Origin of the sequence: Nocardia sp. NPDC127526 (genome assembly GCF_042672265.1) — a bacterium.
Taxonomy (GTDB): Bacteria; Actinomycetota; Actinomycetes; order Mycobacteriales; family Mycobacteriaceae; genus Nocardia.
Genome location: NZ_JBHXVO010000041.1, coordinates 1 through 50,877, shown reverse-complemented (window position 1 = coordinate 50,877; position 50,877 = coordinate 1). Strand labels below are relative to the sequence as shown.

Genomic DNA, 50,877 nt, shown 5'->3' with positions numbered 1-50,877 from the left:
TACCGCCTCCCCGCGCCTGGCGCCCCCTCGCGCCCATAAATCTTGTGGGGACAGCGCCAGGCCCCCCCCCCCCCGTAGAGTTACGGGGTTCTCTTGGTGCACATACCTTTGGTCGCGCGGCCCCACCGGGCCGGCGCGCCTCGCGGCATGACAGTGCATATCTGTGTGGCCCCTGAACTACGGGCGTGCCCGTCGGGCGTGCGAAGGCAAGGATGAGCGGTGTCGAACTATCGCGCGAACTCCGCGGCAATGGGTGCCCTGAGTCGGACGCGAATTGCCGAAGGTGGGCAGACTGTTGACCGAAAAGACGACCGAAGGGCAGCCATCCGCGCCGGACGTGGCGGATCGGATGCTCCGCCGACAGCCAATCGTGTGGACTGCTGCCGTTCTGGCGCTGGGCGCCGCAGGAATCGCGGTGGTGCCCATATGGAATCACGCCGACCGCTTCTATCGGTTCGACTGGCTCCCCCTCTGGGCGCTACCGACATGCTGGACAGCTGCCGTGGTGCTCCTCGTCCTCTCGCCGAAGCTCGGCTCGCGCCGCACCCCCGTGCAGGTTGTCCTTGCTGCCCTCCTAGCGCCGGCGACGGTGCTCGCGTGGCCCGTGTCGATATGGGCAGAGAAGTTCAACGACTATGGACCCAAGCTCGTGGCCGTCGAAGTGAGCCCCGGCGGGCGCCACGAAGCCGTCACGGAGTCGTTCTGGGGCAACGGCGACCCCGCCTCCTGCCAGGTCTGGCTTCGCGAGCGCGGTGGACCGTTCAGCAGACAAACCCTCGTGTGGATACGGATAGCAGCCGATTGCCCCCAGCGCGTGTCCTTCACAGACGACACCACGATCAGCATCACCGACGCCGGCTCCACAGAGCCACTCACAACAACCTTCGACCCCAATCGGATGCAGCCGGCCCAGGTCTTGCCGCCGTCGACTCGCGACCGCTGACCGGCTCGACGCGAACACCTTCCGAAACAAGCGCCGTCGGCAATCGATGACGTCGGCCGATATCCGCCAGCATCGCGCACGGCACCCATGCTTGGATCGTCAACATGACGGAAAGTCCCTCGACCGCAGGGGTTTTGAAGTCTGCTGCCGAGTTCGTGGACCGCTTCGAGGCCTTCTGGGCGAGTCCGGACCCGTCCGCGCTCGACGGGATGCTCCATCCGGACGCTCACCTCGTGCAACCGCTTCGCCCGGAGATGCACGGTTCGGCCGCCTATGCCGACGAGCTCATCCGGCTGCTCGAGCTGTGTCCTGACCTTGCGGGTCGCCTGCTCTGGTGGGCGGTCGTGCCCGAGGGCGTCGTCATCGAGCACACGCTGTCCGGAACCGTCGCCGGCAAGCGATTCGAGCTACGGGTGCTGGACCGAATCACCCTGCGCGCTGGGAAGGTGGCCGAGCGAATCGCCTATTTCGATCCCAGTCCGCTGATACTGACGATCGCTACCAGCCCGACCGCCTGGCTGCCCTATCTGAGGTTGATCTTCCGCCGCGCCGCGGCGAACAATTCGATCCGCGCCATCAGCGGCATTCTCGGACGGCTCCTGGTCAGTTGGCCCGCGGGTCCGCGTGCACGATCTGCTCGGCAAGCCATTGAACTCGGGCCATGGTGATCCCCGCACGCTGCTCGACAGCCAGAGGGTGACCGGTGGGCTCCAGCTCCACCAGAGGGCGCTCGCCAAGAGGCTGGGTGTGCAGTCTCGTCTTGAGGTTCACCGTGGTCGGCTCGTACACCGGAAGCTCTGTGGACAACCACCCGAAATACGGTGGCTCCGCTACCCTCTCGGGCTTGTCCCACAACGCCGACATCCGGTCGAAGCCGGCCTCGCTGACCGATACCCAGACACCCCAGTCGAACTCGCCACCGGTATCCGAGATCGGAAGCACCAGACGCGCCCGCACGAAGAAATGTTCGCCGGCGATCACACATTGTTCTTCCCCCAGCACACTGCCCGGCTGATCTGCGAGGTCGGCGTTCCAGTAGACCGGCGCGGGGGTGCCGTAGCTCAGGGGAGGCCCATCGTGCAGTTCGGCACAGGAGGAGCAGTAGAACGTCGAGCCAACCATCACCGGGCTAGCGTACTGCTGCAGATTGTGTGCACGCTCGTCGGCAGCAGCGGATGTCCGTTCGGTTCGGATGTAGGGTGAGGGCCCGTGGAGTCGGACAGCAAGTTGGAGGACTTACGGTCGGTGCTCTCGTGCGTTTTCGAGAAGCTGGGTGCCGAGAGCCTCACCGAGCCCGACCGGGTCGAGTTGGTGGCGCGCGCCGAGGCGGTGCAGGACGAAATCGACGCGATCCAGGATGCCGTCGACGACGAGGAGCGTCTGCCCATGCGGGCGACGGCCCTACCGGAGCCCTCGGGTGATCGGCTGTTCTGACGGCGGCGCTGAGCCCCGCGGGTGGCGGCAGGGTGTGTTCGTGGCCACGCGGCCCTGGACCTCGAGCGGACTTGAGGTTGCACGATTGCTTCGACAGCGTTATTCGAGAGGAAGAAGCGAAAGTGCCGAAACTCGACCGGATTATCGAGTCCGCGTTGTATGTCGACGACCTCGGTCGCGCCCGCAAGTTCTATACCGATGTACTGCAGCTGAATCCGATTCTCGACGCGGATCCTTTGTGCGCGTTCGACATCGGTGGCAGCAATGTGCTGCTGCTGTTCCGCCGCGGCGGATCGCTCGAACCGAAGGTGCTGCCCGGACCGGGTCTGCCGAACGGCGTGATCCCGACCCATGACGGCGGCGGCCGCCTCCATGTGTGCTTCGCCGTATCCGAGGCCGAACTGGCCGAGTGGGAGACCCACCTGGACGCGCACGGCATCCCGATCGAAGGCCGGACCAACTGGGCACGCGGGGGCCGCAGTATCTACTTCCGGGATCCGGACGAGCACCTCCTCGAGCTCATGACACCGGGCAACTGGCCGACCTACTGACGCTTCTGGCTCAGAGCACCCGGCAGGGAGTAACACCGCCGGGCCGTGGCGGCTCGGCAAGCGCCTGGCAATCTGGACGCGGTGTGGAAGATCGTGAGTGCGGCGGGCCTGCTGGTGGTGGTGACCGGGTGGTTACCCGCGGGCAAGGCCTTCGAGGTGGGCGTGACGCGGGCGGTGCCGATTCTGGGATTCCTGATCGCGGTGACGGTGCTGGCCGAGCTCGCCGAGGCGGCGGGGGTCTTCGATGCCGCCGCCACCTGGTGCGCTCGCCTCGGGCGCGGGTCCACGCCGCTGCTGTTCGGTCTGGTGGCGGTGCTGGCCACGGCGACCACCATCGGCATGAGCCTGGACACCACGGCCGTGCTGCTCACCCCGGTCGTGCTGGCGCTGACCGCGCGGCTGGATCTGTCGCCGCTGCCGTTCGCGCTGCTGGTGATCTGGCTGGCCAATACCGCGAGCCTGCTGCTGCCCATCTCCAATCTGACGAATCTGCTTGCGCTGCAGCACAGTCGGATGTCGACGCTGGAATTCGCCGGACGCATGGCGCTGCCGCAGCTGGCGGCGGTCGCCATCACCGTCGGGTTCCTGGCCGTGCTGTTCCGGCGGACGCTGACCGGCTGCTATCAGGTGCCCGAGCACACGCCGCCGGGTGATCGGGTCACCTTCGGCGTCAGTGTCCTCGCTTGCGTGGGCTTCGTCGCCGCGGTGACCGCGGGCACCGCACCGTGGCTCGCCGCCACCGCCGCGGCCGGAATCGTGCTCGCGGTCTTCGCGGTGCGAGGGCGAAAGCATCTGCGCTGGGGCCTGTTTCCGTGGCGGCTGGTGCTCACCACCGAGGGGCTGTTCCTCACCGTGACCGCCCTCGTCGAGCACGGTCTCGGTGAGCTGCTGACCCGCTGGGCGGGCCACTCCGGGCTGGGCGCCACCGTGCTCGCGGCCGGTTCGGCGAATCTGGTGAACAATCTCCCGGCGTATCTGGCCATGGAGACCGCGATCCCGCCCGGGTCCGGCGACGGCCTGTTCGAGATCCTGCTGGGCACCAATATCGGTCCCCTGGTGACCATGTGGGGTTCGCTGGCCACCTTGCTGTGGGCCGACCGCTGCCGGGCCCGCGGAATCACCATCCACCCGGGCCGATTCGCCGCGATCGGCCTGGCCGGCATGCCATGGGTCCTGCTCGGCGCGTGGGCGGCGCTCGGCGTGTGAGGCTCGGCCCGCACCGGCCGGGCGCGACCGTCAGCGGTCGCTGCCGAGCGCGTCGGCGTTGGAGAGCCGCCCGACCACGAGCCGGTTGAGCCAGCCCGGGCTCAGCGTCATCCCCGCATTCAGCAGTTTGGTCTGCCAGCCGACCAGCCGGTGCGGATCGTAGGCGCGGGTGCGGGTCGCGGCCTGCCACACCTGGTCGGCGACATCGGCGGGAGTCAGATGCACTCCCAGCGACTTCGCACTGTCCGCACCGCGATTCACCTCCTCCACCATATGGGTGGCCACGAACAGCGGCAGCACATCGGCGACGCCGATCCCGTAGCGCCGCCATTCCAGATCGAGGGCCTCGGTGAGGCTGCGGACCGCGGCCTTGGAGGCGGCGTAGGCGGCCAGGCCGGGCTGCCCGTACAGTGCGGAGGCCGAGGCCAGGTTCACCACCCGACTCCCGGCAGTCGCGCGCAGATACGGGAGCGCGCAATGACATCCATTGAGCACGCCGTTGACGTTCACATCGATCACGCGATGCTGTGCTTCGAGGGGAATCTCGGCGAAGGCCCCGGACACCAGGATTCCGGCATTGTTCACCAGCACATCCAGGCGGCCGGTGGCTGCCGTGAATCCGGCCAGGGCCGTTCGCCAGCCCTCCGGCTCGGTCACATCGAAGCCGCCGGTGATGGTGGGGCCGCCGATCTCGTCGGCGACCGCGCGCACCGCGGCGGCGTCGATGTCGTAGAGCCCGACCGTCCATCCCTCGGCCGCGAACCGGTGCGCGATGGCCCGGCCGATGCCGGCCCCCGCTCCGGTGACGAATACCGCGCGATCGGACATGTGCCCTCCTGTGTCAGGGCCCGAGTCTCGGGCCGATCAGGTCCAGGGCAAGCATCCCGCAGCACGCAGCCGCGCCGCCAACCCGGACTTGATGGTGGCGCTGGAGCCATTGCCCGCCGCCAGCGCGACCAGCAGATCGCCACCGAGCCCGGCGCCGATGGAGCAGCCCAGCAGATTCACATCCACCGAGATGTTCTCATCCGAGCGCTCCGGTGCGGGCTCGTCGGCCCCGGCCGGAGCGGCCGTGGCCACGGTCGCGGCCAGCGCCAGGGCAATGGTGCCGGTCGTGAGGGATCGCATGCATAGCCTCCTGAGTGGTCGGTTCTGTTGCCGGACAGCCAATCCGATTCCCGGCATCGGCCGCAACCTGTGGGCGGTTCCGCGACAATGAACACAGGGAGGTTTACATGGCGCCAAAGATCTGGCCGCTGGAATTCGGCCACCTCGTCACCTCTCCGTTCGGCCCGCGCGCCGGTGGTTTCCACTGGGGCGTCGACTTCGGCTTCCCCGGCGGCTCGGCCGACCGCCCGGTCTTCGCCTGCCAGGGCGGCTATGTCATGTATTCCGGCGCCGCAACGGGTTTCGGCCTGTGGGTGGTCATCGATCACCCCACCGCCGACGGCTCGGGCACCACCGTCTACGGCCATGTGCGCCCCGAGGTCCGGGTCGGCCGGCGCGTGGAGGCGGCCGAGCGCATCGCCACCATCAATCCCGACCGCCGCACCAATGGCGATGTCGCGCCGCACCTGCACCTGGAATGGCATCGCACCGTGTGGGCCCCACCCGGACCCGATCGCCTCGACCCGATGCCGATGCTCGCCGGCGCGGCCTACCCGGTGGCGCCGCAGGCGGTCTCGCTCGGCCCTTGAGGATTCAATTCTGCTCCAGTGGAACAGGTTTCATAGCCCACGCACATGGCCACCCCCCGCCTGCGAGACGGCCGCGCTCGCCCGTGTGTGCGATAGCGTGAAGCGGTTCTGTGGGCGAAGTAGAGAGTTGGAGAATGCCGTTTGTCGCAAGCGGGGGCGTGCGGATTCATTACACGGATACCGGGGGCGAGGGACGGGCGGTGGTGCTGGGGCACAGCCTGTTCATGGATCAGGAGATGTTCGCCCCGCAAGCGGCGGGATTGGCGCCGGACTACCGGGTGATCGCCATCGACTCCCGCGGTCACGGACCCAGCGAGGATCCCGGAACCCCGTTCAGCTATTGGGATCTGGCGCGCGACGCCTGGGCGGTGGTGGACGCGCTGGGCCTCGAGCGTGTCGTGGTGGGCGGGGTGGCGCACGGCGGATTCACCGCGGTGCGCATGGCGCTGCTGGCCCATCCGCGGGTGGACGGGCTGATAATGATCGGATCCACCGCGACGGCCATGCCCGCGCATCGCAAGGTCGGCTATCGGGAGGTGATCGACGCGTGGACCGGGGATGTCCCGCTGGCTCCGACCATCAAAATGGTGTCCTCGCTGATGATCGGCGCCACCCCCGAGGATCAGAAACCGTGGCGCGACAAATGGCTCGCCGCGGACCGGGCGCGGGTGCGCGCGGCCGCGGAGTGCCTGATCAATCGGGATTCGGTGCTCGAACTGCTCGGCGATATCGACTGTCCCGCACTGGTCATCCGCGGCCTGGCCGACCAGGCCAACGATGCCGGGGAGATGGCGGATATGGCTCGGGCACTGGGCAATCCGACCGAGGTGCACACCATTGCCGGGGCGTCGATGACACCGAACCTCACCCATCCCGGCGAGGTGAATCCACTGCTGCGCGCCTTCCTCGACGGCTTGCCGTAGGAGTTCACCGCGCGGCGTCCACCAGGCCGATGAACAGCTGGTGCGCGGGTCCCGGCGGGGTGCCGCGGTAACGCTGCACCCGCACGTCGAATACGGTGGCGGTCTTGGGATCACGGAGCTTGAACCCCGGATCCCGCCGCCCGATGTGCACCTGCCCGGCGGCCCACAGCCGCCGGAAATCGGGCTGCTCGCCCAGATCGCGCAACAGATCGTCGATCTGGGCGCGATCGGGCGCGCCGGCGGCGTAGGCGCGGAAGCGCCCCACCATCAGGCCCGCCTCGCGTTCCCATTCCTCCACCACCATGCGGGCCCGCGGATCGGTGAACATCCACCGCAGCACGTGCCCGTTGCGGGCGAGCCCGGGCAGTGCGGCGTCGAAGGCCGCATTGCAGTCGACCACATGCCAGCCGTCGTCGAGGGCGGCCGCCAGATGGGGCAGCAGCGCGTCCAGGGTGATCCGCACCGCCGCCGCCTCTTCGTCCTCGCGGCGCAGCACCGGCGGAGGCGGCAGCGCGGGCCGCTGCTGGGCGAGGTGGTAGAGGTGAATGCGTTCGGCCACATCCAGTTTCAGCACCGTCGCCAGCGAATCGAGCACGGCCGGGCCCGGATTGAGCGCCTCACCCTGTTCGATCTTGGCGATATAGCCGAGGCTGGCATGGGTGGCCTCGGCCAGCTGTTTGCGGGTCAGCCCGGCGGGATTGGCGGCGCTGGTGCGGCCGCGGCGTTCGCGCACGAATTCGGCCAGGGTCGGCGCCCGCAGCTCATCGGCGGAATCCGCACCGATTTCGTTGTCAGCCACCGGCATTCCCGTCGCCCGTCCTCGTCCGTCCAAGATCGTTCGCCCCAGGATAGGCCGCCGTCGTGCGGTATTTCACGGCGATCCGCCGTTTCGCACCACCCCTGCCGGTAGCACCGCAGCAAAGGGTGCACCCGCCCAGTGGTACCGGTGCGGGGCCGTGGTCATGACTGGGGTATCCCAGCGGTTGCCAAATCGAGACCTCGCATTCGATATTTGCACTGCGGGTGCGGCATCGAAGCCGGTCGATTCATCCGCGAATGGCACCACAGCAGGAGTGAGCACGGAAATGGCAAGCAATGCACCGTATTCCGGCACAGCGGGACTGCGTTCACGCACGATCAGCATCGGCGAGCAAACTATTCCGTACTTTTTCGGCGAGGATTGCATCGCCGAGATCGCGCGGGCGATAGCGAATTACGGCCCGGACAAACTGGTCATCGTCACCGATGATCGGCTGGCGGGTTTGTACGCCCGGGATATCGAACGGCTGGCGCGTGGCATACCGTCGATCACGCTCACCCATCCCGCCGGCGAATCGATGAAGACGCCGGCGGTCCTGTCCGATCACCTCGAGACAGCCCTGCGGGCGGGCATCACCCGCCGCTCGATCGTGGTCTCCTTCGGCGGCGGCGTGCCCGGCAATCTCGCGGGCCTGATGGCGAATCTGCTGTTCCGCGGCGTGCGCCTGGTGCACGTGCCGACCACGACGATCGCCGCCATGGATTCGGTGCTCTCGCTGAAGCAGGCGATCAACAGCGGCGTGGGCAAGAACCATATCGGCACGTTCTACGCGCCCACCGCCGTGTACACCGATGTGCGGTTGTTCGACACGCTGCCGGAGCGCGAATTGCGTTCCGGGCTGTGTGAAATGGCGAAGAACTGCCTGGCGATCCGGCCCGGTGCGCTGAATCAACTGCGTGCGGTTATCGCCAGCGACAACCTGGCCGCTCCGAACAATCTGCTGTGGCTGCTGGAGGCGAGTATCGCCGCGAAATCCGCGGTCACTCGGAACGATACCTTCGAGCGGCGGGCCGGATTGGTTCTGGAATACGGTCACACGGTCGGCCATGCCATCGAAATCTGCGACTATCGGGCGCGGGGCGCGGCGGGTATTCCGCACGGTGCCGCGATTGCTGTGGGAATGCTGGTGGCCGCGCACATCTCTCATGCGCGCGGGTGGCTCTCCGATGACGAGGTGAGCACGCACTACGAGATCGTCACCGGCCTCGGTGTCGAACCCGCGCTACCCGCCTCGGTGCACATGGACGAGGTGCTCGCGGTGGTCGCCGACGACAACAAGAAGGGCTATCTCGACGCCCGCCCGGACGCGGTGCCGTTCGTGCTGCTACGCGCGCTGGGGCGCCCGGAACTGTCGGGCGGTCTGCCGCTGGTGCACGTGTCCATGACCGAGATCCGCGAGGCGCTCGAGGTGATCGCCCAGCCCTCGGCGCCCGCGTCCGTCGTCGGCGTGTGAGGAGTCCGATCATGCTGGCGATTCACGGTGGGACACCGGTGCGCGCGGGCCGCGCCTGGCCGGCCTGGCCGCAATACGACGAGCGCACCGAGGCCGAACTGCTCGCCGCACTGCGCTCGCAACGCTGGTCGGTGAGCTGGTACAGCCCGCGCGGCGGCAAATCGCGGGAGCGGCTCTTCGGCGAGGCCTTCGCCCGCTATACCGGCGCGGCGCACGGCGTGAGCGTGGATCACGGATCCGGGGCCCTGGTCATCGCGCTGGAGGCGCTCGGCATCGGGCCCGGCGACGAGGTGATCGTGCCCGCCATGACCTGGGTCGCGCCCGCTTCGGCGGTGCTGCGGGTGGGTGCGATACCGATCCTGGTCGATGTCGATCCCGAAACCGGTTGTCTCACCGCAGAACACATCCGCACAGCGCTCTCGGCGCGCACGAAGGCCGTCATCGCGGTGCATCTGGCCTGCACGACCGTGCGACTGGACGAGATCCGCACTGTTACCGGGGCTTCCGGCCTGGCATTGATCGAGGACTGCTCGCAGGCGCACGGCTCCCGCTGGGCGGGCCGCACGGTCGGCACCTTCGGCGAGATCGGCGTCTTCAGCCTGGGCGCCGCCAAGACCCTGGCCGGCGGTGAAGCGGGCGCGGCCGTCACCGACAGCCGCGAACTCTACGAGCGCATGCTCATGCTGCGCGCGGACTCGCGCGGCTACACCCGCCACGAACCCGCCGCGGGAGAGTACGAACTCGTCGAGACCGGCGCGGTCATGGGCGCCAACTACTGCATGTCGGAACTGACCGCCGCCGTGCTGCTGGACCAGCTGCAACGCCTCGACGATCAGCACGCCCGGCGCGAGACCCGCGCCAAGGAGCTCGAGGCGGGCCTGGCCGGCATCCCGGGCCTGGCACCGGTGCCGGTGCCCGCACCGGTGGACCGCCGCGCCGTCTACGAGTACGGAATCCGGTTCCGGCCGGGCACTTTCGGTGCCGCGCCGATCGAACAGGTCGCCGCCGCGCTCACCGCGGAACTGGGGACGCGGGTGTATCCGCCACGAGATCCCCTGCACCGCAGCGCCCTACTGCGCCCGCACACCAAACCCCGCTTCGCCCAGAACTGGAGCCGGGCCGCCGAGCGCGCCACCGGGCGACGGTATCCCGGCGCCGACCACTACCGCGCCCACACCCTGCTCGTCCACCACAGCGTGCTGCTCGGCGAGCGCACCGATATCGAGGACCTGCTCACGGCCCTGGACAAGGTGCGCGCCCACGCCGCAGACCTCCTCGCGGAAGGAACCCTCGCATGACCTCGGAACTGATGGCGGACTGGGAGAGCCGCACCATCGACGGCATCCGCACCCGCCGCGCCGTCGAATCCGATTGGGCTGCCCTGCGCGACCGGTACGCGCGCGCCTTCGGCGGGGTGCGGACCAAGGATTTCCACGCCTGGAAGCAGCAGTTCCGGCTCGCGGACATCGCGGTGGTGGAGGACGTCACCGAACCGCACGCACCGCGGCTGGTCGGCACCGCCGCCATCATCCGCACCACCGTCACCGTGCCCGGCGGCGCGCAACTCGAGGCGGCGGCGTGCGCGCAGGGCATGGTGGCGACCACCCATCAGAAGCGCGGCATCTACGCCAAGGTGCAGGCCGAGCTCATGGCCATCGCCACCGAAACCGGGGCGGACTTCTTCGCGGCCATGCCCGGGCCCGGCGGCAACTACCCCTATCTCGGCGTCACGACCCACACCCGGCACCTGGCCATCGATCGACGGCGTTCGAAACTGCGCGTGGCGGAACCCGATTCGTCGTCGGTGCGTGAGGTGGGGCTGCCGGAGGCGCTGAGCGAGGTGCGGCGGATCTACGCCCGCTGGCAGCGCATCACCCCCGGCGCGCTCGCGCGCAGCGAGTTCTACTGGCCCAGCGCCTACGATGCGGACGACTTCCTCATCGTGCACCCCGACGGCTATGTCATCTACGACCTCGTCGGCGACACCGTCGTGGTGCGTGATTTCTGCGCGCTCACCGTCGGCGCGCAGCGGGAACTGCTGCGCTGCCTGCTCGGGCACGGCGAATACACCGAGATCCGCATGGACACCGCGCCCGACGATCCCACCCCGCTGCTGCTCGAGGATCCGCGCACCGCCGCGGTCACCGGCGTCGACGCGGGCGTATGGGGGTGGATCATCAACCTGCCCAAGGCGATCGGGATCCGGGCGTTCGCGGCCGATTTCGACGGCGTGGTGCAGGTCGCGGACCCGTGGGGGATGAGCGCGGGCGACTTCGGCCTGCGCATCGCCGGCGGCGGCGGGCACTGGGAACCCGCCCCGGCCGGGGCGCACCCGGACGTCCGGATCGGCCCGCTCGAACTGACCACCGCCTATTTCGGCGCGCACACCCTCGGCGAATTGCAGCGCGCCGGACGCGTCGAGGAACTCACCGCGGGCGCGGTCGCGGCGCTGGATCGCGCCTTCGTCACCCCGCTGCGGCCCTTCAACACCACGCCGTTCTGACCATCGAGCCCTGAGAAAGCATCAGCGATGACCACACCCCGCGCGGGCCACCTGCCCGCCGCCGCCAGACGATTCCTGCAATGGGACACCAACCCCGCGGCCTTCGACATCACCATGCCCTTCCCGGTCCCGAACGCCATGGGACCGGACCAGGCGCGCGCCATGATCAACGCGCTCCTGGACAACCACGAGACCTTGCGCAGCCGCTACACCTACGGCCCGGCCGCGGCCTGGGAGATCCTGCCGCCGTCCGGAGGCGAAATCGACGACGCCCGAATCGATTTGCGCACCGTCGACAGCAGCGCGGTCGCCGATGCGGACGTCGGTGCGCTCATCGCGACACAGACCAAGGTGAACGAGGGCCGCCTGGACTTGGCGGCGGGGCGGGTGGTGACCGCGGCCTTGTTCACCCGCCCGGCGCACGGCAACATCCTGCTGCTCACCGTGCATCACGTGGCCTGCGATGCGGTGGCGCTGTGGATCCTGTGGGGTGATATGGCCGCCTATGTGAGCCAATGGGAATCCGGGGCGGACATCGCGCTCGAACCCGAGAGCACCACCGCGTCGGACTGGGCGGCGTTCCTGACGCAGTACGCCACCACCCGCGCCGGCGAGCTCGACTATTGGCTCGCCACCAGCGATCCCGAGCCGTCCCGGACCGCCCGGCCCGCCACCCCGGATCCGGTGTATCTCGACGCGGTGATCGAAGGCCCCCTCGCGCAGCGGCTGTTCGAGGAACTGCCCGCCGCCTTCGACGCCACCTACACCCGCGTCATGCTGGTCGCCCTCGGCTTGGCCATCGAGGATGTGCTCGGCGTTCCGCGCCCGATCCAGGTGCAGAAGCACGGCCGCTACGCCCGATTGCGCCCCGGCACCGATCTCGGCCGCACGGTCGGCTGGCTGTCGGACGACTATCCGTGGCTGCTGTCGGCCGCAGCGGGCAGCCATGCCGCCCGCATGCGGCACGCCATGACCGAATTCCCGGAATCGCCCGAGGATTTCATGCTGCTGCGGTGGTATCACCCGGAGCTGTCCGAGCGGTTCCTGACCTTCGGCAACCCCAAGTTCTACTTCAATTTCGTCGGCGAGCTCGGGGGATACGTGCCGGATTCGCGCTCGCGCGATATGGCCCGGCTGGACAAGTTCGATCTGGCCATTCTGCTCGGCGGCTACCGGCAGGACGGGGTGCGGCGGGTGCACTACTCGGCGCATTCCCCGGCCGGCGGCCTGGGTGCCGACCGCGTGAACGCCATTGTCGGGCAATGGCTCTCGATTCTCGAAACCGTCGACACCGGCATCGCCGCGGCGCAGGCCGCGCCCGGTGAGTAAGAGGAGCTCGTCATGCAGAATCCATACCCGATCGCCACCTGCCCCGTCACCGGCGCCCGGGTGCCGTCGGTCACCAAGGTCACCACGCCCACCGGCGACGACGCCTGGCTGGTCACCGGCTACCACCAGGTGCGCGAGTTGTTCACCGAGCCGCGGCTGGGCCGCTCGCACCGCACCCCCGAGACCGCGCCGCGCCTCGGGCAGGCGGCCTTCTCCGGCGGCCCGATCGGCAATTTCGACACCGAGCTCGCCGATCACGCCCGCATGCGGTCGCTGCTGCAACCGCATTTCTCGCCGAAGCGGATGCGCGAGCTGCGGCCGCGCGTCGAGCAGATCACGACCGAACTGCTGGATGCCATGGCGGAACAGGGATCTCCGGCCGACCTGCAAGCGGCGCTGTCACTGCCCCTGCCGCTGCTGGTCATCTGCGAGCTGCTCGGCGTGCCCTACCAGGAGCGCGACGAATTCCGCGAATGGGTCGAGCAGGTGGGGCATGTGCGCGATCGCGCCACGGTGGAGCAGGGCTACGCGGGCCTGTACGCCTACTGCATGAAGCTGGTGCAGACCAAGCGGCGCGCTCCCGGCGACGATGTGGTGTCGCGGCTGTGCGCGGTCGACGACGTCACCGATGACGAGATCGCCATGCATGCCATGGTGCTGCTGTTCGCCGGGCACGAAACCTCCGCGGTCCAGATCGGCGCGGGTGTGCTGATGCTGCTGGAGAATCCGGATCAGTGGCGGAAACTGCACGAGAACCCGAATCTGGTCACCACCGCCACCGAGGAACTGCTGCGCGCCTGCAATGCCAGCAGCATGCCGCGCTATGCGCGCGACGATCTGGAGATCGGCGGCGCCCAGGTGTCGGCGGGGGAGTTGGTGCTGCTCGGCATCGCCTCGGCCAATCACGACGCGACGGTGTTCACCGATCCGGACGCCATCGACATCTCCCGGCAGGAGGCCGCGCACTTCCTGTTCGGCTACGGCGCCCGCTACTGCATCGGCGCACCCCTGGCCCGCATCGAATTGCAGGTCGCCTTCGGCCAGCTCGTCTCCCGGTTCCCCACCATGACCCTCGCCGTCGACCCGGCCGCGCTGTCCGAACGCGAGGAGATCTTCACCGGCGGGCTGACGAAACTGCCGGTCCGATGGTGATGAAGTTCTACATCAGCCTGGCCCTGGTCGAGATCCCCGAAATCGTCGAGATCGCCAGGGCCGCCGACGAACTCGGCTACGCCGGGCTCGGCATCCCCGATCACGTGGTCAATTTCGAAACCCTGGCCACGCCCTACCCCTACTCCGAGGACGGCCGGCGCCGCTGGACCCCATTCACCGACTGGCCCGACCCGTGGGTGCTGATCGGCGCGCTGGCCGCCTGCACCCGCCGCCTGCGCTTCGTCACCACCGTTTATGTTGCCGCCCTGCGTGATCCGTACACCGTGGCCAAGGCCGTGGCCACCGCCGCGGTCCTGGCCGGCGGCCGCGTGGAACTGGGTCTCGGTGCGGGTTGGTGCGCCGAAGAATTCGAACTCCTCAACGCCGAATTCGACGGCCGCGGCAAGCGCACCGAGGAAATGGTCGACCTCATGCGCGAACTGTGGTCCCCGGGCTGGACCGAATTCACCGGCCGCTACTACAAAACGCCTCGCCTCGAAATGACCCCCACCCCACCGCCCATTCCCGTCATGTTCGGCGGCCTGACCGATCTCGCCCTGCGTCGCGCCGCTCGCTACGACGGCTGGATCGGCGACCGTATGACCATCCGGGAGGCCATCCAGGTCGCCACCACCCTCCGCCGCCACCGCGCCGACCACGGACTGCCCCTCGACACCTTCTCCATCCTGGCGCCCCTGACCGATGCCTGGGGCACCGACCGCTACCTCGAAGCCGAGGCCGCGGGCATCACCCATATGGTCACCAAACCCTGGGTCCACTACTACGGCCCCGACGCCACCCTCGACCAGAAACTCGATGCCCTGCACCGCTTTCGCCGCGACAACTACCCCGCCGCCTTCGACCCTGCCGAATAGGTAGGCGGCGCACGGGTCCGGTCGCGGGGGCCGTCGCGGCCCATCGTGCTGGAGACAAGCTTGTCGGATATGCGAAATTGCCTGTCCTGATTCTGTCTTTCGGACACGGGTGAGACGTCACTAGCGTGGGCGATGCACCTTGGCCGGCGAGGTGCGTCAATCGAAACGCGGGGACGTGGCGGCCCGGGTTGGCCGCGCGCCCCATCAGGATCAGGGGTTTTCATGGTTACGACTGCTGCCGGCGGTGTGCTCGAGGAATCCGGGCGACAAGTCGGCGCTCGGTCCGGTCGCGCCGGGCTGGTGCTGTTCATGGTGTGTACGGCGATCTTCATGTTGATGCTCGACGCCACGGTGGTGTCGGCGGCGCTGGCGGATATTCGCGACGACTTCGACTCGTCGATCGACGGACTGCAGTGGGTGATCGACGCCTATGCGCTGCCGTTGGCGGGGTTGCTGCTGACACTTGCCACGGCGGGGGATCGATATGGGCGAAAGCGCGTATTCCTCGGTGGGATGGCGGTTTTCACCGGGGCCTCGCTGGCCTTGGTGCTGTCGGGGACGATCGTGCAGCTCAATGCGCTGCGAGCCGTTCAAGGCGTCGGGGCGGCAATGCTTTTCGCGACCGCGCTCCCGTTGCTCGCGGCGGCGTACCCGGCGGCCGAGGCCAGGGCGCGGGCGATCGGCGTGTACGGGGCGGTGATGGCCGGGGCGACCGTGGCCGGGCCGGTGCTCGGTGGTGCGTTGGTGACCGCGTTCGGGTGGCGATCGATCTTCACGATCAATGTGCCGATCGGAGTGGTGATCTTCGGCTTGGCGCTGATACGGATGCCGGAGACGGCGCGCAGTACCGATCGGCGCACGGATTGGCTCGGGTCGGTGCTGCTGTCGGGCGGTTTGGTGGCGGGGGTGCTGGCGCTGACGCGTGGCAATTCACTGGGCTGGACCTCGTCGACCACCGTGGCGCTCGCCACCGCCGCGCTGGTGCTGCTGATGCTGTTCCCGCTGTGGCAATTGCGCGCCACGCAGCCGCTGTTCGATGTATCGATGGTGCGGAAGCCGGGATTCGCCGGGGTCGCGGTGGTGGCGGTCGCGCATATGGCGACGCTCATGGCCGCGTCCAATTATCTGGCGGTCTTCTTGATCAACAGCATGGGTTTCAGCCCGCTGCAGATGGGCCTGCGCCTGGTGCCGATCAGCGTGTCCGCTCTGATCGCCGCGCCCTTGGCGGCCATACTGGCCAAACGGATTCCGACCGCGGTGTCCATGCCCGTCACCATGGGTCTGGTCGCACTCGGAATGTGGCTGCTGGGCAATGTCGAAAGTTCCGACTCCTGGACGCATTTCGTGCCGGGCATGATCATCGGCGGCATCGGGCTGGGTGCCATCACCACCGTCAGCCAGGCGGCGGCGCTGACCTTCGCCTCGCAGGAGAACGCGGGGATGGCCAGCGCGACATTCGGCACACTGCGACAGGTCGGTATGGCGATGGGTGTCGCCGGCCTCGGAGCGATGTTCAGCCACAGTGCGCGCACCACGGCGGGGGACGGGCTGGACGCGCTCGAGTCCGCCCGCAACGTCACTGTGCCGCCCGAGCTGCGCACTCGATTCCTGGACGGTGTCGCCGCCGGAGCCGGTGACGACCTGGCCGCCGCGGTACCCGCGGAATTCGCCTCGGCGACTCCACAATTGGCCGATACCGCCCACGCGGCATCGGTCGAGGGCTTGAACGCGCTGTTCACGCTGGGTACGGCCATCGGCCTCACGGCCACCGTCGTCGCCGCGGTCCTCTTCGCCGTCGGCGCACGGATGCCTACTGCCCGATAGCACTGCCGAGCTCGGAACCACTCCCGCCGGAGAACACCGCGGGGGTGGTACCGATTTCGCGCCGGAACGCCGTAATGAACGAACTGGCCGTGGTGTAACCGACGGTCCGCGCCACTCGTGAAATCGGCTGCCCCGCAGCCAGTAACGGCAACGCCGCATTCAATCGCTCGAGCGCGCGCCACCGTTCGAAACTCGTACCCGTCTCCGACCGGAATCGCCGCGAGAGCGTACGACTCGAGACCGAAAGCTCCCTGGCCCACGCATCCAGACTCCGTCCATCCGCCGGATTCTGCTTGAGCGCCAACGCAACCCGCCGCGCACCCGGATCGGTCGGCAACACCACCGGAATCATCGTCACCGGCATCGGCGCCATGAGATCCCACAGGACCGCATTCCCGCGCGTGCGCCGGTCGCTCGACTCGTCGGGTAGACCGGCCAAATACGTCAACAGCGGTCCCATCAACCCGGACGCGTCGACGACGGTCGGCTCCCGCCATTCCAAGGGGCACTGGTCCGGCTCGAAATACAGCGACACCATCTCACACGACGCCGCGGGCACCAGCGAATGCGGCGTCCCACCGGGAACCCACAATGCCCGGGCCCGCTGCACCACCCACCGGCACTCGCCGACCTCGGTGGTGAGCACGCCGTCGGGCGCCCAGGTCAGTTGGTGCTGCGGATGAACATGGGTGATGATTCCCGCAGTCGAATCCAACGGGATGACGACACTCGGAAAGTCCGCATAGTCGAGCGTCGGGTAAAGCTCCTGCCGCATGCTTCCAACCTAACCGCCCGCGCGCCCGTCCAACTCCTTCGACCGCCCCGGCCGCCCCCGCATCACGCCGATGCGAGGAATCGCTCCAACTGTTCGGCGAAACCCGGTGCGGCCGCGACGAAATGGCCCGCACCGGGCGCGACGACACGTTCCGCGTCCAGCACTTTTGCCAGCGCATCGCAGATGCGCTCCACAGCCGGGGTGTGCCCGCCCGAGGCGATCAGCACCGGCACCCCGTACTCGCGGATCACCTCCAATGCGGGCCGGGCCTCCCCGGGCAGCCGCCCGCCGTGTGCGCGTCGCACCGCCGCCACCGTTCCGGCGGGAATGGGCTGTCCCTCCGGCACCGGCGCGCCCGCCACCGCCAGAAACTCGCGCAGCCCCGCCTCGTCCGCGGCGAGCCCGCGGGTGAGCATGGCATCGCCCAGCTCCCGCAGCCGCAGCACCTGCGGATCGTCCGCCGCCACGAAGTACAGCGGCGGTTCGATAATCGTCAGCGAGCGAACGGATTCCGGGCGCCGGCCCGCCGCGATCAGCGTGCCGAGCGTCCCATACGAATGCGCGACCACATGCGGCCGATCCTCGCCCAGCACCGTCGCGAGGTCCGCGGCGTCGACCTCGAAATCCTGCCCCGCGCCCACCGGCGGCGGACTCGGCGCATATCCTCGCCGATACATCGACGCCAGCCGCCACCGCCCCCGCAACGACTCCAGCCCGGCCCACGTGGTCCGCGGGCTCGCCCCGCCGTGCACGAGCACGACATCCGGGCCGCGCCCCTCCCGCACTACCGCGACCGGCTGCTCTGCGCTCACCTCATTCACTGTAGGCGTGCACCGACGCCCAGGGAATGGCACGAATGTATCAGTTCACGAGGATCGGTGCCGCGTGGCCGATACTGTTGTGCCCGTGGAGAATCAGCGCGCCGCCGCCATCCGCGAGATCGACGAGGCACTCGGCCTGTCTATTGACCCGCCCTATTGCGTGACGCCGACCCGCTAGCGGTCAGCGCCGCCGCGCGCAGCCAATGCCGTGCGCGCGGTCTCGAACCACGCCTGCGTCCCCACCAACCCCGCCGCGATATCCTTGCGCGCCCCGTTGAACCCGTACAGCTCGCCGGCGAACCGGGTCAGCACCGACCCCTCGTGCTCCTCGAGCTCCTCCAGCATCGCGGCATCAGCGAGCAGATACGCGACGCCGGCCAGCTCCCCGGTGGACCACTCCGAGCGGTAGGCCTCCCAGCCCTTTTCCCGGACCGCGACGGCCCGCTCGACCAACTCCGCCCGCAGCGCATCCCGGTCGCCATCACTGGGCGTCCGCGTCCGGAGGTGTTTCCAACTCACCGGTTCGGCATCGGACATCTCGAATCCCTCGCTTCCGAATCTGTCGGGCCGGTCCAGCGCACTGTATCTCCTGCCGGCTAGCCGGAGTGCGCTCGGGCCCAGGCTCGGATCGTGGGCGGGGCGTAGAACCATTGCTGCCCGTCGTCCAGCTCGGCCCGGGCGGCGGCGATGACCTCGGGGGAGACCCCGTGCGCTACCAGGCTGTCGTGGGCCTGCGCCCAGGTGAGGTTCCACATGCGCGCCATGGGCGAGCCGCCGCGAAACACGGGGATCTCCGCATTCACTCGGACATCGACGAGGCCGAGCGCCTCCAGCCGCGCGGGTAAGGTGCGCGCCCACGCCTGGTCCGCGCCCGCGGTCTCGGTCGAACGCGCGAAGGCTCGCCAAACCTCGCCGAAGGCGCCCGGCATTGCATCGAGGACGCCGAGGCCGTCGCCTTCCTCGAGCAAGAGAACGCCGCCCGGCGCCAGAGCCCGGGACAGCCGCTCCAGCACCATGTCTCGCCGGGCAATGTGCAGCAGCACGAATCGCGTGTGAACGAAATCGAATGCGCCCTCGGGCAGTTCGTCGGCCACGAGGTCCATCCGGGCGACTTCGCCGCCCCGCTCGGGCAGATCCGCCAGATGGCGTGGATCAGCGTCCACCGCGAGCACCCGCCCACCCGGCAATGCGACCCCGCACAACCACCGCGCGAACGACCCGCCGCCGGCTCCCCGCCTCCAGACACCGCCATCCCGCAGCCACACCCAATCGCCGTGCAAGCGCGATGCTCTCCGGGTCATAGGCCGCGCCCAACAATGCGAGGCGTTCGTCAGCGAAGTCCCATTCGTTGGGCAGCGTGTAGTGCGGATCAAGCGGTGCAGAGGATGTCGGCGACCCGGTCATAACAAGACGCTAAGCCATATGCCCCGCCGCGCACCCTCGGGGCTGGCGAGGGGCGGAGTTCCGTGTGAGTTCTTAGCCAATCTGGCGGAGCGCGAGCGTCTGACCTGCGGTCCGCCATTCGCGATTGGGCGGCCGTCAGTGGGGACCTCTCAACCTAAGTGGCGGTTTCTGCTGATGGTATCCGCCCTTCTTGTCGATCAGGCGAGGGCGATCGGCATTGGCGGGCCTGGGTTCGTGGTTCCGAACGCTGGACCATTTGGGTCGCCTTCCACACGATCTTCGTTCCCGACCAGCAGGCGGGCGAAGTCCTGCAGTGGCTATGTGAGGTGGATTGAGGACCTGCCGATATCAATATCAATTCAGGGTGCGGTTGCACCCTGCGATTTCGTTCGCAGACGGTGCGCGCGACGCCGCTAGGCGCCGCGCCGCTTCCACCACTTCCGGATTCGAAGTCGTATCCAGAACCTTCGCAGTGGAGCCCACCAAGGTTGGTCATCACGCTTCTGGCTGGCGGCGACGTAGGTACTCATGCCCGCGACGAGGAACAACGGGATCGGCCGCAGCGGCCAGGCAAAATCCGTTGCCAGGTTGTATCTGGTCTGATCGACATTGATCAGTGCCAGATACAGCGCCGATGTGGCGATGGAGACTCCAAAGCCAGTGAGGAATAAAGCCCAGATTGCTCGATGGTTGCCTGCCCGGAACTGACCGAGGACGAAGGTGGCCACTAGGATGCCTGTGAACGGTGAGCGGTTCATTCCTCCGGACCCGGCGACGATCAGAGCCTGCGCGAGGAATCCGAGGCCGAGCAGGGAGTACCACACGCCGGTGTGGTCATCGAGGTAACCGGCCAGGCTGTTGATCCAACCGGTCGACGGCGGGGTCGCCTGACGAGCCGCCGAAGCCGACGCTTTGTCATCTTCGCCCTGCATTGCCAGATCGAGAAAATGCCTCAGTTCCCGCACAGTGCCGGTCATGAAGAGCAGCAGCACCATTCGTATTAGTTGGATAGCGATTCCAGTGGTGACAACAAAGACTGGAAAGGTCCAGGGACCCACGTGGAGGAAGATCGGCCACTCGCAGCCGACAACAGTCGCCACCACGAAGAAATCGGCGACCACGATCAGGATTCCGGTTCGCCGCCGGGGCGAGAACTTGTCTCCCGTACCACTGCTCATGGCCGCGTTTCACTCCTCGGATTGTCGAGTGATGCGCCGGTGCTTGTACACCATCTCCGCGGTGCAGATTGCCTGCAGAATCGCACCGCAGCACGCAATTGCCACCGCGGCGACCGGTTGCGCGGCGAACCACACGAGGCCCGAGAGGAACAGCGTTGTAGACCAAACCCGATGCCAGGCAGGAGCCTTCAGGACGACACCCAGATCGTTGTAATTTCTCGCGGCGGCAGGATATGCCACGATGCCGGTTGCCGTGACAACCAGGGCTGGTACAAACATCGCCGTGGTCTGGAGTGCCGCACACATCAGCACCACCGCAATGGTTGTGCGATCAATGATGCTGTCCATGCCGCGCCGTTGGGGGTCCTCTTGTCCCAACAGGCGCGCGGCGATGCCATCGATCACGTCGACGGCGACGAAGACCGTCAGCGTGACAGCACCCGCCAGACCGCGACCGGTAAGAACCATGATCACCAGCACCAACCCGGTCGGCACTCGACTCAGGGTCAATAGCATCGATAGCGATGGCCGCGAAACAGTCTTGACGGCACCAGGATTTTGGATAACGGTCATTTCGGCCACCGGCCTTCCGAATCGGAAAAGCTGAGGCGCTGGCGCCCCCTGTATCGATCGGAGATCGTAGCGGGATCGATGTCTTCTCGACGGCCGTTCACCGCAACTCGCAGGTGTCAGCGCACATGTGTCGGCTCGACAGCGAACTGACCGTCGCTCGCCGAAACGATCGGCGTATCTTGAGGCTTCTCGCCAACTCCGTGTTGAGTGAGAAATCTGCGAGCGTCTGACCTGTGATCAGCCAGCCGAGTCGATTCAGGCGCCGACGGATTCTTCTCAAGCCAAGTGGCAGCTTCCGCGGCCGTGTTGGGAGCTGCCTCAAATTCACCCGCGGGGCGCAGGCGTCGTTGGCGAAGTCTTGGGTCCTGCCTACGTATCGAGCAAGCTCTGCGGTGCCAGCGCGGGCGACGGCCCGGCGCCGATCAGTTCAAAATCCTCCGCGCTCAGGAGAAACGGCAACGCGACCACAACATGTCGCTCGCTGTTTGCGGTTCTCATCCATCCATGACAGTCAGAAGGATTGCGACACGATACCGACAACCGCCGGATCGAAGTCCAATGCGACCAGTTGGTCTCGCTCGACCCACGATTCGAATCCGATGCGCCGCCCGAGCGTCGCGGACCAATACCACCCCGGAAAGCTGCGCTGACCTCGATAGGAAGGAAACGACCGCACCGGCCTGCCTAGCTGGGGAACAACGTCCGGAAGCCGCGCCAAGGGAACCCGCCGCTCGACACCAGCAATCGTCACGTAGGTCGCATTGAACTGCCCGACGTCCTCGGTCAATCCCTCATCGGCCTCCCGCACGCACCCCATCCTCGCCAGACTGGTTGAGAATCCGCCACTTTAGGTACGAGCGTGCCAGCGGGCACAGTTTTTCAGGGGATTCGTTGTGGTTCCGTTGCGTTGGCAGCAACCAAACGAAACGTATTGTTTGGCACGTCAAGTGAGGGAGGCCGGAGAGACTGACCTCCGATAAGGTTCACTTATCGGGGGTCAGAGTGGCGGGGATTGATTTGGGGCGGTTTGGGTTTCGTTTCGTGTTGTTCCGTTGGGAATGACGAAACCAACGCTACGATTTGCGGGTGTCGACGACTATTTGCAATTACCCGGGGTGTACGAAGCCGATTACGCGTGGTGGGGGGCCGGGGCGGCCTTCGGAGTACTGCGATCATCCGGATCACACGCGGTGGAGGGCGTGGCGGGAGCGGCAGCGGCGGCAGCAAGGGGAGGGTGAGGCCCCGGCGGTGAACGTCACTGTGACGCAACAGGGTCCGGTGACGGTGGCGCGGTTGCGGGCCGATGAGTTGCTCGGGCAGTTTCGGGGACTGGCCGAGCAGTTGGGGACGACATTGCATGCGGCTGTGGCGGAATTGGCTACGTTGGCCGATCCGGCGGTGGCCGAGGCGCAGGTGCAGGCCGTGCAGGCGGAGGCTGCGCGGCGGATTGCGGAGGCGGAGGTTGCCACCGTGGCGGCCGAGCAGGCGCGGCGGGATGCCGAGGAGGCGCGGGCGGCGGCGGAATCGGCGGCGGAGGATGCGGCGTCGGCCGCCGAGGCCGCGGAGGCGCGGATTGCGGAGGCGTTGGGGGCGCGGGATGACGCGTTGCGGGAGGTGGAGCGGGTGACCAAGCAGGCCGCCGATGATGTGTTCGCGGCGCGGGCGGAGGCGGAGGCCGAGATTCGGGGTGTTCGGCGGGAAGTCGCCGAGGAGGTGGAGCGGGCTCGGGAGCAGGCGCGGGAGGAGATCGAGCTGGCGCGGTCGAAGGCGGCGACCGAGGTCGAGCAGGTGCGGCGGGAGACCACGCAGCGGATTACCGCGGCGAGTGCCGAACGGGATCTGGCCGTGCAGCGGGCGGCCGATGCGGAGCGGGCCATCGAGCGGGCCGAAGCCGCGGTGGCCGAACGCAATCAGGTGGTCGTCGAGACGCGGGATGAGCTGACTCGGGTGCGCGGGGAGCTCGAGAGTGTGCGGGACGAGCTCGGTGAGGCGCGGCGGCAGGCCGCGGCGGATATCGGACGGGTGCGAACGGAATCGGCTGCGGCGCTGGAGACTACGCGAAAGGAGGCTGCTGATCGCCTCGCGGCGCTCGACGATGCGCGCACGCAAACGCTGGCTCGCGCCGAGCGCGCGGAGCGGCAACTGGACGAACTGCTCGCCCGCCGCGACGCGCAGCCGGCGCCGGAGCCGCCGCGCTGATTGATCAGGAAGGTAGACGGGCCATCCGGCCGGTTGATCAGCAGGTTCGTACTTTCGGGATTTAACGGACAAAGCGGTGATTCATCGCAGAATTCCCGTGCCGCACACTCATTTTGCATGACCCGTAACGAATGACTCGCGCTCAGATATGTCATCGCGGGTGGCTTCGAGTCCTACATATTGCTGGATGTGAGCGGGTATCGTCATCTATCGAAAGGCGCCTCCCGCACGGGTCCGATCTGGAATGATCTTCCGATCGCGGTCCTATTGGCTGGCGGGCCGCCCGTGCGATCACTGACCACCGGTGCACGGAGGGTAAAGGGGTGTGATGATTTGAATATCAACGCCATGCGAGCGCGGCAGTCACGGCCGAGTGTGGCCCGTGTCTACAGCTACGTTCTCGGCGGGCGCGACAACTACGGCGTGGACAAGGATCTCGGTGACTATTTCACCGGTGACCTGCCGGGTTCGGAGCTGCTCGCCATTACGAACCGCGAGGCCGTGCTTCGCGCAGCGCGGGCCATGGCCTCCGAGGGTATCCGTCAAGTCATCGATATGGGCTGCGGGCTGCCGGCCGCGGTCAATGTGCACGAGGTGGTGCGGGCCGAGCAGCCCGACGCCCGCATCGTGTACATCGATGACGATCCGTTCGTGGCCGCGCACGGCCGCGCACTGCTGGCGGTCGACGAGAACATCGTGCTGCTGGAGGCGGATGTGCGCGATCCCGCCAGCATTCACAAGCATCCGGATGTGCAGCGGCTCATCAACTTCGACGAACCGGTCGGCATCCTGTTTGCGGTGACGCTCAGCTTCGTGAACGACGACGAGGACCCGGCGAGTGTCGTGCGCTACTGGTCGGATCTGGCCGCGCCCGGCAGCCTGTTCTACATCGCCCACTTCCAGAAGGGCAGCGACCGCGAGGCACAGGAGACCGAACGCAAGATCCTGGAGGCGTTCGGCCGCGGCACCTGGCGCAATCACGAGGAGATCCGGTCCTACTTCGGTGATCTGGAGCTGCTCGAACCCGGCCTGGTGCCATGCGCGGACTGGCGGCCCGACACCGAACCGCGGCCGAATGTGGAGCAGTGGACCAAGCTGATCGTCGGCGGGCTCGCCCGCAAGCAGTGAGTGCCCGCCGGTAAATCGATTGGCCGCATCGGAGGGTCGTGCCAGACTCGAACGCATCCGCGCGTGAAAGGCTGGGTACGACCCTCTGCTATGTCCGTGATTTCGTGGGCCGAAGACGATTCCACCCGATGCGCTCGCTGGCATTCCGAGAACGACAGCGCACCACCCAAACGCATTGTCGTCGCCGACGATCGGATGACCGCTGACACCGCCTACAAACTGGCCTGCGAAGGCACCGGACTGCTGTGGCGCGGCGACTACCACAATGCGCGGAACCTGTTGAACGCCATGGGCCGCCGCATCGATCGCAAGCCACGGCCGAACGGATCCGATCCCGCCGAGTGCTTCCACCTGCACCGCCGCGCCCGCAGGCATCGCGCCCTGGTCCTGGGCCGGGTGCTGGTGGAACTGGACCGCGATCATGCCCTGGCGCTGCGCCGCGCACCCGCCGTCCGGCAGGCGTGCACGGAAGCCTATGGGCCGCCCCAGGATTCGCGGGTCGTCGCGCTCACCGAACTGCTGGGCCTGATCGGCGCGCACGAATGGCGCACCCGCGGTGTGGAAGTGCCCGCACTGGGTGCGCGCATCCACCCGCACTACGGGGTGTTCTCCCCGGTGCGCGGCGAGTACGTGGACCTGGTCGCGCAGGCGGAACTGCCGGATCCGCTGCCGCGCACCGCATTCGACCTGGGCACCGGCACCGGTGTGCTCGCCGCCGTGCTGGCCGGGCGCGGCGTGGACCGCATTGTCGGCACCGACAACAACCCCCGCGCGCTGATCTGCGCCCGCGACAATATCCGCCGCCTGGGGCTGACCGACCGGATCCGCGTCACCGGCCCGGCGCTCTACCCGCCCGGCCGCGCCGATCTCGTCGTCTGCAACCCGCCCTGGCTGCCGACCCGCCCGACCTCCGCGGTGGAAACCGGTGTGTACGACCAGAACAGCGTCATGCTGCGCGGCTTCCTCGCCGGGCTGGCCGAGCATCTCGAACCCCGGGGAGAAGGCTGGCTGCTGCTGTCGGATCTGGCCGAGCGCCTGGGCCTGCGCGGCGCCGACGACGTCCCCGCCCTCATCGCCGAGGCGGGTCTGGAGGTCCTGGACAAGACCGGCACCAACCCCCGCCACCCCCGCGCCCGCGACACGACCGATCCCCTGCACACCGCGCGCGCCGCCGAGGTGACCTCGCTGTGGCGCTTGACGCCGCGCACCTGACCCGCCGCCGCGCCCGAACACCGGACCTGCCGCAGGTTATTCGGCCGTGCGCGGCGCCCGCCACATCGGCCAGATCAGCGGCCCGCCCTTGGTGGCGTCGAGCTCACCGGTCTTCACGAACCCGAACCGCTCGTAGTACGGCACATTGTCGGGCTTGCTGGATTCCAGATAGGCGGGCGCGCCCTCGGCATCGCAGCGATCCAGCCGCGAATTGATCAGCGCCTGACCGTATCCGCGACCCCGCGCCGCCGGCAGCGTGCCGATGAACGCCAGATACCAGTGCGGTTCCCGTGGATGCGCCTCCGCCATCCGATCGGACATGGCCGCACCCAACGGCAGCCGCGACCGGAAGGCGCGCGCCAACCCCGGCAGGCAGCGCAGCGTGGTCAGCTTGGAGGTGTGCCAGTGCCCCGGCGGCGCCCACACCGCCGCGCCGACCATGACCCCGTTGTCGTCGAGTGCCACCTCCACCCCGCCGTGGTCGAGGAACTGATGGCGGGTGAGGGTGTCGAAGAAGAGGGCCGCGCGCTGCGGGCGCACCGTCGCATCGGGAATGAACCAGCTCATGATCGGATCGTCGGTGAAGGCGATGCCCAGCACGCGCCCCAGATCGGGGATATCGGATCTCGCGGCCGGGCGAACGGTGATCTCCATATGTTCACGGTACGGCGTCGAAGCGCTCCGGCCGAGTGCTCGCGAGGCGACTGGTCGCTTCGTGGTCATGGGTGGGGACAACCGTGGCGAGATGCCGCGCCAGATGCAGCCGGTGCAAGGTCTTGAACGCCAGGTCCCGGTCGGTATCGACGAAAGTGCCCGGGAAGCTGGACTTCTGGCGCACAGTGTCGATTTGCAGTGTGTGCCAGGCGGAATCACCGGCCAGCAGCACCCAGCCGTGCTCGGTGTGGGCGAGCACGCCGATGCTGCCGGGCGTGTGGCCGGACAGGTCGACCAGCACCACGCTGCCGTCCCCGAACAGGTCGTGGCTGCGGGTGAAGGTGAGCACCGGCGGTCCGTCGAGGTCGTATTCCACGACCGGGCGATCGCGCAGCGAGGACCGCACCCCGCCCACGGGCGCGACCGGACCGGACATGACCCAGTCGCGTTCGACGCGATGCAGGTGTACCGGCAACCCGGGCATATCGAGCAGCCCGCACACGTGATCCCAATGCGCGTGGGTGGGCAGCGCGAACTGCGGCGCTGGCAGCCCGGGCACCTGCGCGAGCGCGGTGATGGTGGGGATGGTGCTCGCCGGCGGGCGCACCACCGCCCGCAGCACCGACGGCAGTTCGGCGAGGGCGCGGTGCTCGGCGTCCTCGCACACGCTCGGATCGACGATGAACGCCGCCTCGGGATGCTCGACCAGGAACGAGGTCAGCGAATTGGTGATCCGCCGCGGCGTGAACCGGCCCTCCACGACCACCGCGGTCGGCACCTCGCGCGGCGCCTGCGGCAGCGCGGTCACGCGCACGGTGCGCTGCGGCGCGGGCAGGCCCGCATCGGTGATCGAGCGCAGGAACCGCTGGTCGACGGGCCGCGGGCGCACAGCGCCGGTGATCAGACCGGTTGCCGCGACGCAGCATTGGACAAGGCTGGGGGTACGAACTGGATCGGACATGGACGAACGCTAATACTTAACGTCGACGTGAAGTAAAGAGGTGAATCCATGACCACTGTCGACGCGGTCCGCATCGGCGACGCCGCGGCGGTTCTCGGCATCGAGGCCCATGTGCTGCGGCACTGGGAATCCGTCGGCCTGCTGCACCCGCCGCGCACACCGTCCGGGCATCGGCATTACGACGAGCAGACCCTGCATCGAGCGCGGCTCATCCGCATCCTGCAGCGCACCGGATTGTCGCTGGAGCAGATCCGCCGGCTCGGCGCCGGCGCGCGTGCGGACCGGCTGGCGCTCATCGCGGACAAGCGCGCGGAAGTGCAGGAGCGCCTCGCGCTGCTGCGCGCGACCGATCGGTTTCTCGAACACCTCACCGAGTGCCGGCACCCGATCATCGCCGAATGCCCGGAGTGTGCGGGGTTCGCGACCCTCGAGCAGCGTCGCCGCCCGCCCGGTCGGTAGCGCCGCCGTCAGCTCGCGGTGGGGTCGGACTTGATGTCCTTGGCCTGCGAGGCGGCCGGTGGCGTGAACAGCCCGCGCTGCGGCGACTTCAGCGGCAGCGGCTGCAAGGTGTCCTGATGCCCGCGCGTCGGGGAGCAGTACTTGAAAGCCCCATCGGGACTGAACAATTCGCGCATGTGCGGGTCGGCGTGATCGAGAAACCACACGCTCAACCCGGTATTCGGATCCAGCCGGCAGTGCTCCCACGCCCGCCACAGCGAATCCAGCCGCGCCACCGCTTCGGCGTGTTTCCACCACTCCGGGCACCATTTGCGCCGCGCGTGGTCGGTCACATCACGCCGGTAGATCAGGCTCAGATAGTTCTCGACGAACTCCACAACCGACGCATAGACCATCGGGGCCGATGGGTTGTCACTCATGCGTCCATTGAACGCTATGACAGGTGGGAGTCGTTGGCGGTGACGATGATTCGCGCCCCGTGCGCGGGCACATGCGTGATGTTGCGAATGCGGTCACGCTCGGTGGACTCGCCCGCGGGCAGCGACAACCGGTAGCGGGTGAGGATCTCCCGCAGCACCACCGTGCCTTCCATGAGCGAGAAGCCCGCACCGAGACATCGGCGCACGCCGCCGCCGAAGGGCAGCCAGGTATTGGGGACGACACTGCCGTCGAGGAACCGGTCGGGCCGGAAGCGGGCGACATCGGGATAGCTGTCCGGGCGGGCGTGCGCGAGCAGGATCGAGGTGGACACCACCGTGCCGCGCGGCAGGTCCAGGCCGCCGATCGTCATGTCGCGGGTCAGTTTCCGGCCGGTGGCGGCGATCACGGGCCGGCGGCGCATGGCCTCCTTGAGCACCGCCTCGAGATATTTGTCGTCGCCGGCGTGCGCGGCCCGGCGGGCGGTGACCTGGATATCGGGCGCCGCGGCGAGTTCGTGGCAGGTCCAGGCCAGCGCCGAGGCGGTGGTCTCGTGCCCGGCCAGCAGCAGGGTGACGAGCTGATCGCGCATCTCGGCATCGGACAGCGGTGTGTCGGAAGGGTTTTCCCCCGCGCCGACGGCCAGCAGCCGCGACAGCACATCGGCGCGCTGGTCGAGATCGGGGTGGGCGCGGCGTTGCGCGATCTCCCGATACAGCAGCGCGTCGATGGCGGCCTGGTTGTCGCGGAAGCGTTTCCACACGCCGTAGCGCTGCAGCCGCGGATACCGCCAGCCGAAGAACACCAGCGGATTGATGTTCACGATCCGGCGCAGCCGGGGCGCGAGCTCCTCGCGGCGGCGCTCGTCGGTCAGGCCGAACACCACCTGCAGGATGACATCGAGGGTCAGCTCGTTCATCCGGTCCAGGGTGTGGATCGTGGACCCGTTCGCCCAGCGGTCGATGTGCGTCTTGGCGATGGCCTCGACCATGCCGCGGTAGGACCGCAGCGACGATCCGGAGAAGGCCGGCATGAGCAGCCGCCGCGCCCGGGCGTGCTCGACCTCGTCGGTGAGCAGCACCGAATGCTCGCCCATAATGTGCACCAGCAGCCGATTGCCCTCTCCGGCATGCAGATCCGCCGGATCACCGGCGAAGATCTCCCGAATGTGCTCCGGCCGCGAGAACACCACCAGGTTCTCCGCATACGGCGGCACCAGATGCAGCGTGAACACCTCGCCGTGCCGCCGCGCCGCCAGCCCGAGCAGCGCCCCGCGCCATTTCGCGTACATCGCGGTCTGCACCGCCCGCGGTAACCGCGGTCCGGGTGGAAATATCGTGGTCACAGTGCCGATCCCTTCGCCTGCGCCGCAGTGGGAAATCCCCGTCCTCCAGCCTAGGTCGCGATGGCGGCGTGCGGGCGGCGACCGCGATGATGCCGCCGTGATCGCGAACTGACGGCCAAGCCCTGACCGGAAGCTGTCCGCCGGTCAGGGCTTGGCGGTGGCGGCGGCGCAGCGGCGGGCCAGCCGGTCGATCTGCTCGACGAGCTCGGGGGGATCGGTGACGGTGAAATCGGTGTCGATGGAGGTGATCATCCAGGAGAGCGCCCAGGGGGAGTCCGCGCCGAGGTGCAGCAGGCAGCTGGCGTCGTCGAGGGCTTCGAGCACGCCCATGCCGGGCCAGATCCGTTCGGACAGTTCGGCGGCGGAGCGGTGCAGGACCACCGTGGCGCGATGCGGCCATGCGTTGCTGGACAACTGATTCGACAGGTAGGCGACGACATCGCCCTCGGGGGGCTCCCGGGGCGGGAAGCGCGGGCCGGTGGGGATACGGGGGGTGAGGCGGTCGACGCGATAGGATCGCCAATCCCGGGCTTTCACCTCCCAGGCCACCAGGTACCAGTGCCGGTTGAAGTTCACCAGCGCGTGCGGTTCGACTTCCTTGATCGATTGCCGCCCTTGATAGTTCGTGTAGTCGAAGCGCAGCCGTTCGTGCCGGTTGCAGGCATCGGAGATGGCGATGAGCGCATCGGGCTCCACCCGCGGCGCCTCGGTCTGCACGCGAATCACCGAGCGCTGCAAGGCCCGCAGCCGATGGCGCAACCGGGACGGCATGACCTGCTCCAGTTTGGCCAGTGCGCGCAGCGACGCATCCTCGATGCCGGCCACGGTGCCGCCGGTCGTGGTTCGCAGCCCGACCGCCACCGCGAGGGCCTCCTCGTCGTCGAGGAGCAGCGGGGGCAGCGTGCTGCCGGCCGCGAGCCGGTACCCGGCCGTGCCTTGCACGGCATCCACCGGATAGCCGAGTTCCCGCAGTCGGTCCACGTCCCGGCGCACGGTTCGCGTGCTCACTCCGAGCCGGGCGGCCAGGTCCGGCCCGGACCAGTCGCGGTGGGTCTGCAACAGCGACAGCAGGCGCAGCAGGCGAGCCGATGTTTCGAGCATGGCCTCAGAGTGCCATTCGATTAGGACAGAACTTGACCTAAGGGTTTCCTAGGTTTGTCCCATGACGAATTTCGAGCCCTTCCGCATCGACATCCCGCAGTCCGATCTCGACGATCTGAACGCTCGCCTCGCCAATACCCGCTGGCCCGACGAACTGCCGGGCGTGGACTGGAGCTACGGCATCCCCACCGGCTATGTCCGCGAGATCGCCGAGTACTGGCGCACCTCCTACGACTGGCGGGTGCAGGAGGCGATCCTCAATCAGATTCCGCAGTTCGTCACCGAAATCGACGGGCAGCGCCTGCATTTCACACATGTCCGGTCTCCGGAGGAGAACGCGATGCCGCTGGTGCTGGTGCACGGCTGGCCGTTCGAGGATTTCACCGAGGTCATCGGCCCGCTCACCGATCCGCGCGCGTACGGCGGCGCCGCGGAAGACGCCTTCCACCTGGTGATTCCGACCCTGCCCGGCTTCGGGTTCTCCGGCCCGACTCGTCGGCCCGGTGACGCGGCCACCGAACGCAGCGCCGAATTGATCGCCAAGCTCATGGCCGCGCTGGGCTACGAGCGCTACGGTGCGCAGGGCGGGGACGCGGGCTCGTTCATCGCGCCGCAGCTGGGCCGCATCGACACCGAGCACGTGGCGGGCGTGCACCTCAACGACCCCATCACCATTCCGTCCTGGGACGACGACGGCTCCGCCTACAGCCCCGCCGATCAGGAAAAGATTGCCGCCCTGCAGGATTGGAGCAGCCAGGACACCTCCGGCTACGCCGGCATGCACTCCACCCGCCCGCAGACCCTCGCCCCCGCCGTCGCCGATTCCCCGGCGGCCACCCTCGCCTGGATTCTGGATGTGGTCCACACCTACGCCGATCCGGCCAAGTCCACCCCCGATGAGGCCATCGACCGCGACATGCTGCTGACCAATATCGCGATCCTGTGGTTCACCAATACGGCCGGCTCCTCCATGCGCCTGTACAAGGAATCCCAGCAGTGGGGCGCCGACCTCCCCAACTCCGGCGTCCCGACCGGCGTCGCGGTCTTCCCCAGCGGCACCGTCATCCGCGGCATCGCCGAGAAGCAGAACACCGTCGTGCACTGGTCCGAATTCGACCGCGGCGGCCACTTCGCCGCCATGGAAACCCCCGACCTGCTCACCGCCGACGTCCGCGAGTTCTTCCGCAAACTCCGCTGATCCGCCCGCCGGCTGGTCGCCGGCGCGGTCGGATCGGCAGGGGGGAATCCGGTTACGGCGCAGCGGCGTCGACGCGCTGCTGGTCGGTCGATTGCGCCAGTGCCCGGTGCAGCCAGTGCTGGGCGGCGCCGGCGGTGGTGGCGCCGGTGATCTCGGTGGTGCGTGTCCAATACCGGTGGATGCGCGGGTCGTCGTCGTCGGCTCCGTGCAGGAGCCGGCGCCGGAATTCCGCGGTGACGTGCGTGCGGCGCGCGGTGGCGTGGGCGGTGAGGAAGCGGTGCAGCCCGGCGCCCGAGCGCGGTGCGATGTGGGCGGCGACGAGCGGTTCGACGATTCCGCAGGCTTCGGCGACGCCGATGAGCAGTGCGCGTTTGTCGTGGATCGCGGCGGGGTCGTGTCGCCACAGCTGGCGGGTCATCGCGGTCGCCAGCGCCGGATCGGCGGCCGCGATGACGAGTTCGGCGTAGGCGAGGACCTGGCGGGGTGTGGGGTCGGCCGGTGGGGACGGGATGTTCATCCCGACGAATCCGTCGAACACACCCGGCGGCAGCGGGGCGAGCACCCGACGCCAGAACGCGATGAGGGTGTCGTAGGCGGCTTGGCGGTGCTGCACGGCGGCCAGCACCTCCAGCCGAGCGGCCCGCTCGGCCGGCGACGCCTCCTCGACCGCGACCAGCGCCGCCCGTCGCCAGGTCAGCGCGCCCAATTCGGCGTCCAGCGCGGCCCTTTCGGCGGCGACGGCATCGCCGAGGCAGCTGGTCTCGGTGAGCACGGCGACAATGGCGTTCAACCCCAGGCCGAGCGTGCGCAGCCGCCGCACCAACTGCAGCCGGTCGACCACGATCGCGGGATCGAACAGCCGATGCCCACCGGTACTGCGCTGCGGTTCGAGAATCCCTTCATCGCAGTAGAAGCGGATGGTGCGCACGGAAACCCCCGTGCGCCGGGACAACTCACCGATGCCCACCAGGCCGTCACGGCGTGTGCTGTTGGTCACGATCGCTGGAACCTCCACCCGACTGGAATTTCTACGGTACTGGAACACCCCTCAGCACAAGGAGTTCCGCACATGGCCGCGAAAACCACCCTGACCACCGACCAGACCTGGGCCGCCGTCGCCGCCGAGCGCGCCGGCCTGGTCGAGCTCCTGCGTCCTCTCCCGGAGAGCGCCTGGGACCACGCCTCATTGTGCGAGGGCTGGCGAGTGCGCGATGTCGTCGCCCACGTAATCCTTTCGGCCGACTCCAGCCTCGGCTCGATCCTGATCAACCTGATCCGCGCCCGCGGCGACTTCAACCGCCTGGTCCGCGACACCGCCATCCGTCACGCCGGCGACCGGACCACGACTCAGCTGCTCGACGAGTTGTACGACACCATCACCGCGCGCGTCACCCCGATCGGCACCACCCCGGCCGATCGCCTCATGGACCTCCTCGTCCACGGCCAGGACATCGCGATCCCCCTCGGCATTCCCCGCGAAATGCCGGTTCCCGTCGCCCAAGTGGCCCTCGACCGAGTCTGGAACGGCGGCTTCCCCTTCCACGCCCGCAGGAAATTCACCGGCTACCACCTGAGGGCCACCGACGGCGACTGGAGCGCCGGCACCGGCCCCGCCATCGAAGGCTCCGTCACCACCCTGCTGCTCCTGATCACCGGCCGCCACCCCGCATCCGGCCGGCTCTCCGGTCCGGGAGCGGCCGAGTGGATTGCCGCCCGCACGAGGTCGTGACCGCGACCGGCGGGAGCATCCCGCCGGCTCTCGCGGGACACGCCGGAGCTGCTGGTACGCGGCGCGCGGTGCGGACATGCCGTGTGTGCAAACCTGCGGTTAAAAGGACTAATCGGTCATATCATTGCGCTATGCCCACCACCCGAATCGAGGGGCGTACTGCGGTGTTTGCCGACTGGGCTTGGCAGGCACTGCTGGTCACCGGTGTGTGTTCGGTGGCGCTGGGACTGGTGCTGCTGGCGTGGCCCGGCAAGACGGAGACGGTGGCGGGCACGCTCAGTGCGCTCGTGCTGCTGAGTAGTGCTGCGGTGCAGTGGATCGTGGCGTTCGGGACGCGGATCTCGACGCCGCTCAAGGTGCTCGAGTTCGGCAGCGGGGTGGTGGCGCTGCTGCTGGGGCTGTGGTGCTTCGACAGCGGGCAGTGGGTGTTGTTGCTGGCCTTGTGGATCGGCATGGGGTGGATGATCCGCGGGGTCGTGCAGGCCATTGTGGGCGCCTGGTCGGAGGAGTTCGCGGGGGCGGGGCGGCAGGAAGTGGTGGGGTTGTGCACCACGGTGATGGGAATCGTGGTGGCCGTGGTGCCGTTCGGGTCGATGACGGCGCTGGCGCTGGCGGTCGGCCCGTATCTGATCCTGCTCGGGGTCAGTGAGATTCTCACCGCGGCCCGGGTGGATCGGGGCGCGGTGCAGGCGGTTCCGGAGGGCGGGCCGTCGGCGCTGTGGAACTGACGGCCCGCCGACGGCTCAGCGTGCCGGAATGGTGGTGGCGAGCCCGGTGCCGGGCCAGCACTGGAATCCGGTCGGCAGCTGCTTCCCGCTGTTGAGCAGGTCGAGGCACTTGGACACCAGCACATTCGGGTCCTTCAGCGATTCGGTGAGCAGCCGGTTGGCCTCGGCCTCGGCCACCGCGGTGCGCTGCTTCTGCTCGGCGATGCGGGTGTCGGCGATCTGCGCCTGATAGGCGTTGATCTTGGCTTGGGTCTGCTGATCGAAGTGGACGATGGAAATGATGACGTTCTGCACGTCGATCTGCCCGCCGATCTTCGCCTTCAGCTTCTCGGTGGCCTGCACCGACATATCGGTCAGATTGGGGCCGCCCGCATTCTGCGGTTCGAGCGGGTTGTAGCCGGCGAAGATCTCGTTGAGGGTGGCATTGAGCTCGCGGGTCACCAGGCTGTCCTTGATATTGGCGATGGTGTGGTAATCCCGGAACAAGGTGTCCGCGGCCGCGTGATGGATGCGCCAGCGCACCGTATTGTCCACGCACGCCGTGGAATTGTTGGCCAGCCGGATGGAACTGCCGCCGGAGCAGGTGTTGTCCTTGAATCCGCCGAGCTGATTATTGGTCTGGATGGTGCCGTCCAGCTCCGGGACCTTCTGCCACGGCCAGACGAAGTGCAGGCCGTTCTCCTTGGTGCCCACCGGTTTTCCGAACGAGGTGACGATGCCGACATTGCGGGTCGAGACAATGCTGGTCGAGGACACGGCCAGCAGGATCAGGCCGAGGGTGAGCAGCGCGAGCGCGGTGGCTCTGGTCGGGCCGCGGTCGGCATAGGGCCGGCCGCGCATGCTGATCAGCACGATCAGGGCCGAGACGAGTATCAGGACGGCGAGCAAGAACAGCCAGGGCATCACATCTCCTCGGGCAGACGGCACAGCGTGCTACAGCTTGTCACGAATACCGCTGAAACACCGGTGTTCCCAAGCGCATTGGGCTAGCGTGGACGGCGTGTCGGAGATCGATCGGCTCTGCGAGATCAGCCGGGTCGCGCGCGCCGACGTCGAAGCGCTCGGCGATCTCGGCGAGGACCGCCACGCCGTGCTGCGCGCCGCCTACGAGCACGCCCGCGACCACCGCGAGCGCGAACTGGGCGACGCCGTCGACAACGGACTCACCCTGCTGCCGGCCCTGATCCGGAGCGCGGTGCGCCGCATCCTGTTCTCCTGACGGGCACGCCCGGCCGGGCCCGTCGGGAACCGACGTCCATGGGGGGACCATGACGAATCTCGCCGCCCGCGCGGAAGTGGTCAAGCTCGCGCGCGAACTGCACACCGCCCCTGAGGATCTGGCCTTCCTGCTCGACAGCGACCCGGTCGCCATCCGGCGCGTGCGCCAGAGCATGCACCACAGCCTCGACGCCCGCTACCGCCCCATGTTCCAGCGCGTGGCCCGGGTGAGCGCCCTGGTTCCCGACCGGCTGTCGATCACCATCGCGATCCGCTTCTTCGGCCCGATGCTGTGCGGCATGATCGCCAGCTCCCTCTCACCCGCCCGCGCGACGGCGCTCATCGGCCACATCCCGCGCGACTTCCTCGCCGACGTCGCCGCCTACGTCGACCCCGAGGCCGCCACCCCCATCGTGCGCGCCTTCGACACCGACATCCTGGTGCCGGTCATGCAGGACCTGCTGCACCGCAAGGATTTCGTCACCCTCGCCCGCTTCCTCGTCGCCGCCACCGACGAGCAGCTGCTGGGCGTCCTACCGCACATCGAATCCGGCGAGGACCTGCTCATGGTCGGCTTCAACGCCGAACTCGACACCGTCTCCGACCGCTTCGAACTCGTCCTGGGAAGCCTGCCCGAACACCGCGTCCGCGACCTCCTGCAAGCCGCCCACGACCTGGACCGTTTCACCGAAGCACTCACCTTCCTGCAATTCCTCACCCCCGAAACCCTCGGCCGCGTCGCCGACATCGCCGCCGAGATGGGCCCGGACCTGCTCACCCACATGGTCGACGCCACCCGCCGCGAACTCTCCTGGGCCGAACTGATTCCCGTCGCGGCCGCCATGTCCCCGCAGAACGGCCAACGATTCCTCGACCTCGAAATCTGGGACGCCGACGCGCTCACCGCCATGGCCGAGGAGATCGAGCGCAGCGGCCACTGGCCAGAGATGCTCAAAGCGGTCAACGAGAAGCGCGAAACTCTCGGCTGAGCGACGGAATCGGTTGGTGCATAGCTGCACTCACTGCACCGGCATCGGTCTCATGGATGGGTGTCAATACCGCTGAGGTCGTTTCCGGAGTAGGGGAGTCGGTGGATGTGCGGAGGGCGGGAGCGGTCCTAGCGTGGCCGCATGTCCGCTGAAGTGGAATCGGCGTCGGGGATCGGGGCCGGGAAGCGCATCGGGGAAGTCGACACCCTGCGCGGGTTCGCGCTGTTCGGGATTCTGATCACGAACGCTCTGGTGCTGACGATGCTGATGTCGTTCGTGGGTGCGGGCGGTGAGGTGCGGCCGACCTTCGACGGCGGCATCGACCGGTTCGTGTACGCGGTGATGTACGGGCTGTTCCTCGGGCGGTTCTATCTGCTGTTCGCGTTCCTGTTCGGGTATTCGTTCACCCTGCAGATCGCGGCGGCCGAGCGGGCGGGTGCGGCGCCGGTGCGGCGGTTGCTGCGGCGGGCCGGGGCATTGTTCGTGATCGGGATCGCGCATGCGATGTTGCTGTGGATCGGCGACATCCTCACGCTGTACGCGGTGTTGTGTGTGATTCTGGTGCTGCTGCGCAAGCTGCGGCCGCGGACCGCGGTCATCTCCGCGCTGGTGCTGTACGCGCTGTTCTGCGGGCTGGCGTTCCTGCCCGGCGGGACGGGCGGCATCGAGGGGTTCGGGGAGTTCTTCGATCTGCGGCGCATGCACGAGGGGTACACCGGCGGCTTCGGCGACACCTTCGAGACGCAGCTGGGGTTGGCGCCGGGGTTCCTACTGTTCATTTTCGTCGGGCAGGGCCTTCCGAGCCTGGGCATGTTCCTGCTCGGGATGGCGGCCGGAAAGCGGCGGGTCTTCGAGGACCCGGATCTGCTGCGCCGCTGGACCCCGCGCGCCATGGCGGTGGGATTCGGTGTGGGGCTTCCGGTTTCGATCGCGACGATCGTGCTCTGGACGTTCGGGGCCGACGTGCCGTCGTACTGGTCGGGGATTCAGGAGCTGGCGAATCCGTTCATGACCCTCGGCTATGTCGCCACGATCGGGTGGCTGACGCGGTCGCGCTGGGCCGGTGCGGTGGCGTGGCTGGCGCCGGCCGGGCGCATGGCGGCCTCGAACTACATTGCCCAGTCGGTCATTTTCATGGTCGTCTACACCGGATACGGGCTGGCCCTGGCCGATCGGGTGCCGCCGGCCGCGGTCGTCGCCCTCGGCGTGGTGACCTTTGCCGTGCAGCTGCGGGTGAGCGCGTGGTGGCTGGACCGGTTCGCCTACGGGCCCGTCGAATGGGTGCTGCGGGCGGTGACCTACCGGTCGGTCCCGCCTTGGCGGAAGGCGTCGGCGTGAACGGTGGTCAGAACGGGATCGGCCGCATTCTCGACACGATCACACTGGATCAGGGCAGGTTGTAGGCCGTGTCATGACGCGGCTGGTACAAGCCCACCTCGCCGGCGCCCGGCACTCGCAGATACGTGAGCAGACCCCAGCCCGCATTGGTGACCTCGGCGGCGAACTCGACGCCTCGGGCCCGCAGCTGTGTCATGGTGGCCTCGAGGTCGTCGCACATGAAATACAGCGCGGCCCGGCCACTTTCGTCGGGCCCCGACGGGTGCACCGCCAGCTCGGCGGGTGGGGATTTGAAGATCAACCAGCCGTCGTCGGCGTCGATGTTCGGCAGTTCGAGCACATCGCGGAAGAAGGACCGGGCCGCATCGGCATCGGTGACGGAGATGATCATGTGCGCTCCATTGATCATTTCTGAACGCTAACAGCGCGCCCGCCGACACCGGCGCAACCGAGCCGAGCCCGATGTCGTCAGGAAGGCACGGGGGCGAGCAGCGAGGTGACGAGCCGGCGGGTGAACGCGGCGGGCTCATCGGTGAAACCGCTGTGGCCGCCCGGGAATTCGGTCACCTCGAGACCCAGTTCGGCGGCCAGCACCGCGGCCGGGCGCGCGGGCAGCTGCGTGCCGGTCTCGCGGCCCGAGGCCGGCACCAGGCGGTCGGCGACCGGGCGCAGGGCTTCGATGTCGGGAACGTAGGAGGTGAACTGCCGCAGTTCGTGTTCCATCATGAGCGGGCCATTGGCCATCAACCGGCCGATCATCGCCGCGGCGCGCGACGGGAGGCCGGCCGGATCGGGCATCGGCTTCATGGTGCCGCCGATGCCCTCGAGGAACCGCGCCCCCGCCGCGCCGGGTCCCGCGGTGCGGAACAGGGTGTAGACCTCCTCGACGAACGCCGACTGCGCCTCGGCATCGGGCAGGACCGCGAAGCACGGCGGCTCGTGCGCGACCATGCGACGCACGCTTTCCGGATGCCGCGCCAGCAGATCCAGCGCGACGATCGCGCCGCTGCTGCCGCCGAACACATAGGCCGGCTCATCGGTGAGCGTGGCGATCAGCTGATAGGCGTCATCACTCTGCACATCCACGCGCTGATCCTGCGGCCCGTCATCGAGGGTGCTGCGGGAGTATCCGCGCGGATCGAGCGACACGACGGTGAACCGTGCGGCGAGCGCATCGGCGATCGGATCGAACACCGCCGCATCCCCGCCGCCACCCGGAAGCAACAACAGCAGCGGCCCGCCACCGCGCACCTCATAGAAGAGGGTCGCGCCGGGCACCCGCAGATAATCGTGTCTCATCGGTCCTCCTGACTGTTCGGCCACTGCTGCAACAGCAGATGCAGGGCATCGAGAATGCGCGCCCACGAGCTGTCGGTGGCCCGCGAATGCGCGAACCCGCCACTCGTCTCGAGCGTGGCGTACCCGTGAAAAGTGCTGCGCAGCAACCGACTCGCATCGATCATGGCCTCATCGTGCAGGTCGTAGGCCCGCAACATGGCCGCGGTCAACTCGATACTGCGCTGCGCCGCAAGGGAATCGGCGGCCGCGGCCGGATCGATCGCACTCTGCGTCGCGGCATACCGCCCCGGAAACTCCCGCGCGTAATCCCGATACGCATTGGCGAACGCGACCAGCGCATCCTTGCCCGACCGTCCCGCCACCGCCGCCGCAATCCGATCCGCCAGCTCCCCGGTCGCCAGCAGCGCCACCCGCGTCCGCAGATCCCGCACGTTCCGCACATGCGAATACAGGCTCGGGTCCTTCACGCCGAACCTCTTGGCCACCGCCGCCAGCGTGACGTTGTCGAACCCGATGTCATCGGCCAGTTCGGCGGCCGCGCGCGTGATCCGCTCGGCAGTGAGCCCTGCACGGGGTGCCATCCACATCCTTCCTAATTTGATTAGGCTGAAACCTAATATACATAGGTTTGCGGAGTGGGCAAACCCGCGCACGGAGGAGCAGCCGGCCAACGGCCGCCGTTTACCGTCCGGCGCAAGGAGTTTCACCACTATGACGCCGGCCGATGATTTTGCGGCGCGGGTACCGTCGGAAGTGGTGCCGTACCGTTCGATCACCGGGAGTGCCCATGACCTCTACCGCCCCTGTCAGCACCGCGACCCTGACCGTCCCCGATGGCGTTCTCTACTACGAACTACGAGGCAGGGGCCCGCTGCTCGCGCTCATCGGCTCGCCCATGAACGCCGTGCCCTATGTTCCGGTGGCCGAGCTGCTGGCAGCGGATTTCACGGTGCTGACCACCGATCCGCGCGGTCACAATCGCAGCATTCTGCACGATCCGGAGACCGACGCCAGCGCCGAAGCGCGGGCCGATGATGTCGCGAGATTGCTCGCCCATGTCGACAGGGGACCGGCCGCGGTGTTCGGGTCCAGCGGGGGCGCGGTCACCGGTCTGGCGCTCGCGCAAGCGAATCCGGGACTGGTGCACACGCTGATCGCGCACGAGCCGCCGCTGCGGGAACTGCTCGACGAGCGGGCCGAGCTGCGGGCCGCCGCCGAGGAGATGAAGGCCATCGCCCGCACCGGGGACTTCGCGGGCGCGTACAAGAAGTTCTTCGCCATGGCGAAGGTTCCGATACCGGCCGAGGCCATCGACCAGATGTTCGGCGGCGAGCGGGAGCCGCGTGAAATCGCTTCCGACCGTTACTTTTTCGACCACGAATACGATTTCACGGTCAACTGGACGCCGGACGCCGACGCGCTGCGGCAGGGCGCGACGCGCCTGGTGATCGGCATCGGCGACACCTCCGCCGGCCAGTTCTGCGACCACACCTCGCGAGCGCTCGGCACGCTGCTGGACATCGAGCCCGTCCTGTTCCCGGGCGGCCACACCGGTTTCATGGAGCATCCCGACGCGTTCGCGAAGCGCCTGCGCGACGTCCTGCAGATCGGAGACGAGGTCTAGCGGCGCGAGGCCGCCCGGCGTTCAGCCCGGCTGGAAGAACTCGAGCATTCTCCGGCCGGCGTCGGGCGACATCAGCAATTCCTGCAAGTCCGCGGACATCCGGGCGGCCGCGCCGGTGCGTTCGAACATCTCGCGTTCGTATTCTGCGACGGCAGTGGGGAAGTCGTGCGGGTGCGCAGCCAGCGCGAGACCGAGCACAGCGCCGTCGAGCAGGGCCATGTTCGCGCCCTCGCCGACCGGCGGCATCAGGTGCGCGGCATCGCCGACCAGCGTGACGCCCGGCGTCGACGGCCAGGTCAGGCCGACCGGCAGCGTGGTGATCGACCGCGGCACGATCGTGTCGTCGCAGGCCGCGATCAGTGCGGTGAACCGTGCGTCCCAGCCGGGCAGCAGCTCGATCAGGCGCGCCCGGGCGGCGGCCGGATCGTCGAAGGGGATCCCGCTGGTGGCGAACCAGTCCTCACCGGTGTTGTAGAAGCTGATGCCGATGCGCACGCGGCCGTCGCCATTGCGCTGCGCCGCGAGGGACACCCCATTGCCGAGCACCCAGTAATTGCCGCGCCCGATCATCGCCGCGAGGTCCGGGTGCGTGCGGTCGATGTCGGGAATGCCGATCTCGACGACGTTCTGGCCGATATGCGCCGGGCGGGCGTCGGTGAGCATCGCGCGAACACGGGACTGCGCGCCGTCCGCGCCGACCAGCAGGTCATAGGTCGCACCGCTGCCGTCGGCGAAGTGCAGCAGGCCCTCCGCGGCGGAGGCGAATGCGCGCCCCCAGCGCACCATGCCTTCGGGCAGGGAATCCAGCAGCAGGTCGCGCAGATCGGCACGGTCGACCTCGGGTCGTGCGAGCGGGGCGTCCTCGGGTGTGTCCTCCTGCAGCAGCAGGGTGCCGTCCGGCTCGAGCAGGCGCATGTCCTGCCCTTCACCGCGGGCGATGGCATGGAACCGATCGATCAGCCCGGCCTCGCGCAGTGCCCGCTGCCCGGAATGGATATCGAGCATGCCGCCCTGCCCACGTGCGTCGCGCGCGAGTTCCCGTTCGTACACGACGGCGTCGATGCCGTTCACGTGCAGCACCCGGGCGAGGGCCAGGCCGCCCAGTCCGGCTCCGACGATCGCGATGTCCATGACTCTCCTTTGATACACCGTATTTGCCAATACACTGTATCGCGGCATGCGATGTATCGTCAGCGGCATGTTGGTGTGGGAACGGCCGGAGCCGCCGGATCGACCGGCGCCCGCCCCATTGAACCGGGAGCGCATCGTCCGGGCGGCCGTCGAACTCGCCGATGCGGACGGCCTGGAAGCGGTATCGCTGCGCAAGCTCGCCGCCGCACTCGACGTCGGCCCGATGCGGCTCTACGGCTACATCGCCACCAAGGACGAGCTGCTCGATCTGATGGTCGATGCCGTCTACGCCGAAATCCGCCCCGCCGGAAACGGGTGGCGAGAAGTGCTGCGCTCCCTGGCCGAAACCACCCGCCGGGCCGCGCATCACCACGAATGGCTGGCCGATCTGATCGGCGGTCGCCCCCAGCTCGGACCCCACGCACTGGCCAGGGGAGAGACCGTGGTGGCCGCGATGGCCGATATCGACGTGGACGCCGTCATGCCGGTGGTCGACGCGGTCACCGCGTATGTCATCGGCGCGGTCCGCCGGGAGATCACCGAGCGGCGCGCCGAGCGGGCCACCGGCATGGATCAGCGGCAATGGCAGGCATCCTTCGGCCCCTACCTCGAACGAACCTTCGCCACCGGCCGATTCCCCGCCCTGTCCACGGTCATCCGCGACGCCGTCCACCTCGACCCCGACGAAACCTTCCGCACCGGCCTGGAGTTCCTGCTCGACGGCATCCAGGCCCGTCTCACGCGCTGATTCGCGCGTCCGCCCGCGCGGTCGCCCCGGGGCTGGAGAACCGCTCGTCTAGGGTCGGCCGGCGTGGGGTGCGGGAGCCTGGACCATGAGCACCTGCCCGGTGCGGTCCTGCTCCGACATGCCTTCGGCGCCTTTCCATTCCGCGGCGACCACGAACAGGGTGCGGCCGTCGGCGCCGCCGAGCATGCAGGCGAAGGGGCTGCGGTCGAGGGGGACTTCGGCCAGGACTTCGCCGCCTTCGCGCACGCGCAGGCAGCGTTCCATGGCGGCGCACCAGACGGCGCCGTCGGCGTCGACGCAGATGCCGTCGGGGTAGCCGTCGATCTCGGCCCAGACGCGGCGGTTCGTCAGTGCGCCGTTGTCGCCGATGTCGAAGGCGGTCAGGCATTTCGCGTAGGACTCGGCGACGATGAGGGTCGAGCCGTCGGGGGTGATCGCCATGCCGTTGGGGAACCGCAGGCCCTCGGCGACGGGGTAGACGCGGCCGTCGGGGAGGACGACGGCGATCAGGCCGGGCTGGGGTTCGGCGCCGCCCATCATGTCGAAGCCGATGCAGTTGATGTAGGCGTTGCCGTGCCGATCGACCACGATCTCGTTCCACGGATATTCGGAGAGATCGTCCAGGTCGGCGTGGGTGGTCAGCGAGCCGTCGGGTTCGCGGCGCAGCAGTGTCGGTTCGCCGGCGTTCGAGAGCACGAGCAGGCGTCCGTCGGGCAGCCAGTCGAAGCAGAAGGGCATGCCGTCCATGGTCAGTTCGACTCGCCGGTTCCCGTCCTCGTCGACGGACATGACTTCGCGCGTGAGCCAATCCGAGAGCCACAGGCGCCCGTCGTGCCAGCGCGGGGATTCCCCGAGCGCCAGCCCTTCCAGCAGCACCGCCGGCGCCATCGACAAGATCTTGGACATACGTCACCTCCGGATTCGAGTCGTCTGCAATGCAGACGGCGCCGGTCTGCGGAATTCATCGCTCGGGCGCCGGAATCGGAAAACCGAATCTCACCCGGAGGTAATACCGAGGTATTATGGTCGCAGATCGTGGAGTTCGAATGGTGGATCGGCAGTGACCACTACCTGAAATGGTCGGACGTCGCGGCCTGGGAAGTGATGGAGGTGCTGTACTCCCCGCATCGGTGGCCGCGCGCGGCGACCACGCGGGACGGGCTACCGGTGCTCACCGTCTGGGGCCGCACCGAGGAGGGCCGGGCCATTGTCGTGATTCTGCGACCGCTGCGATCATCCGAGAAGTGGCAGATTCTGATGGCGGTGCCGATGGAACCACGCCAGCTCGAGGAGTTCACCGCATGGGAGGCACACCAATGAGCACAATGCACGATCCGATCTCCGGCGAGGACCCCCGCAAGTTCCTCGACTCGCTCGTCTACACCGACGCGCCCGAAATGCCCGCCCTGCCACCGACCTCCGAGGAGATCGAGCAGGGCATGGTCACCACCTCGCTCAAGCTGCCCAAGGACATGCGCGACCGGGTGCGGGAGGTGGCCGCGGACCACTGCGTCACCGCGTCCATGCTCATCCGCCAGTACATCGAAATGGGTTTGGCCGCCGAACAACCCGACCGGCTGATCCCGCTGTCGGATGCCATCCGCGTGCTGAGCAACCTGCGTCCGACCGCCTGAGGAAAAAATCCTCGAGAAATCTCGCGGTAGATGTCGAGAACGCGGTCGCGGCTTCGTCCCCGGGGTGAATGCGGCCGGACGGGCCGCACCGCACAGAGGAGAACATCATGGCCAAATACCTGTTGCTCAAGCACTACCGCGGCGCCCCGGCCTCGGTCAACGACGTGCCGATGGATCAGTGGACGCCGGAGGAGATCTCGGCCCACATCCAGTACATGCGTGATTTCGCCACCCGGCTCGAAGCCACCGGCGAGTTCGTCAGCGAGCAGGCGCTGGCCCCGGAGGGCACGTTCGTGCGCTACGACGGCGAGGGCCGCCCGCCGGTCACCGACGGACCGTTCGCGGAGACCAAGGATCTGATCGCCGGGTGGATGATCATCGATGTCGACAGCTACGAGCGGGCCGTGGAACTGGCCGGCGAGCTGTCCGCGGCGCCGGGGGCGGGCGGCAAGCCGATTCACGAATGGCTCGAGCTGCGCCCGTTCTACACCGTGGCGCCGACCGTCACGGAGTGACGACCCGTGGATGAGACCCTGCTGCGGTCGCTCACCCCCACGGTGATCGGGATCCTCGTCCGCCGCGGAGCCGATTTCACGGCGGCCGAGGATGCCGTGCAGGAAGCCCTGATCGAAGCGGTGCGGGTGTGGCCGCAGCAGCCGCCGCGCGATGCCAAGGGCTGGTTGGTCGCCGTGGCCTGGCGCAAATTCCTCGACGCCGCCCGCGCCGACAGCTCGCGGCGGCAGCGCGAGGAACTCGTGGACGCCGAGCCGGCGCCGGGGCCGAGCGACGGGGTGGACGACACGCTGCAGTTGTATTTCCTGTGCGCGCATCCGTCGTTGACGCCGGCCTCGGCGGTGGCGCTGACCTTGCGGGCGGTCGGCGGCCTGACCACCAAACAGATCGCGCAGGCGTATCTGGTGCCGGAAGCGACCATGGCGCAGCGCATCAGCCGGGCCAAACGGACCGTCGCGCAGGTGCGTTTCGATCAGCCCGGTGATGTCGCCACGGTGCTGCGGGTGCTCTATCTCGTCTTCAATGAAGGCTATTCGGGTGATATCGATCTGGCGGCCGAGGCGATCCGGCTCACTCGCGAGCTCGCGGCTCGGATCAAGCATGAGGAGGTGGCGGGTCTGCTCGCGCTCATGCTGCTGCACCACGCCCGCCGCCCGGCGCGCACCCGGCCCGACGGCAGTCTCGTGCCGCTCGCCGAGCAGGATCGCGGGCTGTGGGATACCCGGCTGATCGCCGAGGGCGTCGATATTCTCCAGGCGGCGCTGGCCCGAGATCGCTTGGGGGAGTTCCAGGCTCAGGCCGCCATTGCCGCGCTGCACGCCGATGCTCGCACGGCCGAGGAGACCGACTGGGTGCAGATCGTCGAGTGGTACGACGAATTGCTGCGCCGCACCGATAATCCCGTGGCGCGGCTCAATCGTGCCGTCGCGGTCGGGGAGGCCGACGGCCCGCGGGCCGGTCTGGCCGCATTGGCCGAACTCGACCCCGGGCTGCCGCGGCACACCGCGGCCGCGGCCTATCTGCACGAGCGGGCGGGCGACACCTCGACCGCGGCGCGGCTCTACAGCGAGGCCGCCCGCGTGGCGACCACCCTGCCCGAACGTGATCACCTCACCCGGCAGGCGGCGCGGCTCAACGCGCGGCTGCGTGGCTGATTCAGGTGCGCGAAACCCGCAGATCCACCCGGTATTCCGACTGCGGGATGGTCTGGGTCGAGCCGCCGGGCCGCAATGCCACCAGGTGAATGCGGTAGCCGTCGAGCGCGAGTTCGTTGCCGGGAGGCTGGACCTTCAGGTCGTGCTCGGCGGCCGTGCCATTGCTGGTCACCGTGAGCGCGATGGTTGCATCGCCTTCCCATACGCACCGGATGTCGGGTTCCTCCGGGCAGCGGCTGTCATTGGATACGCCGCGGAACAGCACGGTGAGGCGGTCGTCGTCGAGGTGGGCCGTCGCGCCGGCGGCGAGGGTGAAGTCCGCGCCGAGTTCGGCATTCACGCTGCCCGGCACGGAGTCCGGCCCGGGTCCGGCCGGGGTCGGGGCGACGGGGGAGCCGCACGCGGTCACCACCGCGAGCAGCGCCGGGATTGCCCAGCGGGCCAGATGTTTTCCTCCCATGCCTACCCAGCCTGGCACAGGCTGCATTTCTGCTCTACATGCACAGGGGTCCGCTCTGCCTGGCAGGGCGGACCCATCGGAGGGTGAATCAGTGTTGCGGCGTTACCCAGTCGCGGAAGGCGGCGACGAACTCCTCGGGCGCGTCGGATTCCACGTAGGTGCCTGCGCCCTCGACGATCACGGTCTCGTGGTCGGGGAAGGTCGCTTCCAGGCGCTCGCGCTCCTGGGGGCGGAAGGCGATGTCGGCATCACCCCACACAATCAGTGTCGGTAGATGGGCGAGGTCGGGCAGGCCGGCCTCGACCTCGGCGAAGAACGCCCGGCTGGCGAGCAGCCGGTGGGGCAGTACCGCGGAGGCTCGGCGTCGCTCGGGAGTGTCCAGCGCCCGCCGGTAGTGGGTCATCTCGGCCGCGGTCGGCTTCCGCCGTCGGTGGCCGGTGGGGATGAACGCGTTGACGAGCAGGTTGATCCGCCGGACCAGGAACTGGCTCGCGGGGTTTCCGAGGGCGTGCGAGAAGGCCTCGAAGTGGAGGACGCCATTGGTCGGCCAGGCCCAGGTGTTGGCCAGCACCAGCCGATCGAAGACGCCCGGCCGCCGCTGCGCGGTGGCCAGTCCGATCACGCCACCCCAGTCCTGCCCGACCAGCGTGACCCCGTCCAGGCCGAGCGCGTCGACGAACCCGGTGACCACCTGCGCGTGCTCCTCGGGCAGGTAGCGGTAGCCGGGCCGCGGCGTCGACAGCCCGAAGCCCGGGTAATCGAGGGCGACGCACCGGAAGTCGTCGCGCAGTGCACGGATCACATCGCGCCAGAGGAACGACCAGGTCGGATTGCCGTGCAGGAACAGCAGTGTGGGTCCGGAACCCTCGTCGACGTAGTGCACGCTGTGCCCGTCGATCTCGGCGAAACGACTCTCGAACGGGAACAGTTCGTCGTCGACCCAGTCGGGCCGCACGCTCTCGGTGGTATCGGCCATGGCGTTCCCCTCTCGCCTCGGTCCTTCGGTAGACTTGAGCCTCTCAAGCGCACTTGAGAATATCAAGCAAAGGAAAATGATGCGCGGTTACGGCCAATACTGCGGGCTCGCCCGATCCCTCGAAGTCGTCGGCGATCGCTGGAACCTGCTCATCGTCCGCCAGCTCCTCATCACCCCCGCCCGCTACCGCGACCTGCTCGACGGCCTGCCCGGCATCGCCACCAACCTGCTCGCCGACCGCCTGCGCGACCTCGAGTCCGCGGGCGTGCTCGAGCGCCGGCTGGCCGGCGCGGGCAGCGTGGTCGAATACGCCCTCACGCCGTGGGGCGCCGAACTGCGCGGGCCGATCGAAAGTCTGATCCGCTGGTCCACCCCGCTGATGGTCCGCGGCCCCGAAGGTGACGCCTTCCGCCCCGAGTGGCTCGCCCTCGCCGTCCCCGCCCTGCTCGATACCCGCGTCGAACCCCGCCCCTCGGCAACGATCGGCCTCGAGATCGGCGGCCCGCTCCTCCAACTCCGCGCTGCACCCACCGGTTTCGAGGTCGGCCCGCACGATGGCGGCGACCTCGACGCCACCGTCCGCACCGATCCGGCCTACGTCCTCGCCCTCTCCGCCGGCGCCCTCACTCTCGGCGACGCCCTCGCCTTCGGGCTGGTCGAGGTCGACGGCGACGAGTCCATCGTTCGCACGGTCTTCGCCGCCTGACGGGTCCGCTCCGTCAGGCGCGCGATGCCGGCATCTCGGGGAGATACCGCACGTGCCACCTCCGGGCGGAGGTCAGGCGAGGCGGACGTCCGCGGTGGCAAGGCCGAAGATCTTACGGCCGGCCGATTTCGCGGTGATGACGACGACGGCCGTTCTGGCGTCGGGGTCGAGGGACTTGATGCGGCCGGTGAATTCCACGATTCCAGGGGAGTCGGATTCGATGATCGCGTAGTTCGAGAGGCGGACGCCGTAGCGGGTGAGCGCGGTCGGGTCGCCCAGCCACGCGGTGACGAATCCCGCGCCCAGGCCCATGGTGAGCATGCCGTGGGCGATGACATCCGGGAGGCCCGCGAGGGCGGCGATCCGGTCGTGCCAGTGGATCGGGTTCACGTCGCCGGAGACTCCGGCGTAGTTGACCAGGTCGCCGCGGGTCAGGCGCACGGAACGGGCGGGCAGCTCGGCGCCGACGGTCAGGTCCTCGAACCGGAGTGCGGTGCGCGGGCTACGCGTGCGGGAGATCGGCGAAAGACGCGCGGCGGGTAGGGAATCCGTTGCTGTCGGCGTCACGGCTTCCGCATCGGCGGATACGGCCGCGGCCCGTGAAGCCGTATCGAGCCCGGTCATGATGACACGCTCGATCGTGTCGCTGATGCCGGCATCGACATCGGCGTCGGTGATGCCCACGACGGTGGTGTGCATGATCTGCACGATGTCACCGGTCTGATCGGTGAAGGTGTTGGTGATGGTGAGCAGATCCCTGCCCGCAATCCGGCGCACCGAGGACAGCTCCACATCGCTGACCAACCGATCACCGGTCACCACGGGCTTGTACACCTCGAAAACCTGATCGGTCTGCACGAACGTGTCGTATCCGGCCATGACCGTATCCAGCAGCCTGCGATTGGCCAGCATCGCGGCGGTCGAAATGAACGTGGTCGGCGCAACCAGCCCGGCATACCCGAGTTCACCCGCGGCCGCCTCACTCCAGTGCACCGGATGAAAATCCTGCACCGCCCGCGCATACTCCCGGATCTTCTCCCGCCCCACTTCGTAGTAGTCGTCCGTCCGGTAACGATGCCCCACCAGTCCGGCCACATCGAACGCCGCTTCCACCAAAACTCTCCTCCATCAGGTCCTTCACCACCCGTAACCGACTCCGGCAACACCGGATCCACGAGTGAAGCCCCACCTTCTCACACGACCGCGCCCCCGAACACGTCGGCGGCAAGGGTTGGCCACTGCGGTGAATGACGCTCGGGTCGTTGGCGTTTCGGCAAACGGTGGTGGTCGGTACACACTCCCGACTAACGTGGTGTGTTGATGGATGAAGGCCTCAGTGACCCGGCTCGGTTGTCGCTATCTGATCGGAGGACCGCTTCGCGGAGCGGGGCGTCCAGAGCAGAAGAAGGGCAGCATGTAGTGAATCTTCGTGACGTCCCGTGCGGACCCGGGCGTGTGCCGATTCTCGGACACGGCTGGAGAATGCGGCGTGATCCGGTCCAGTTCATGGCGGATCTGGCTGGCGTCGGAAAAATAGTTCGTGTCGATATCGGCACTCGCGTTGTCTATGTCGTTACCGATTTCAAATTACTTCACAAGATGTTGGTAGAGAACCCGGACGCCTACGAGCGGGGCCTCCTCTTCGAACGCATCCGGCTCATTTTCGAGGAATCGCTGATCGTCGCGGACGGTCAGCAGCACAAGGATATTCGTCGTCTGGTGCAACCAGCGTTTCATCGAGCGGAGCTGGAAGGCTACGCGCCGATCTCGAAGCGTAACGCGGATGCGCTGGCGAGTTCATGGCGGCCGGGCGAGATTGTCGAGACCCGTTCCGCGCTGTTGGATCTGGTGATTACCGACCTGCTCGAGTCCATGTTCTCGCACGAGCCCGATGCCGACGAGCTGCAACTCATCTCGGGCCTGATCGAGAGCATAGGCGCGGGCGCCATAGTGGGCAGTGTGCTGCCGAAGCGACTGGCGAGCCTGCCCTTGCCGGTGAACCGCAAATTCCTGTCGGCCGGCACGCGACTGCGGGACTACTGCCGGGAGTTGATCGTGGCGCGCCGGCGCAGCGGTGTGCGCCGGAACGACCTGATCGATATCCTGCTGAATTCGCCTGGTGTCGAAGACCGTAGCGACAAGTTCCTGGCGGAGCAGGCCGTGACGATCCTCTTCGGCGGAATCGACGCCTTGACCGCCACGCTGACCTGGGCACTGTACGAGCTGTCCCAACGTCCGGAGGTGGCTTCGACACTGCGGCGCGAGATCTTGGATGCGGAAGGACTCGACCCCAGAAAACTCGATCAGCTCGACTACCTGAACTGTTTCCTGAACGAGGTCACGCGAATCCATTCGCCGATACTGCAGACCAGACGCAGTGTCGCCACGGTCGAACTCGATGGATTCACATTTCCCGCCGGAACCGATATCGGATACAGCATTGCGGCGGTTCACTACAACCCCCGTATTTTCGCCGAGCCGAACACCTTTGATCC

General features: G+C 68.1%; 58 protein-coding genes. 32 read left to right on the top strand and 26 right to left on the bottom strand.

From position 1 onward, the window contains the following. Positions 1-295 precede the first annotated feature (295 nt). Both ACFVIV_RS36290 and ACFVIV_RS36285 read left to right on the top strand, forming a co-directional pair. Positions 296-943 carry a hypothetical protein gene (locus tag ACFVIV_RS36290; protein ID WP_379204391.1) on the top strand — a complete coding sequence of 216 codons (648 nt, stop codon included), beginning with the start codon at positions 296-298 and terminating at the stop codon, positions 941-943. A 104-nt stretch (positions 944-1,047) separates the two neighbouring features. Beyond that, positions 1,048-1,611 carry a nuclear transport factor 2 family protein gene (locus tag ACFVIV_RS36285; RefSeq protein ID WP_379204389.1) on the top strand — a complete coding sequence of 188 codons (564 nt, stop codon included), beginning with the start codon at positions 1,048-1,050 and terminating at the stop codon, positions 1,609-1,611. Here ACFVIV_RS36285 and ACFVIV_RS36280 read toward each other — a convergent pair. Continuing rightward, positions 1,547-2,065 (bottom strand): DUF2199 domain-containing protein, encoded by a 519-nt coding sequence (locus ACFVIV_RS36280; RefSeq protein WP_379204400.1) that lies wholly within the window; start codon positions 2,063-2,065, stop codon positions 1,547-1,549. The two genes, ACFVIV_RS36285 and ACFVIV_RS36280, sit on opposite strands and share 65 nt — an antisense overlap. 87 nt (positions 2,066-2,152) lie before the next feature. Here ACFVIV_RS36280 and ACFVIV_RS36275 point away from each other — a divergent pair, with 87 nt between their 5' ends. The 3 genes from ACFVIV_RS36275 (at position 2,153) to ACFVIV_RS36265 (ending at position 4,134) form a co-directional block, all read left to right on the top strand. Then, positions 2,153-2,377 carry a hypothetical protein gene (locus tag ACFVIV_RS36275; RefSeq protein WP_379204388.1) on the top strand — a complete coding sequence of 75 codons (225 nt, stop codon included), beginning with the start codon at positions 2,153-2,155 and terminating at the stop codon, positions 2,375-2,377. 122 nt (positions 2,378-2,499) lie between these two features. Continuing rightward, complete coding sequence (locus ACFVIV_RS36270) at positions 2,500-2,928, top strand: VOC family protein (protein ID WP_379204386.1); 429 nt, start codon at positions 2,500-2,502, stop codon at positions 2,926-2,928. Positions 2,929-2,973: 45 nt separating this feature from the next. After that, positions 2,974-4,134, top strand: coding sequence for an SLC13 family permease (locus ACFVIV_RS36265; RefSeq protein WP_379204384.1), 1,161 nt, complete (start codon positions 2,974-2,976; stop codon positions 4,132-4,134). Positions 4,135-4,164: 30 nt separating this feature from the next. Here the strand turns inward: ACFVIV_RS36265 and ACFVIV_RS36260 are convergent, their stop codons facing one another. Both ACFVIV_RS36260 and ACFVIV_RS36255 read right to left on the bottom strand, forming a co-directional pair. After that, the gene (locus ACFVIV_RS36260; RefSeq protein ID WP_379204382.1) at positions 4,165-4,962 is read right to left on the bottom strand and encodes an SDR family oxidoreductase; all 798 of its coding nucleotides are present in this window, start codon (positions 4,960-4,962) and stop codon (positions 4,165-4,167) included. Between the two features lie 36 nt (positions 4,963-4,998). Continuing rightward, positions 4,999-5,262 (bottom strand): hypothetical protein, encoded by a 264-nt coding sequence (locus ACFVIV_RS36255; RefSeq protein ID WP_379204380.1) that lies wholly within the window; start codon positions 5,260-5,262, stop codon positions 4,999-5,001. Positions 5,263-5,369: 107 nt separating this feature from the next. Here ACFVIV_RS36255 and ACFVIV_RS36250 point away from each other — a divergent pair, with 107 nt between their 5' ends. Beyond that, positions 5,370-5,831, top strand: coding sequence for a M23 family metallopeptidase (locus ACFVIV_RS36250; protein ID WP_379204379.1), 462 nt, complete (start codon positions 5,370-5,372; stop codon positions 5,829-5,831). A 134-nt stretch (positions 5,832-5,965) separates the two neighbouring features. Next, the gene (locus tag ACFVIV_RS36245; protein ID WP_379204377.1) at positions 5,966-6,754 is read left to right on the top strand and encodes an alpha/beta fold hydrolase; all 789 of its coding nucleotides are present in this window, start codon (positions 5,966-5,968) and stop codon (positions 6,752-6,754) included. Between the two features lie 4 nt (positions 6,755-6,758). Here ACFVIV_RS36245 and ACFVIV_RS36240 read toward each other — a convergent pair whose 3' ends face one another. Continuing rightward, positions 6,759-7,553, bottom strand: a complete 795-nt coding sequence (locus ACFVIV_RS36240) for a helix-turn-helix domain-containing protein (protein WP_379204375.1) — start codon at positions 7,551-7,553, stop codon at positions 6,759-6,761. Between the two features lie 286 nt (positions 7,554-7,839). Between ACFVIV_RS36240 and ACFVIV_RS36235 the strand changes: the two genes are divergently transcribed. From ACFVIV_RS36235 to ACFVIV_RS36205, 7 genes are all read left to right on the top strand, one after another. Further along, positions 7,840-9,027: a 2-deoxy-scyllo-inosose synthase gene (locus ACFVIV_RS36235; protein ID WP_379204373.1), complete on the top strand. Its 1,188-nt coding sequence runs from the start codon at positions 7,840-7,842 to the stop codon at positions 9,025-9,027. 11 nt (positions 9,028-9,038) lie between these two features. Continuing rightward, entirely contained in the window at positions 9,039-10,325 is a 1,287-nt protein-coding gene (locus ACFVIV_RS36230; protein ID WP_379204371.1) for a DegT/DnrJ/EryC1/StrS family aminotransferase, read from the top strand. Continuing rightward, positions 10,322-11,530: a GNAT family N-acetyltransferase gene (locus tag ACFVIV_RS36225; RefSeq protein ID WP_379204370.1), complete on the top strand. Its 1,209-nt coding sequence runs from the start codon at positions 10,322-10,324 to the stop codon at positions 11,528-11,530. The genes ACFVIV_RS36230 and ACFVIV_RS36225 overlap by 4 nt, the downstream gene beginning before the upstream one ends. Positions 11,531-11,557: 27 nt before the next feature. Next, entirely contained in the window at positions 11,558-12,859 is a 1,302-nt protein-coding gene (locus ACFVIV_RS36220; RefSeq protein ID WP_379204368.1) for a condensation domain-containing protein, read from the top strand. 12 nt (positions 12,860-12,871) lie between these two features. Further along, the gene (locus tag ACFVIV_RS36215; RefSeq protein ID WP_379204366.1) at positions 12,872-14,011 is read left to right on the top strand and encodes a cytochrome P450; all 1,140 of its coding nucleotides are present in this window, start codon (positions 12,872-12,874) and stop codon (positions 14,009-14,011) included. Continuing rightward, on the top strand, positions 14,011-14,886 hold the full coding sequence (locus tag ACFVIV_RS36210; RefSeq protein WP_379204398.1) for a TIGR03619 family F420-dependent LLM class oxidoreductase: 876 nt from the start codon (positions 14,011-14,013) through the stop codon (positions 14,884-14,886). The genes ACFVIV_RS36215 and ACFVIV_RS36210 overlap by 1 nt, the downstream gene beginning before the upstream one ends. 222 nt (positions 14,887-15,108) lie before the next feature. After that, positions 15,109-16,710, top strand: a complete 1,602-nt coding sequence (locus ACFVIV_RS36205; RefSeq protein ID WP_379204364.1) for an MFS transporter — start codon at positions 15,109-15,111, stop codon at positions 16,708-16,710. Here ACFVIV_RS36205 and ACFVIV_RS36200 read toward each other — a convergent pair. The 7 genes from ACFVIV_RS36200 to ACFVIV_RS36170 form a co-directional block, all read right to left on the bottom strand. Then, positions 16,697-17,485, bottom strand: coding sequence for an AraC family transcriptional regulator (locus ACFVIV_RS36200; protein ID WP_379204363.1), 789 nt, complete (start codon positions 17,483-17,485; stop codon positions 16,697-16,699). The two genes, ACFVIV_RS36205 and ACFVIV_RS36200, sit on opposite strands and share 14 nt — an antisense overlap. Before the next feature lie 62 nt (positions 17,486-17,547). After that, complete coding sequence (locus ACFVIV_RS36195; protein ID WP_379204361.1) at positions 17,548-18,297, bottom strand: alpha/beta fold hydrolase; 750 nt, start codon at positions 18,295-18,297, stop codon at positions 17,548-17,550. 183 nt (positions 18,298-18,480) lie between these two features. After that, the gene (locus ACFVIV_RS36190) at positions 18,481-18,843 is read right to left on the bottom strand and encodes a hypothetical protein (protein ID WP_379204360.1); all 363 of its coding nucleotides are present in this window, start codon (positions 18,841-18,843) and stop codon (positions 18,481-18,483) included. Between the two features lie 59 nt (positions 18,844-18,902). Next, positions 18,903-19,607 carry a class I SAM-dependent methyltransferase gene (locus ACFVIV_RS36185; protein WP_379204358.1) on the bottom strand — a complete coding sequence of 235 codons (705 nt, stop codon included), beginning with the start codon at positions 19,605-19,607 and terminating at the stop codon, positions 18,903-18,905. Between the two features lie 516 nt (positions 19,608-20,123). Continuing rightward, on the bottom strand, positions 20,124-20,888 hold the full coding sequence (locus ACFVIV_RS36180; RefSeq protein ID WP_379204357.1) for a hypothetical protein: 765 nt from the start codon (positions 20,886-20,888) through the stop codon (positions 20,124-20,126). A 9-nt stretch (positions 20,889-20,897) separates the two neighbouring features. Continuing rightward, complete coding sequence (locus ACFVIV_RS36175; protein WP_379204396.1) at positions 20,898-21,461, bottom strand: CDP-alcohol phosphatidyltransferase family protein; 564 nt, start codon at positions 21,459-21,461, stop codon at positions 20,898-20,900. 511 nt (positions 21,462-21,972) lie between these two features. Further along, a complete protein-coding gene (locus tag ACFVIV_RS36170; protein WP_379204356.1) occupies positions 21,973-22,269 on the bottom strand; it encodes a hypothetical protein in 297 nt (98 codons plus the stop codon). A gap of 440 nt (positions 22,270-22,709) precedes the next feature. Between ACFVIV_RS36170 and ACFVIV_RS36165 the strand changes: the two genes are divergently transcribed. The 3 genes from ACFVIV_RS36165 (at position 22,710) to ACFVIV_RS36155 (ending at position 26,000) form a co-directional block, all read left to right on the top strand. Then, on the top strand, positions 22,710-23,660 hold the full coding sequence (locus tag ACFVIV_RS36165; protein WP_379204354.1) for a hypothetical protein: 951 nt from the start codon (positions 22,710-22,712) through the stop codon (positions 23,658-23,660). A gap of 348 nt (positions 23,661-24,008) precedes the next feature. Further along, a complete protein-coding gene (locus ACFVIV_RS36160; RefSeq protein WP_379204352.1) occupies positions 24,009-24,788 on the top strand; it encodes an SAM-dependent methyltransferase in 780 nt (259 codons plus the stop codon). A gap of 90 nt (positions 24,789-24,878) precedes the next feature. Continuing rightward, positions 24,879-26,000: a methyltransferase gene (locus tag ACFVIV_RS36155; RefSeq protein ID WP_379204350.1), complete on the top strand. Its 1,122-nt coding sequence runs from the start codon at positions 24,879-24,881 to the stop codon at positions 25,998-26,000. Between the two features lie 36 nt (positions 26,001-26,036). Here ACFVIV_RS36155 and ACFVIV_RS36150 read toward each other — a convergent pair whose 3' ends face one another. Together ACFVIV_RS36150 and ACFVIV_RS36145 are read right to left on the bottom strand one after the other, a co-directional pair. Continuing rightward, the gene (locus ACFVIV_RS36150) at positions 26,037-26,654 is read right to left on the bottom strand and encodes a GNAT family N-acetyltransferase (RefSeq protein ID WP_379204348.1); all 618 of its coding nucleotides are present in this window, start codon (positions 26,652-26,654) and stop codon (positions 26,037-26,039) included. A gap of 4 nt (positions 26,655-26,658) precedes the next feature. Then, the gene (locus tag ACFVIV_RS36145; protein ID WP_379204346.1) at positions 26,659-27,615 is read right to left on the bottom strand and encodes an MBL fold metallo-hydrolase; all 957 of its coding nucleotides are present in this window, start codon (positions 27,613-27,615) and stop codon (positions 26,659-26,661) included. 48 nt (positions 27,616-27,663) lie between these two features. Here ACFVIV_RS36145 and ACFVIV_RS36140 point away from each other — a divergent pair, with 48 nt between their 5' ends. Then, complete coding sequence (locus ACFVIV_RS36140; protein WP_379204344.1) at positions 27,664-28,074, top strand: MerR family transcriptional regulator; 411 nt, start codon at positions 27,664-27,666, stop codon at positions 28,072-28,074. Positions 28,075-28,082: 8 nt separating this feature from the next. Here the strand turns inward: ACFVIV_RS36140 and ACFVIV_RS36135 are convergent, their stop codons facing one another. The 3 genes from ACFVIV_RS36135 to ACFVIV_RS36125 all read right to left on the bottom strand — a co-directional run bounded on the left by ACFVIV_RS36135 (position 28,083) and on the right by ACFVIV_RS36125 (position 30,937). Next, entirely contained in the window at positions 28,083-28,493 is a 411-nt protein-coding gene (locus ACFVIV_RS36135) for a DUF4913 domain-containing protein (RefSeq protein ID WP_379204342.1), read from the bottom strand. A gap of 14 nt (positions 28,494-28,507) precedes the next feature. Further along, the gene (locus ACFVIV_RS36130; protein ID WP_379204394.1) at positions 28,508-29,782 is read right to left on the bottom strand and encodes a cytochrome P450; all 1,275 of its coding nucleotides are present in this window, start codon (positions 29,780-29,782) and stop codon (positions 28,508-28,510) included. 198 nt (positions 29,783-29,980) lie between these two features. Continuing rightward, positions 29,981-30,937, bottom strand: coding sequence for a helix-turn-helix transcriptional regulator (locus ACFVIV_RS36125; protein ID WP_379204340.1), 957 nt, complete (start codon positions 30,935-30,937; stop codon positions 29,981-29,983). A 61-nt stretch (positions 30,938-30,998) separates the two neighbouring features. Here ACFVIV_RS36125 and ACFVIV_RS36120 point away from each other — a divergent pair, with 61 nt between their 5' ends. Continuing rightward, the gene (locus ACFVIV_RS36120) at positions 30,999-32,135 is read left to right on the top strand and encodes an epoxide hydrolase family protein (RefSeq protein WP_379204338.1); all 1,137 of its coding nucleotides are present in this window, start codon (positions 30,999-31,001) and stop codon (positions 32,133-32,135) included. A 52-nt stretch (positions 32,136-32,187) separates the two neighbouring features. Here the strand turns inward: ACFVIV_RS36120 and ACFVIV_RS36115 are convergent, their stop codons facing one another. Continuing rightward, positions 32,188-33,132, bottom strand: coding sequence for a MerR family transcriptional regulator (locus ACFVIV_RS36115; RefSeq protein WP_379204336.1), 945 nt, complete (start codon positions 33,130-33,132; stop codon positions 32,188-32,190). A gap of 72 nt (positions 33,133-33,204) precedes the next feature. On the opposite strand from ACFVIV_RS36115, the gene ACFVIV_RS36110 reads away from it, so the two are divergent. Together ACFVIV_RS36110 and ACFVIV_RS36105 are read left to right on the top strand one after the other, a co-directional pair. Beyond that, on the top strand, positions 33,205-33,864 hold the full coding sequence (locus ACFVIV_RS36110; RefSeq protein WP_379204334.1) for a maleylpyruvate isomerase family mycothiol-dependent enzyme: 660 nt from the start codon (positions 33,205-33,207) through the stop codon (positions 33,862-33,864). A 131-nt stretch (positions 33,865-33,995) separates the two neighbouring features. Further along, complete coding sequence (locus ACFVIV_RS36105) at positions 33,996-34,592, top strand: HdeD family acid-resistance protein (protein WP_379204333.1); 597 nt, start codon at positions 33,996-33,998, stop codon at positions 34,590-34,592. A 15-nt stretch (positions 34,593-34,607) separates the two neighbouring features. On the opposite strand, the gene ACFVIV_RS36100 is transcribed toward ACFVIV_RS36105, so the two are convergent. Further along, positions 34,608-35,495, bottom strand: a complete 888-nt coding sequence (locus ACFVIV_RS36100) for an SPFH domain-containing protein (RefSeq protein ID WP_379204331.1) — start codon at positions 35,493-35,495, stop codon at positions 34,608-34,610. Positions 35,496-35,592: 97 nt separating this feature from the next. Between ACFVIV_RS36100 and ACFVIV_RS36095 the strand changes: the two genes are divergently transcribed. From ACFVIV_RS36095 to ACFVIV_RS36085, 3 genes are all read left to right on the top strand, one after another. Further along, positions 35,593-35,811 carry a hypothetical protein gene (locus ACFVIV_RS36095; protein WP_379204329.1) on the top strand — a complete coding sequence of 73 codons (219 nt, stop codon included), beginning with the start codon at positions 35,593-35,595 and terminating at the stop codon, positions 35,809-35,811. A 49-nt stretch (positions 35,812-35,860) separates the two neighbouring features. Beyond that, a complete protein-coding gene (locus tag ACFVIV_RS36090) occupies positions 35,861-36,799 on the top strand; it encodes a hypothetical protein (RefSeq protein ID WP_379204327.1) in 939 nt (312 codons plus the stop codon). A 141-nt stretch (positions 36,800-36,940) separates the two neighbouring features. Further along, positions 36,941-38,137 (top strand): DUF418 domain-containing protein, encoded by a 1,197-nt coding sequence (locus tag ACFVIV_RS36085; RefSeq protein ID WP_379204325.1) that lies wholly within the window; start codon positions 36,941-36,943, stop codon positions 38,135-38,137. Between the two features lie 49 nt (positions 38,138-38,186). Here the strand turns inward: ACFVIV_RS36085 and ACFVIV_RS36080 are convergent, their stop codons facing one another. From ACFVIV_RS36080 to ACFVIV_RS36070, 3 genes are read right to left on the bottom strand one after another with little or no spacing between them, the layout of a single operon-like run. Continuing rightward, positions 38,187-38,546: a VOC family protein gene (locus ACFVIV_RS36080; protein WP_379204323.1), complete on the bottom strand. Its 360-nt coding sequence runs from the start codon at positions 38,544-38,546 to the stop codon at positions 38,187-38,189. 59 nt (positions 38,547-38,605) lie between these two features. Continuing rightward, positions 38,606-39,436 (bottom strand): alpha/beta hydrolase, encoded by an 831-nt coding sequence (locus ACFVIV_RS36075; RefSeq protein ID WP_379204321.1) that lies wholly within the window; start codon positions 39,434-39,436, stop codon positions 38,606-38,608. Then, complete coding sequence (locus ACFVIV_RS36070) at positions 39,433-40,017, bottom strand: TetR/AcrR family transcriptional regulator (RefSeq protein ID WP_379204319.1); 585 nt, start codon at positions 40,015-40,017, stop codon at positions 39,433-39,435. The genes ACFVIV_RS36075 and ACFVIV_RS36070 overlap by 4 nt, the downstream gene beginning before the upstream one ends. A 206-nt stretch (positions 40,018-40,223) precedes the next feature. On the opposite strand from ACFVIV_RS36070, the gene ACFVIV_RS36065 reads away from it, so the two are divergent. Continuing rightward, positions 40,224-41,060: an alpha/beta fold hydrolase gene (locus ACFVIV_RS36065; RefSeq protein ID WP_379204317.1), complete on the top strand. Its 837-nt coding sequence runs from the start codon at positions 40,224-40,226 to the stop codon at positions 41,058-41,060. Between the two features lie 21 nt (positions 41,061-41,081). Here ACFVIV_RS36065 and ACFVIV_RS36060 read toward each other — a convergent pair whose 3' ends face one another. Further along, positions 41,082-42,191 (bottom strand): FAD-dependent oxidoreductase, encoded by a 1,110-nt coding sequence (locus tag ACFVIV_RS36060; RefSeq protein WP_379204315.1) that lies wholly within the window; start codon positions 42,189-42,191, stop codon positions 41,082-41,084. Positions 42,192-42,258: 67 nt separating this feature from the next. Here ACFVIV_RS36060 and ACFVIV_RS36055 point away from each other — a divergent pair, with 67 nt between their 5' ends. Then, positions 42,259-42,939 carry a TetR/AcrR family transcriptional regulator gene (locus tag ACFVIV_RS36055; protein WP_379204313.1) on the top strand — a complete coding sequence of 227 codons (681 nt, stop codon included), beginning with the start codon at positions 42,259-42,261 and terminating at the stop codon, positions 42,937-42,939. 48 nt (positions 42,940-42,987) lie between these two features. On the opposite strand, the gene ACFVIV_RS36050 is transcribed toward ACFVIV_RS36055, so the two are convergent. Beyond that, positions 42,988-43,845 (bottom strand): SMP-30/gluconolactonase/LRE family protein, encoded by an 858-nt coding sequence (locus tag ACFVIV_RS36050; protein WP_379204311.1) that lies wholly within the window; start codon positions 43,843-43,845, stop codon positions 42,988-42,990. Between the two features lie 129 nt (positions 43,846-43,974). Between ACFVIV_RS36050 and ACFVIV_RS36045 the strand changes: the two genes are divergently transcribed. The 4 genes from ACFVIV_RS36045 (at position 43,975) to ACFVIV_RS36030 (ending at position 46,240) form a co-directional block, all read left to right on the top strand. Further along, positions 43,975-44,259: a hypothetical protein gene (locus ACFVIV_RS36045; protein ID WP_379204309.1), complete on the top strand. Its 285-nt coding sequence runs from the start codon at positions 43,975-43,977 to the stop codon at positions 44,257-44,259. Then, positions 44,256-44,573: a hypothetical protein gene (locus ACFVIV_RS36040; protein WP_379204307.1), complete on the top strand. Its 318-nt coding sequence runs from the start codon at positions 44,256-44,258 to the stop codon at positions 44,571-44,573. Before ACFVIV_RS36045 ends, ACFVIV_RS36040 begins: the two co-directional genes overlap by 4 nt. Before the next feature lie 107 nt (positions 44,574-44,680). Continuing rightward, positions 44,681-45,088 carry a YciI family protein gene (locus ACFVIV_RS36035; RefSeq protein ID WP_379204305.1) on the top strand — a complete coding sequence of 136 codons (408 nt, stop codon included), beginning with the start codon at positions 44,681-44,683 and terminating at the stop codon, positions 45,086-45,088. 6 nt (positions 45,089-45,094) lie between these two features. Beyond that, positions 45,095-46,240: an RNA polymerase sigma factor gene (locus ACFVIV_RS36030; protein ID WP_379204303.1), complete on the top strand. Its 1,146-nt coding sequence runs from the start codon at positions 45,095-45,097 to the stop codon at positions 46,238-46,240. Position 46,241: 1 nt separating this feature from the next. Here the strand turns inward: ACFVIV_RS36030 and ACFVIV_RS36025 are convergent, their stop codons facing one another. Both ACFVIV_RS36025 and ACFVIV_RS36020 read right to left on the bottom strand, forming a co-directional pair. Continuing rightward, positions 46,242-46,700 carry a hypothetical protein gene (locus ACFVIV_RS36025; protein ID WP_379204301.1) on the bottom strand — a complete coding sequence of 153 codons (459 nt, stop codon included), beginning with the start codon at positions 46,698-46,700 and terminating at the stop codon, positions 46,242-46,244. Between the two features lie 88 nt (positions 46,701-46,788). Continuing rightward, a complete protein-coding gene (locus tag ACFVIV_RS36020) occupies positions 46,789-47,676 on the bottom strand; it encodes an alpha/beta fold hydrolase (protein WP_379204299.1) in 888 nt (295 codons plus the stop codon). A gap of 79 nt (positions 47,677-47,755) precedes the next feature. Between ACFVIV_RS36020 and ACFVIV_RS36015 the strand changes: the two genes are divergently transcribed. Further along, positions 47,756-48,382, top strand: coding sequence for a winged helix-turn-helix transcriptional regulator (locus ACFVIV_RS36015; protein ID WP_379204393.1), 627 nt, complete (start codon positions 47,756-47,758; stop codon positions 48,380-48,382). Between the two features lie 72 nt (positions 48,383-48,454). Here the strand turns inward: ACFVIV_RS36015 and ACFVIV_RS36010 are convergent, their stop codons facing one another. After that, complete coding sequence (locus tag ACFVIV_RS36010; RefSeq protein WP_379204297.1) at positions 48,455-49,498, bottom strand: fused (3R)-hydroxyacyl-ACP dehydratase subunits HadA/HadB; 1,044 nt, start codon at positions 49,496-49,498, stop codon at positions 48,455-48,457. A 204-nt stretch (positions 49,499-49,702) separates the two neighbouring features. Here ACFVIV_RS36010 and ACFVIV_RS36005 point away from each other — a divergent pair. Beyond that, a partial coding sequence (locus tag ACFVIV_RS36005; protein WP_379204295.1) for a cytochrome P450 occupies positions 49,703-50,877 on the top strand: 1,175 nt, incomplete at its 3' end.

What these genes read in the sequence shown, in the direction of transcription:
- ACFVIV_RS36285 (WP_379204389.1), top strand. Translation starts at nt 1,048, where the DNA reads ATGACGGAAAGTCCCTCGACCGCAGGGGTTTTGAAGTCTGCTGCCGAG.
- ACFVIV_RS36280 (WP_379204400.1), bottom strand. Translation starts at nt 2,065, where the DNA reads ATGGTTGGCTCGACGTTCTACTGCTCCTCCTGTGCCGAACTGCACGAT.
- ACFVIV_RS36260 (WP_379204382.1), bottom strand. Translation starts at nt 4,962, where the DNA reads ATGTCCGATCGCGCGGTATTCGTCACCGGAGCGGGGGCCGGCATCGGC.
- ACFVIV_RS36255 (WP_379204380.1), bottom strand. Translation starts at nt 5,262, where the DNA reads ATGCGATCCCTCACGACCGGCACCATTGCCCTGGCGCTGGCCGCGACC.
- ACFVIV_RS36250 (WP_379204379.1), top strand. Translation starts at nt 5,370, where the DNA reads ATGGCGCCAAAGATCTGGCCGCTGGAATTCGGCCACCTCGTCACCTCT.
- ACFVIV_RS36245 (WP_379204377.1), top strand. Translation starts at nt 5,966, where the DNA reads ATGCCGTTTGTCGCAAGCGGGGGCGTGCGGATTCATTACACGGATACC.
- ACFVIV_RS36235 (WP_379204373.1), top strand. Translation starts at nt 7,840, where the DNA reads ATGGCAAGCAATGCACCGTATTCCGGCACAGCGGGACTGCGTTCACGC.
- ACFVIV_RS36230 (WP_379204371.1), top strand. Translation starts at nt 9,039, where the DNA reads ATGCTGGCGATTCACGGTGGGACACCGGTGCGCGCGGGCCGCGCCTGG.
- ACFVIV_RS36225 (WP_379204370.1), top strand. Translation starts at nt 10,322, where the DNA reads ATGACCTCGGAACTGATGGCGGACTGGGAGAGCCGCACCATCGACGGC.
- ACFVIV_RS36220 (WP_379204368.1), top strand. Translation starts at nt 11,558, where the DNA reads ATGACCACACCCCGCGCGGGCCACCTGCCCGCCGCCGCCAGACGATTC.
- ACFVIV_RS36215 (WP_379204366.1), top strand. Translation starts at nt 12,872, where the DNA reads ATGCAGAATCCATACCCGATCGCCACCTGCCCCGTCACCGGCGCCCGG.
- ACFVIV_RS36210 (WP_379204398.1), top strand. Translation starts at nt 14,011, where the DNA reads ATGAAGTTCTACATCAGCCTGGCCCTGGTCGAGATCCCCGAAATCGTC.
- ACFVIV_RS36205 (WP_379204364.1), top strand. Translation starts at nt 15,109, where the DNA reads ATGGTTACGACTGCTGCCGGCGGTGTGCTCGAGGAATCCGGGCGACAA.
- ACFVIV_RS36200 (WP_379204363.1), bottom strand. Translation starts at nt 17,485, where the DNA reads ATGCGGCAGGAGCTTTACCCGACGCTCGACTATGCGGACTTTCCGAGT.
- ACFVIV_RS36190 (WP_379204360.1), bottom strand. Translation starts at nt 18,843, where the DNA reads ATGTCCGATGCCGAACCGGTGAGTTGGAAACACCTCCGGACGCGGACG.
- ACFVIV_RS36185 (WP_379204358.1), bottom strand. Translation starts at nt 19,607, where the DNA reads ATGACCCGGAGAGCATCGCGCTTGCACGGCGATTGGGTGTGGCTGCGG.
- ACFVIV_RS36180 (WP_379204357.1), bottom strand. Translation starts at nt 20,888, where the DNA reads ATGAGCAGTGGTACGGGAGACAAGTTCTCGCCCCGGCGGCGAACCGGA.
- ACFVIV_RS36175 (WP_379204396.1), bottom strand. Translation starts at nt 21,461, where the DNA reads ATGACCGTTATCCAAAATCCTGGTGCCGTCAAGACTGTTTCGCGGCCA.
- ACFVIV_RS36160 (WP_379204352.1), top strand. Translation starts at nt 24,009, where the DNA reads ATGCGAGCGCGGCAGTCACGGCCGAGTGTGGCCCGTGTCTACAGCTAC.
- ACFVIV_RS36155 (WP_379204350.1), top strand. Translation starts at nt 24,879, where the DNA reads ATGTCCGTGATTTCGTGGGCCGAAGACGATTCCACCCGATGCGCTCGC.
- ACFVIV_RS36150 (WP_379204348.1), bottom strand. Translation starts at nt 26,654, where the DNA reads ATGGAGATCACCGTTCGCCCGGCCGCGAGATCCGATATCCCCGATCTG.
- ACFVIV_RS36145 (WP_379204346.1), bottom strand. Translation starts at nt 27,615, where the DNA reads ATGTCCGATCCAGTTCGTACCCCCAGCCTTGTCCAATGCTGCGTCGCG.
- ACFVIV_RS36140 (WP_379204344.1), top strand. Translation starts at nt 27,664, where the DNA reads ATGACCACTGTCGACGCGGTCCGCATCGGCGACGCCGCGGCGGTTCTC.
- ACFVIV_RS36135 (WP_379204342.1), bottom strand. Translation starts at nt 28,493, where the DNA reads ATGAGTGACAACCCATCGGCCCCGATGGTCTATGCGTCGGTTGTGGAG.
- ACFVIV_RS36130 (WP_379204394.1), bottom strand. Translation starts at nt 29,782, where the DNA reads ATGTACGCGAAATGGCGCGGGGCGCTGCTCGGGCTGGCGGCGCGGCGG.
- ACFVIV_RS36125 (WP_379204340.1), bottom strand. Translation starts at nt 30,937, where the DNA reads ATGCTCGAAACATCGGCTCGCCTGCTGCGCCTGCTGTCGCTGTTGCAG.
- ACFVIV_RS36120 (WP_379204338.1), top strand. Translation starts at nt 30,999, where the DNA reads ATGACGAATTTCGAGCCCTTCCGCATCGACATCCCGCAGTCCGATCTC.
- ACFVIV_RS36110 (WP_379204334.1), top strand. Translation starts at nt 33,205, where the DNA reads ATGGCCGCGAAAACCACCCTGACCACCGACCAGACCTGGGCCGCCGTC.
- ACFVIV_RS36105 (WP_379204333.1), top strand. Translation starts at nt 33,996, where the DNA reads ATGCCCACCACCCGAATCGAGGGGCGTACTGCGGTGTTTGCCGACTGG.
- ACFVIV_RS36100 (WP_379204331.1), bottom strand. Translation starts at nt 35,495, where the DNA reads ATGCCCTGGCTGTTCTTGCTCGCCGTCCTGATACTCGTCTCGGCCCTG.
- ACFVIV_RS36090 (WP_379204327.1), top strand. Translation starts at nt 35,861, where the DNA reads ATGACGAATCTCGCCGCCCGCGCGGAAGTGGTCAAGCTCGCGCGCGAA.
- ACFVIV_RS36085 (WP_379204325.1), top strand. Translation starts at nt 36,941, where the DNA reads ATGTCCGCTGAAGTGGAATCGGCGTCGGGGATCGGGGCCGGGAAGCGC.
- ACFVIV_RS36080 (WP_379204323.1), bottom strand. Translation starts at nt 38,546, where the DNA reads ATGATCAATGGAGCGCACATGATCATCTCCGTCACCGATGCCGATGCG.
- ACFVIV_RS36075 (WP_379204321.1), bottom strand. Translation starts at nt 39,436, where the DNA reads ATGAGACACGATTATCTGCGGGTGCCCGGCGCGACCCTCTTCTATGAG.
- ACFVIV_RS36070 (WP_379204319.1), bottom strand. Translation starts at nt 40,017, where the DNA reads ATGGCACCCCGTGCAGGGCTCACTGCCGAGCGGATCACGCGCGCGGCC.
- ACFVIV_RS36065 (WP_379204317.1), top strand. Translation starts at nt 40,224, where the DNA reads ATGACCTCTACCGCCCCTGTCAGCACCGCGACCCTGACCGTCCCCGAT.
- ACFVIV_RS36060 (WP_379204315.1), bottom strand. Translation starts at nt 42,191, where the DNA reads ATGGACATCGCGATCGTCGGAGCCGGACTGGGCGGCCTGGCCCTCGCC.
- ACFVIV_RS36055 (WP_379204313.1), top strand. Translation starts at nt 42,259, where the DNA reads ATGTTGGTGTGGGAACGGCCGGAGCCGCCGGATCGACCGGCGCCCGCC.
- ACFVIV_RS36050 (WP_379204311.1), bottom strand. Translation starts at nt 43,845, where the DNA reads ATGTCCAAGATCTTGTCGATGGCGCCGGCGGTGCTGCTGGAAGGGCTG.
- ACFVIV_RS36040 (WP_379204307.1), top strand. Translation starts at nt 44,256, where the DNA reads ATGAGCACAATGCACGATCCGATCTCCGGCGAGGACCCCCGCAAGTTC.
- ACFVIV_RS36035 (WP_379204305.1), top strand. Translation starts at nt 44,681, where the DNA reads ATGGCCAAATACCTGTTGCTCAAGCACTACCGCGGCGCCCCGGCCTCG.
- ACFVIV_RS36025 (WP_379204301.1), bottom strand. Translation starts at nt 46,700, where the DNA reads ATGGGAGGAAAACATCTGGCCCGCTGGGCAATCCCGGCGCTGCTCGCG.
- ACFVIV_RS36020 (WP_379204299.1), bottom strand. Translation starts at nt 47,676, where the DNA reads ATGGCCGATACCACCGAGAGCGTGCGGCCCGACTGGGTCGACGACGAA.
- ACFVIV_RS36015 (WP_379204393.1), top strand. Translation starts at nt 47,756, where the DNA reads ATGCGCGGTTACGGCCAATACTGCGGGCTCGCCCGATCCCTCGAAGTC.